We start from the raw sequence: 57,671 nt of genomic DNA, 5'->3' as shown, positions 1-57,671 counted from the left end.
TGGGGCAATTCCGGCTTGAGTTATATATTGCCTGCTGGCGTCAATATCGTTGTTGACCCAAGCATTACCGTAACTGCTGACATAAGCCTCTTGTGCTGAGGCAAATAGCGAGGCACACAGCAGTATCGGTGTCATTATTGTATTCTTCATCTTAAGTTCCTTGAATGGGGCGCGTTGCCCCATGTTGATTAGAAAGAAGTGTTAATGCCTAAACTGATACTGCGGCCGTAACGGCTCAAGTGGCTCACTTGCTCTTGGGTTTTAATGTATGACCATTGACGCTCATTGGTGAGGTTGGTCACGTTTAGGTCAATCCGTGTCTTTGCCGTAAGATTATAGCTGGCACTGAAATCAAACTGACCATAATCCGCTGCCCATTCTGGGCCGCCCCACGCATCTGGATACTTCAGGTAATCATCTCGCCAGTTGTAAGCGATACGCGCTTGGTAGTCATCCTTTTCATAATAGATAACCGCATTGTAAGAATGCTCAGACATTCCAGCGAATGGTAGCTCGTCTTTTTCGGGGTCGTCGTATTTACTATCCGTAAATGTATAGTTGATTTGCATACCTAGGCCATCAAATGGTGCTGGTAGCAATTCCTCAAACGACTGTTGATAAGCAATTTCGAAACCTTTGATCTCAGCTCCCGCTTCTGAACGAGGAGATACTTGAGTAAATTCCGGACCGTCAACTTCAACGCCGTCTTTTATGAATTTACCCACTTTTATCGTACCGACACGCCCCTGAGCGATAACCGATTTAATGTCTTTGTAATAGGTTGCAAAGGTGAGTGCACCATAATCAGAGAAGTACCACTCTAGTCCCAAATCAAGTTGGTCTGCTCTAAGTGGCTTGATCCCAGGGTTGGCAAGATTAAGCTCAAACTTACTGAAATTAATTGAGCTATATGGGGTTAGAAAATCGATGCTAGGTCTGGTGATAACTTTAGCCGCGCTGGTTCTAAATAACAGTGAGTCTGTTATTTCTAACTTAAAGTTCATGCTAGGTAGTACATCAGTGTAGTCATCTTCTACGTAAGAATCGGAGTAATAATCGGCAATATCCCCTTCTATGCGATAGATAATGTCGCCATCTTCGTCTTCTTCTACGTTGTATACCAGACTTGGGTAATCAAAAACGTAGCCATCAGAGGTGATCTCGGTTTTGATTGCTCTTACGCCTAGGTTTAAGTTGTAAGGCATTTCCGACAGCTCGCCGACTAGATTGGTCTCTAAATAAAGTGCAAACGTTGACTCAGAAAGTTCGTAGGAATCTTTAGGACTCTTGGAAGCTCTAATTTTTTCATCTGCGGCTTGGGCATTAATGGATTGATAAAAAGCATAGAGTTTGTCGTAGTCGAAGCTGGCCCACGGTGCAGGGTGCATGCCCGGCTCACCATCTAGGAAGTTATCAAAGTTGGCGGGTACAAGTACATCTGCGGGTAGTCTAAATAAATTAAGGCCACCGAGCTTTTCTACGCTTGAGTTATCAAAGCTGTCGTAATCTGAGTTTTTAAAATAAGCCCCACCATTGCTGAACATCGATGGGTTATTTGATTTGCTCACGTCTCTGGCTTTAGTTTGCTTACCGTAATGAAAGCCAAACTTGATGTCTTTGACAAATTCCCATTCCGGAATAAATGTCCCTTCGAGCCTTAACTCTTCAACATCACTGATCACTTCCGTGCCATAGTTGTAGCTGTAGTGAGCACCAAAGGGTTGATCGGCATTAAGTGCTGGTGACATGGTCACATCTGGCAGGAGATTGTCGCCTGTTTGATCTATGGTGATAGTATCAACAAAGCCTCGCGCCACGATGTAGCGGTTGTCGCCATCATTGATCCGCTCAGCACGGGACTTAGACACGTCAAATTCAAGCGTTAGATCGCTGGTAGCATACCACTTGAAGTTAAGACCGGCCTGCCAAGTGTCGGTATTGCGAGGCTCAGAGACGTTTAGTAGCTCAGCCATCGCACCATCGACTAACTCAATGTAGTTGACGTTGCCATCTTCATTGAATTTTAACTCACCTACTGCTGGGATCCCCGGCGTCCAAGGTTCATCATAAGTGACGAAAGAGATTTGATATTTTTCACCGTCGGTTTTGTAGCTTGAGTATAAGCTATCAAAGGTGACATCAATATCATTCGTTGGACGCCATTGTAAGGCGAGGCTTGCACCAATGCGTTCACGTTCGTCTTGCCAGTTCGAGTAGCGTACATATCCTGGGATCATTGAGGGGTGTACTTTCTCGCCCTCATCTAGCTCACCATTTCGGTTACTATCAACCGGGACTCGCACGTCGGTATTTTCTTCAGGATCGTAAAACCCTTGTCCCTCGTAGGAGTCTTCGCGTTGTGTTCGCTCGGAATAAACGGCGGTGAATAGCGCGCCAAAGGTATTGTCAAAAAAGGTGTCACTAATTAGAAAGGAGGCTTGAGGGTTGGTATCGCCGGTACGTTCTTCGTAAATGGCTTTGGCACTTCCGGCGAGGGTAAAGCCATCCATATCTAACGGTCGGCGGGTTTTTATATTGATGACTGAACCAATCCCCCCCTCTTGCGTTTGTGCTTGCGGTGACTTGTACACTTCTAATGCTTGAACCATCTCAGGCGCAATTAAATCGAAGTTAAAGTCACGGCTAGTGTGTTCAGATGCCATTCTACGACCATTGATGGTGGTAACGTTAAAGTCCCCGCCAAGACCCCGCACCGTGACGTTTTGTCCTTCACCGGCGTTACGGGTAATGGCGATACCCGTCATTCGTTGTAGCGCTTCAGCAAGGTTTTGATCTGGGAACTTACCAATGTCTTCGGCAACGATGGCATCCATTACGCCGACGGCGTTTTTCTTGAGAAAGAGTGACTCTTTGATACTCGAACGTACGCCACGTACTTCAATTTTCTCGACTTGTTGCTTGGCTTTATCTTGCTCGTCGGATCCGCTGTTCTGTTCTGTTTCCTGTGCGTGCGCGTATTGGGACAGGGCACAGCTCACGGCCAATCCCACAGCACACAGTTTTAGAGTGTGTTTCATCTTGTTGTCCTGTTGAGTGTTGTTATTATTGCGCCCGCTATACGAGCGCTTATTCAGGCATTGTTAGTACTTGCTATAGATAGCGTATTTAACCTCTGGTTAGTTATGTGACAATGCCTAGTGGTGCTGCAGTGCGCCATGTGCCCCTGGTGAAATCCGGGAAGTCCTTGCTATTACTTCTGTCTGCAACTGAGTCCATTGAAAGAGGGAAGACCGCTGACCAAGCAGCTGCGTCGTAAACATCCTGATCTAGCGGCTCGCCATTACGAAGGCAGTAAATAATGCGCCAGAACATTAAGAAATCCATGCCACCATGGCCGCCGTTGCGCTCTGCTTCAGCCCCCATTTTTTGCCAAAGTGGATGGTCATATTTACCGTACCAATCATTCATGTCGTAATCCCACTCGTGAAAGCTCTTACTCCCGCCGTTTTCAAGCGCGATGCGGTTGGGGAATCCTGCAAATACGCCGTTAGTACCTTGAATTAAATTATGGCGGGAGTAAGGGCGTGGGGTAGTGGTATCGTGCTGTACCATAATCGAACGACCTTTGATGGTTTTAATGATGCTGGTGTTCATATCTCCAGCAATATAGTTCAGTTGGTTTCGTTCATGATTTGCTGGAAATTCACGTTTGGCATAGGCTGCACGACCAAGTGCTGGTGAGCTCATGGACGAGATATAGTCGAAGCGATCGCCACGGTTGATATTCATATATTGAGAAACTGGGCCTAAACCATGAGTAGGATAGAGGTTACCGTTGCGTTTGGTATGCCAATGTGTGCGCCATGAGCCAGTTTTATGCTCAATTTCTTTCATTTGCCAACGAAGTTCATGGATATAAGCTGCTTCACCGTGCAGTAACTCACCGAATAGCCCTTGGCGAACCATGTTTAATACCATCAGCTCGTCGCGGCCATAGCAAACGTTTTCCAACATCATGCAGTTCTTTTGCGTGCGCTCTGCGGTATTTACCAATTGCCACGCTTCTTCTATGGTCACTGCAGCTGGCACTTCAACCAAAGCGTGTTTGCCACTTTCCATTGTGTCTACCGCCATAGGCGTATGCCATTTCCAAGGCGTAGAGATGATCACAATATCAATGTCATCGCGCGCCAACATGCGGCGATAGTCCATATCGCTCTTGCCGTAAGTCGCTGGCTTGGGTAAGCCCTTGTCGACAACAATTTTAACGGCTCTATCGACGACTTCTTGGTGCGTATCGCAGATGGCCTTGATCTCGACACCGTCAAGATGGCAAAAATGTTTTACCGCGCCAACACCACGTTGACCCACACCAATAAAGCCCACTCGCACGACATCCAGTTTCGGTACGACTAAACCTTGAACTGAATTTCCTTGTGGCTTTGGTGTAAGCGGCGTCTTATTATTGTTACTTGCGCAGCCAACCACTGCGCTTGTTGCTGCAATAGCAGCCATTGATTGAAGAAATCGCCGGCGGTTTAGATCACCCATAATAACCTCTTAGTTGTTCACTCTTGTTGTTAAAACGAAATGTTATTTTTTGGTTATTATTACGGCAGTTTCATTTTGAACGCAAGAGAAATATCTTTCATATTCTTTCGTTTGTATTTCAATTCGTTTGCGATTTAACTTTAAATCATTATAAAACATATGGTTGTAATTGTTTTTGTTTAAAGTTAAAAAAATAAATTGAAAGCAAATGAAAGCTGTGTAGACTAAATTTAACCAAAACGAAAGGAGGTGTCATGCTGAACACCATCGAAAGACGCCACGAAATCGTTCAACTCGTTGGTCAAACAGAACGAGTAGAAGTATCTGAGCTGGCAGAACAATTTGGTGTATCAACCGTGACGATCAGAAATGATCTCAATGCCTTACATGATAAAGGGTTGTTGGTTCGCTCTCATGGTGGTGCCGTTGCGAGTTCTAAGTTAACCAAAGAGCTCACCATAACGGAAAAGCACGATCATCATCACCAAGTGAAAGTCGAGCTTGCAAAGTTGGTGGCGGGCCTTATAGGCAATAATGAGTCTATTATTTTGGACTCAGGAACCACCACAGAAGAGGTTGCGAAGCAGCTTACTGAACATCAACAGCTAGTGGTGATGACCAATGGTCTTAACGTGGCACAAGCGCTCGTTGCAGCCGATGGCGTTGAAGTGTTGATGACTGGAGGCTCACTGCGTAAAAAGTCGCTGTCGTTTTATGGCAGCCACGCAGAAGATCAGCTAAAGCAATATCACTTTGACCGCTTGGTGCTTGGTGTCGACGGGTTTTCTGTTGATGTTGGTGTAACAACACACTTTGAACCAGAAGCCGCGCTTAACCGCGAGATGTGTAAAGCTGCAAAGCAAGTCATAGTGGTGACGGACTCCAGCAAGTTCGATCGTAAAGGTGTACACCGTATTATCGCCTGCGAAGAAATTGACGTTTTGGTAACGGACAGTGGTATTCCAGCTGATATTCATCAGCAATTGGTTGCCGCCGGAATTGAGGTACATTTAATAACGTCTTAAGAGGTGATCATATGCGGCGTTTTCAAGCCCTAATCGAAGCCAATAAATCAGGGAAAAACTCAGGTATTTATGCCATTTGCTCAGCTCACCCTTGGGTGCTAGAAGCGTCGATAAGATATGCCAAGCAGGAAAATACGCTGCTATTAATTGAGGCCACGGCCAATCAGGTTAACCAATTTGGTGGTTACACCGGGATGCGTCCTGCGGACTTTATTGTCAAAGTTGAAGAGATGGCCGACGAGCTTGGTTTTGATAAGCAGTTACTGATTTTTGGCGGTGATCACTTGGGACCTGTCTGTTGGACGAGTGAAAATAGCCAAGCCGCAATGGCCAAAGCGTGTGACTTAGTCGCTGAATACGTGAAGGCTGGTTTTAAGAAGATCCACTTAGATGCCAGCATGCCCTGTGCTGACGATCCTGACGCGTTAAGCGATGATATTGTAGCTAATCGCGCTGCCTTATTGTGTCAAACAGCGGAAGCAGCCGCGATTGCGACGTTTGGTCGTAGTGATATTGTTTATGTGATTGGTACTGAAGTTCCCCCTCCAGGTGGCGCTGATGAACAGATTGACAGTCTACAACCGACCAGCCAAGTTGCTGCACAAGAAACCCTAGCTTGCCATCGTGAACTTTTTGCAAATAAGGGATTAGTGGATGCTTGGCAACGCGTGGTTGCAATGGTGGTGCAGCCGGGGGTTGAGTTTGATAACACCCAAGTTTTTGACTACAAACCGAATGAAGCGAGTGCATTAAAAGACTTTATTCGTACCGTTGACCGAATCGCTTTCGAAGCACATTCGACAGATTATCAAACTGCAGGCGCTTATCAGTCGTTGGTTGCTGACCACTTTGCCATTTTGAAAGTCGGGCCTGAATTGACCTTTGCGCTGCGCGAAGGATTATTCGCGCTTCACCATATTGAAAAGCAATTACTACCCTATGTTCATAGTCAGTTTATTGAGGTGGTGGATGAGGTCATGCTGGCAGAGCCAACAAGTTGGCAGCGTTTTTATCACGGCGAGTCACAGCAACTCCGGTTCTTGCGCCAATTTAGCTTTAGCGACCGTATTCGCTATTACTGGCATCAAGATGCGGTGCAAAAGGCGTTAGCAACTATGCTCGAAAACCTAGCACAGCAGACTTTATCATTGCCGCTTATCAGCCAATATTTTCCAGAGCTATATCAACAAGTACGCCGTGGTGAAATAGAAAGGGACGCCAAAGCGTTGGTGATTGCCAAAATTCAACGCGTTGTGGCTCGCTATTCAAATGCGTGTTTTGCCATGGAGAAAGCGTCATGAACACTTTGCTAGGACACGAAATTGCGCAATTAAAAACACGAAATGCCTATTGGACAGCAAAAGAGATCACCCAGCAGCCACAGATGTGGCAAGAAACCGCTCAATTAGTCGCGAGCATAAAGCCTAGGCTTTTGGTGGAGTTAGCTCCTTTTCTAGATGACCCAGATACTCAGGTTATTTTGACGGGGGCGGGTACATCCGCTTATATCGGTGACGCTATCGCCACTCATCTTAATGCACACATGCGCCAAAGTGTGCGGGCTGTGAGCACAACTGACTTAGTTGCTGCACCAAGGCAATACCTAGCGACGGATAAACCGTGTTTATTGGTATCTTTTGCTCGCTCTGGTAATAGTCCTGAAAGTGTGGCGGCCGTAGAGTTGGTAACACAGTTGGTTAGCAACAGTCAGCACCTTTTTATCACCTGCAACCGTGATGGAAAATTGCACCAAGCAGCGCAGCAGGCAAGCAATGCAACAAGTATATTGCTACCGGAGCCTACGCTTGACCAAAGTTTTGCAATGACGAGTAGCTATTCGTCAATGATGGTTGCAGCGCTACAATTTTTTGCGGCGGATGACGGCTCCGTGGATAAGTTGATCAATGCAGCACAAAGCATGTTAGCTGCGACAGAGCAGCAAAATATCCGTGCATTTGCACAACAACCATTTGAGCGTTTGGTATATCTAGGCTCAGGATGCTTACTGGGATTTGCAAAGGAAGCTGCGCTAAAAATGCTTGAGTTATCGGCAGGCCAAGTAATGAGCGTGAGCGAGTCACCGCTTGGGTTCCGTCATGGTCCAAAATCACTTATCAATAGCAAAACTGTCGTGGTATGTTTTATCTCAAGTGATGGTTATACCAGCTTGTACGATCAGGATTTAGTTGCTGAGTTGCAGCGTGACGGTACAGCCATGACGGTGCATTCACTTTGTCCTAAAGTGCCACCACTAGAAGATGTGTGGCAAGGGTTACTGTATATGTTGTTTGCACAGCAGTTAAGTTTCTATAAAGCGCTGAATCTCGGTATTTCACCGGACAACCCTTGCCCGTCGGGGGAAGTGAATAGAGTTGTGCAGGGCGTAGTCATTCATCCGTTTGGGAGTGAAGTATGATTTATGGAGTGGATGTTGGCGGGAGCAAAATTGAAATTGCGGTGTTCGATGAAAAACTGCAACGTATAGAGTCTTGGCGTGTGGCGACACCAAAGCACAGTTATGAGGCGTTTTTGGCGCAAATCGTCACTTTGGTGCAGCAAGCCGATGACAAATATGGTTGTAAAGGACAGGTTGGTATTGGTATGCCGGGGATAGTAAATGCGCAGCAGCGCGTGCTATCAGCAAATGTCCCTTGCGCCAATGGCAAAGAAGTTAAAGCTGATCTTGTTGCACAACTTGAACGGCCCATTGCGGTGGAAAATGACTGCCGTTGCTTTGCGTTATCAGAGGCCAGTCTTGGAGCCGGTAAGCAATATCAAAAGGTCTTTGGGGCAATTATAGGCACCGGTGCTGGAGGCGGATTTTGTATTGATGGCGCGTTGTATAAAAGTGCCCAAGGGATCGCCGGAGAATATGGCCACCATCCGCTTTCTGCAGTGTTACAGCAAAAATATCACCTGCCTATTTTAGCGTGTGGCTGTGGACTGCAAGGATGTTTAGAGCGCTATGTCGCAGGGCCAGGGCTTGCCGGTTTGTATCAACATTTCACTACGCGAACACTTACCTCAGAACAAGTTATCACAGCGATGCGGGCTGGAGAAAGTGAAGCACGCCATGCTTTTAATTGTTATATGGATCTGTTGGGCTCGGCGTTTGCAAATTTAATCAAAGCGTATGACCCAGAAGTTATCGTGCTTGGCGGTGGTATGTCGCTTATCGATGAGCTTGTAGAAGCGCTCCCAAAAGCCATTGAACCTCACGTATTTTCCGCAGTGTCAGTGCCAGATATTGTTAGAGCCAAGCATGGTGATGCAAGTGGTGCATTGGGTGCGGCATTACTTGGGAGCAAAGTACATGCTTGAGCAGCTTCGTTATATTCAGCCCCGTCGTATCTATACCCCTACCAGTGTCCTTGAAGCGCACGTAGCGGTAATAAAGGGTGAGCGTTTTCACGCGATTATTCCAGCGACGGAAGCGCCTGATAATACCGAGTCTTATCCCAAACTCGACATGTGGCCTGGGTTAATTGATTTGCATATTCATGGCCGCGAGGGCTGTGATGTTATTGATGGCAAACTCTCCAGTATAAAAACCATTAGCACCTCGTTGCTCAAACATGGCGTCACTGGCTTTTTGGCTACCACGGTGACGACTACATGGCCACAAACTATTGCCGCGATGAAAGTTATTGGAGCTGCCTATCAGCAAAAGATGCCGGGTGCTCAGGTGCTGGGCGGATACAGTGAGGGTTTGTTTTTTAGTGAAAAACACAAAGGTGCCCATAACGAAGCTTTCTTTAAGCCGTTAGACGAAGCCTTAATTGATGAAATGATTAGCGCGGCTGATGGTGCGCTTAAAGCGGTGGCACTCGCGCCCGAAAAGGCTAATGGCGTTAAGATGACACAGTACCTAAGTAAACATGGGGTGCGGGTGATGTTAGGTCATTGTGATGCGGATTTTGCGCAAACCAATGCCGCTCTAGCACATGGTGCCTGCGGCGGGGTCCACGTGTTTAACGGCATGCGCGGCATTCATCACCGTGAGCCGGGCTGTGCTGGTGCGTTGTTACTTGATAGCCAAGCCTTGGTGGAAGTGATTGCCGATGGTATTCATTTACACCCTGCGATTTTACAGTTGATCTACCGCCTCAAAGGTCAGCATAAGGTGGCCTTGATCAGTGATTGTATTAATGCTGGTGGCCTTAAAGATGGTGAATATCAATTGGGTGAAATGCCAGTTGTGGTTAAGGATGGCGTGGCGAAAACTCACAGCGGCAGTTTGGCCGGCAGTACACTAACACTTGAAAAAGCAGTGAAGAATTTAGCAGAATTAGCCAATATTCCACTTCTAGAAGCCATCAATATGGCAAGCTTAGTACCCGCAACTTATTTAAATATGGACAATGAACTTGGTAGCATTGAAGTGGGTAAAATAGCGCACTTTTCTTTGCTAGATGATGCCTTCCAAGTCCAGCATGCCAACTTGTTTGGAAAGCAGATATTTTAAACAAAAACCCAAGCTCACCGCCCTGAAATTGACAAAATACAACGGAATTTTCTTAAATACAGCGGCCTAGCAGTAAGCGATACGGTAAAAATGGGTCACAAAGTTTCGCATTAGAAACTTTTTCGCGAATTGATTGCATTTTAGACGACTTCAAGGATGATGTTCGCTACAAGAGGTGATATACTCCCGCCGAATAATTTTTCTACTTTAAATAGAGTAAAACAATGGCAGATTTATCGAAATACAGAAACATTGGTATTTTCGCGCACGTTGATGCGGGTAAAACTACCACCACTGAGCGTATTCTAAAGCTTACTGGTAAAATCCACAAAACTGGTGAAGTACACGACGGTGAGTCTACTACTGACTTCATGGAGCAGGAAGCTGAGCGTGGTATTACAATCCAATCAGCGGCGGTAACTTGTGAGTGGAAAGGCCACCGTTTAAACGTTATCGATACTCCTGGACACGTTGACTTCACAGTAGAAGTATACCGTTCACTTAAAGTACTTGACGGTGGTATCGGTGTATTCTGTGGTTCTGGTGGTGTTGAGCCACAATCAGAAACTAACTGGCGTTATGCGAACGAATCAGAAGTTGCACGTGTAATCTTCGTAAACAAACTAGACCGTATGGGTGCAGACTTCTACCGCGTAGTTGGTCAGGTTGAGAAAGTACTTGGTGCTAACCCACTAGTGATGACGCTTCCAATCGGTATCGAAGACCAGTTCTGTGGTGTTGTAGACGTACTTGAGAAGAAAGCATACGTTTGGGATGACACAGGTCTTCCTGAAAACTACGAAATTACTGACGTTCCAGCTGACATGGTAGACAAAGTTGAAGAATACCATGAGATGCTAGTTGAGTCTGCTGTTGAGCAAGACGACGACCTAATGGAAGCCTACATGGAAGGTGAAGTTCCTTCACTAGAGCAAATCAAAGCGTGTATCCGTAAAGGTACTCGTGATCTTGCGTTCTTCCCAACTTTCTGTGGTTCAGCGTTCAAAAACAAAGGTATGCAACTTGTACTAGACGCTGTTGTAGATTACCTACCAGCTCCTACAGAAGTTGATCCTCAGCCACTAACAGATCCTGAAACAGGTGAGCCTACTGGTGAAGTAGCAACTGTTGACGCTGATGCACCACTTAAAGCGCTTGCGTTCAAAATCATGGACGACCGTTTCGGTGCACTTACGTTCATCCGTATCTACGCAGGTCGCATGAAGAAAGGTGACACTATCCTTAACTCTGCAACTGGTAAAACAGAGCGTATCGGCCGTATGGTTGAGATGCAAGCGGACGAGCGTACTGAACTTACTGAAGCACAAGCGGGTGACATCATCGCTGTTGTTGGTATGAAGAACGTTCAAACAGGTCACACGCTATGTGATCCTAAGCACGAGTGTACACTTGAAGCGATGATCTTCCCTGATCCAGTAATCTCAATCGCTGTTGCACCTAAAGATAAAGGTGGTAACGAGAAGATGGGTATCGCGATCGGTAAGATGGTTGCAGAAGATCCTTCATTCCAAGTTGAGACTGATGAAGATTCAGGTGAAACTATCCTTAAAGGTATGGGTGAGCTTCACCTAGACATTAAGGTAGACATCCTTAAGCGTACATACGGTGTAGACCTAATCGTTGGTCAGCCTCAGGTTGCTTACCGTGAAACTATCACTAAAGAAGTTGAAGATAGCTACACGCACAAGAAACAGTCTGGTGGTTCTGGTCAGTTCGGTAAGATTGACTACCGTATCAAGCCTGGCGAAGTTGGTTCTGGCTTTACGTTCAAGTCTTCAGTTGTTGGTGGTAACGTTCCTAAGGAATTCTGGCCAGCAGTTGAGAAAGGCTTCAAGTCAATGATGGACGAAGGTGTACTAGCGGGCTTCCCAGTACTAGACGTTGAAGTTGAGCTATTCGACGGTGGTTTCCACGCAGTTGACTCATCAGCAATCGCGTTCGAAATCGCTGCTAAAGGCGCATTCCGTCAGTCTATCCCTAAAGCGGGTGCACAACTTCTTGAGCCAATCATGAAAGTTGACGTGTTCACGCCAGAAGACAACGTAGGTGACGTAATCGGTGACCTTAACCGTCGTCGCGGTATGATCAAAGACCAAGAAGCTGGCGCAATGGGCGTTCGTATCAAGGGTGAAGTACCACTATCTGAAATGTTCGGATACATTGGTCACCTACGTACTATCACGTCTGGTCGTGGTCAGTTCTCAATGGAATTCTCACACTATGCACCATGTCCAGCAAACGTTGCTGACGCGGTAATCGCAGCTGAGAAAGAGAAAAAAGCAGCTAAGTAATTAATTACTTATTTTGCATGAGAAGGTCGCCTTTGGCGGCCTTTTTTATTTTTAAATTCAATTGTTTACAGGTTTAATGCCCTGTCTAAAAGTCGTCACGATTATTTCATGTTTTATTAATTTTAAAGTTCTTGCTTTAGGAACATTGGCACTTTATCATTAGCTTTTCTTCAATAAATTGGGTCACGTTATTGCGTCGTGGGCTCAAATTTGATTGTGGTTGGGTAAATAAAGGAGATACTCAATGAGAACTTTAGAGCTGGAAATAAACTGGCTTTTCTATGTACTGGCACTGTCCCTTATCTGGCTGGGTAATGCGCTGTTTTCTATCTTAGATATTCCCTCATCATTATTGCAAATAGTTACACTTACCTTACTATTTTTTACCCTATCATTATTGGTACTGTCATTAACCGGAAAGCGTTTTCTTCATATAGATAAAGCGGGAGTTAGCTATAACTTTTTTGGTAAAACCCATTATATCCATACGGAACATATTCAGGCGATTAGGTTACGCTCTTTGGGCATTGTAAGTCTTCCTGAGGTATATCTCGATGATGGTCGTATTATTCGCTTCTTTAGCTGGAAAATGAATCGCGATGAGCTTTTAAAAGCAGAAAGTTTGGTCGGATAAGGTGTAAAGGAAGTGCAGGTGAGGGTTTCACCTGCTCAAAACTAATCGCTCTTACTTCTCATTCAGCCAAATTGCGGCTTGTTTTGCAAAGTAAGTCAAAATGCCATCCGCACCAGCACGCTTAAATGCTAGTAGAGACTCCAGTACAACAGGCTTCTCAGCCAACCAGCCGTTATCAATCGCAGCCTTATGCATGGCGTATTCACCGCTGACTTGGTAAGCAAATGTTGGTACTCCAAACTCATCTTTAACGCGTCTGACAACATCAAGGTATGGCATACCTGGTTTTACCATCACCATATCAGCACCTTCTTGTAAGTCCAAAGCCACTTCACGTAATGCTTCGTCAGAATTAGCAGGATCCATTTGATAGGTTTTCTTGTCTGCACCTTTTAGGTTGCCTGCAGAGCCAATCGCGTCGCGGAAAGGGCCATAATAACTCGATGCATACTTGGCAGAGTACGCCATTATACGAGTATGGATAAAACCGCACTCTTCAAGTGCTTCACGAACAGCGCCAATTCGGCCATCCATCATATCAGAAGGGGCGACGATATCGGCACCTGCCTCTGCATGCGAAAGCGCTTGTTTGACTAATACTTCCACGGTTTCTTCGTTCATGACATAACCATCTTCATCTAAGATACCGTCTTGACCGTGGACTGTGAATGGGTCTAATGCAACATCGGTGATCACACCAAGCTCAGGACATGCTGCTTTAATAGCACGTACCGCTCTTTGTGCAATCCCTTCAGGGTTGTATGCTTCCTCAGCTAGTAACGATTTTTGTTCCGCCGGAGTTACTGGGAATAAGGCGATGGCAGGAACCCCTAGCTCTACTAGTTGCTTGGCTTCCTCAACTAATAGATCAATAGATAAACGCTCAATACCTGGCATTGATGGGATAGCTTCACGCTTAGATTCACCATCCAATACAAATACTGGATAGATTAAGTCATTAACCGTTAGCGTGCTTTCGCTCATTAGACGTCTTGAAAAGTCATCGCGACGCATTCTGCGCATGCGAGTTAGGGGGAAAAGATCGAGTCCTGATTGAGCCACGTTAGTTCTCCTGATTGGGTTTGAAAGTAACAACACGATTACGACCTTGCTGTTTTGCTTGATACAAGGCTTTGTCCGCATTGTCAGTGTAAAGCTGTGGGTTATGTGGATCGCTAACCACTGCACTATAAACGCCTGCACTGGTGGTCAACTTAAGCGTATCTTCACCAAATTTGATATTGAGATCTGCTGTAGCTACTCTCAGGCGTTCAGCCACTCCGACAGCACCTTCTTCCGGGGTGTTTGGTAGTAGCAAAATAAACTCTTCACCACCATAGCGGAACACTTCATCATGTGGTCGCCGCAAGTGTGATTTTATTAAGTTGGCAAATTCGCAAATTGCTTGATCACCAGCCAAGTGACCATATTTGTCGTTAATTTTTTTGAAGTGATCGATATCAAAAATAACAAGGCTCAATACTGTCTGCTCTCGTCTTGAACGACGTACTTCCATCTGTAAACGCTTGTCGAAATAGCGCCGGTTCTTCACTTTTGTGAGTGGATCTTCCATGTTCATGCGCTCGAGCTCTCGGTTTTTATCCTCAAGTTCCCTTAATGTGACTTGAAGCTCAAAAGTGCGTTCCTCAATGTTGGACTCTAAGTCGTACTGGGCCTGTTCTTGTAGTTTAAGCTTTTCTTTTAATAGGGCATCTTCAGCTTGAGTATGAGCTAGCCGTTGCTGTTGCTTGGCCAGCTTTTCATCTCTTTGAAATATATATAGACGTATGAGCAGGTAACTCAGCAACGTGGCTTCAACGACAAAAATACCAAAGTAGCCCAAATGGTTCAAAAAGCTGCCGGACTGAACCCCCAGCTCAACCGTAAACGGGTAGCTAATTACGATAAAGTGGCAGAGTGCGATTGCAATTAAGATATTTCGACTCTTGTGGTTAACACGAGCGAGCGTATAGATAATCAATACAGAGACAATAAAGCTGATGCTAAGCGCTAGCAGGAGAGACTGAGAAACAGGTAAAAAAGCAATGAGCAGAAACAAGCACATTGTCGCTAGAATGGCCTTTCTTTTCGTCAGCTTTGGGTGCGCAAGCAGTGACTTTCCAGAGCAATAACTCAAAGCGGGCAACAGCAGTGCGCTGAGCAATAACATCATCATGCCTTGACCATACTGTTGAAACCACTGCCATGAAGAGTAAAAATAGCGATAACCAAAGCCATAGATATGTGCATTGAAAAGCCATACTGTAGCGATAAACAAAGTGGCACATAAAAAGTAACCTTTTTTTGTAACACAATAGAGCGTGGCATTGGTTAGGGCGAGTGCTAGTACAAAGCCTGCTAAAATTCCAAAAATAAGATTAAATTTACTCTTAAATTGGAGGTATTCATTCGGCTCCCAAATTGCAAGAGGAGCCGTGATAACCCCCTCATCACTGATCTGTAAGTATAAATGGCTTTGCGTTTGTGGCTGCAGCTCAAGCGGAACAACTAGAGATTCATACTTTAGTGGTCGCTTAATCAGTGGCAAGGCATCGCCCATATCTAAGCTGAATATTGGATGGTTCGGCCTGACATGATAGGCAGTTACCGCATCGATGAGATTATTGTTTATACTTACCAATACTGGTGTGAGCGAGTTATTAGTATTGTGCAGCGCTATTTTTAGCCATAAGTACTTTGCTACAGGTCGAAGGCCTGTGGGGATTTGGGTGCTGCTATGCCATTCGACAGGAGCCGCAAGCAGTTCGTTTAACGATGCATATTTACTCAGTGTGTAACTTAGCTTTACTTGGTGTTCTACCTTGAATGACTCTGAAATAGTGACGGCAGAAAATACAGCAGAGCTGTATATCAATATAAGTAAAGACAACACAATGCGCATTACTGGCTTTACCTCACAAACAGCTGTTTAAAATTAGCCGAAGTCGTGCTCATCACTTCCGTGACAGGACATTGTTTTAGGTGTGCAATTTGCTCAGCCACATAAGATAAATACATAGGTTCATTGCGGCGAGACTTGGGCTTTGGGCTAATTGTTCTAGGTAGTAGGTAGGGCGCATCAGTTTCCAACAGCAAACGGTCTAGGGGGATGTATTGGATTAGATCTTGTAGTGCTTGGCCTCTACGTTCATCGCAAACCCAGCCTGTGATGCCTATCATTAACCCATAGTCCAAGTAATGTCGTAGTGCGTTATGGTCACCAGTAAAACAGTGTAGTACTCCATGAACGTTAACTTCTTGCAGTAACGAAAATAGCGCATCGTGCGCGTCTCTTTCATGCAGATACACAGGATAATCAATAGCTTCTGCTAACTGCAGTTGCGTTAAGCACACGCTTTGTTGTATCGGCCTTGGTGAAAAGTCGCGATTAAAGTCCAAGCCACATTCACCAACAGCAATAGCCCTGTTGCTACTTTTTAAAAGAGTGAGGAGATCATCGTAGAGCGTGTCAGGTGCATCTTTTGCGTCGTGAGGGTGGACACCTGCTGTACAATAAAGCTGGTATTGCTCAGCGAGTAAAATACTTTGTTCGCTGCTTGTTAAATCGCAGCCAATGGCGAGCATAGATTCTATGCCAGCGTTTTTGGCTCTAGCAATTACCTCGGCCAAATCGGATGAAAATTGCGAGCTGGTGAGGTTTACACCAGCATCGAACATCGTGTTCATCAGTTAACTCGTTTAACTCGCGTTGTACGGTTTGAGCCCGCTTTCTTCATTAAAAAAGAGCCAAAAGACGCGCGTTCAATAATTAATGTGTCTCCTTCATTGGCGAAAAAAGTTTCTGAAGAAACTTGCCTCCATACTTGACCATTGTCCAAGGTGAATACCATTTTATCGCGGCCTTGAGTGGTTGTTTTTACGAGTTTAGCTGTAATTTCTTCGATTTCTTCGCTTGCCGCTTTAACTTTATGCTCTAAACCAAAGCCATCTTCTTTTAATTCTGCTTTTTTTTCATTGCGCGCTGTGTTTATTTTATCTTTGTTTACGGGCACTTTGCTTGAATGTGTTTCCGTGATTGGTTTATTAGCAATCACATTGTCGTAGCACATAAGCCGCTTAAAATCATTTTCAATCAGCGTACAGGCTTGTAATGCTTGCGTATTTATCTGCTCTGCGGCGCATAAAGAAGAAAATCCTAGTGCGAACAGTATCATGGTTTTTTTCATTATTCTGACTCCTGTTGTTGTGGTTTAGCGCTATAAAATTTGGCTAGAATGAGTCCTAGTTCAAACAAGAGTAGCATAGGGAGCGCCAATAGAGTTTGAGATAGAACATCTGGTGGTGTTAAAAACATCGCGATAACAAAAGCGCCAACAACGACATAAGGGCGTTTTTCTTTTAAGCTCGCGGGGGTTGTCATGCCACTCCAGCATATAAGCATAATGGCAACGGGAATTTCAAAGGCGATGCCAAAAGCAAAAAATAGTTTCAGGATAAAGCCAAGATAGCTGCTGATATCTGGCGATAGCGTCATCATTTCGGGCCCCACACTGGTAAAAAATCCCAAAATGATCGGCATTACAACAAAATAGCAAAATGCTATGCCGCCATAAAATAACAATACACTTGAGAGTAATATGGGGATAAGCATACGTTTTTCGTGTTTATATAAACCGGGTGCGATAAAGCCCCACACCTGATGCAAAATAAAAGGCACAGAGGCAAATAGTGACACAAAAAGCGTTAATTTAAAGGGAGCAAAAAACGGCGCTGTAACATCTGTAGCGATCATGGTTGTGTTGCTAGGCAAGCTATTTACAAGCGGTGCTGCAACGAAGGCATAGATATCATTGGCGAAGTACACCAAAGCAACAAAGATAACGAAAACGCTCAATAACGCTCTCATTAAGCGGTTTCTTAACTCAACAAGGTGAGCTATAAATCCACTTTGGGCTGATTCTGTCATGTAACTTGACTCGTACGAATATAATTCCAGTTAGATATAACAAAAAGGAGCTGTTTGGGCGTCTAAATTACCCAAAACTAGCCTTTGACTGAACTATCTAACTGCTAGATTGATTAGTCTTTGTTTTTATTATTTTCGGTTGATTTATAAGAATGTCTGACTGATTCAGCCGCATCTTGTAACTCTTGAACGGATTGCTTGAGTTCGGGGGCCAAATCTTGCATTCCCTGTTGTTCCGCTTTTTTCAAATTATTATGTAGCTCGTGAACACGTAATTCTTCACTCACTTCAGCCTTGACTGAATTGGCGACAGATTTTACCGTTTTTATCCATCTTGCTACGGTGCGGATTGCAACGGGAAGACGTTCAGGGCCAAGTACAATTAGGCCAACGATAAGAACGACCACTAACTCCCACATACCCATGCTGAATTACACCTTATCTTTTTCTTTCTCTGATACCGGTTGTGCTTGCTCAGTTGTTGTATTTTTTAACTTTTCAGGCTCAGCGTCGGTCGCAGTTTGCTCATCCGATACCGCCTTTTTAAAGCCTTTAACTGCACCACCCAAATCACTACCAATACCGCGTAGTTTTTTAGTTCCAAATAACAAAACAATGATGGCTAAAATAATAAGTAATTGCCAAATACTGATCCCACCGAATCCCATAATAACTCCATTGATACTTACTGCTTATGAATAATGATTATACGCCTAGCGAGCAAAAAATCACCCTGTTTTACGCCATGCGCCAATAAATACTAGCATGGCAATAATCGCAAGTAGGCTACTTGCGACAGGCTTGTCAAAAATAAAGCTCAATCCCGATATAATTGCAAAACTGCTCGCTGCTAAGCCCAATAATAGAGGCTTAGTCGCAGTATCTGCTTTTTGTGTGACAGTTGGAGGAGGGCGGCGCTTGAGATTTTGGTAAATCAAATCTGGCAGTTCAGGCATTTTTTCAGCCCAGAATGGTAAATTCGCATATAGCTTTTTCGCCACCGCGAGAGGGCCAACTTGTTCTTGCACCCAATGCTCTAAAAAAGGTTTGGCCGTTTTCCACAGGTCTAACTGCGGATAAAGTTGGCGCCCTAGGCCTTCTACATACAGCAGGGTTTTTTGCAATAATACTAGCTGTGGTTGCACTTCCATGTTGAACCGTCTTGCCGTATTAAACAAATTTACTAGCACATGACCAAAAGAGATTTCTGCAAGCGGTTTGTTAAAAATGGGTTCGCATACAGTGCGAATGGCAAACTCAAACTCTTCTACGCAGGTATCTGCAGGAACCCAACCAGAATCCACATGAAGTTGCGCTACTTGGCGGTAATCACGATTAAAAAAGGCGATAAAGTTTTCGGCCAAATAGCGTTTATCTTCACGGTTCAAGGTGCCGACTATGCCGCAATCTATACCAATATACTTAGGATTATGAGGATTTTCACGAGAGACAAAAATATTGCCAGGATGCATATCTGCGTGGAAAAAACTGTCACGGAATACCTGTGTGAAAAAGACTTCCACGCCGCGCTCGGCCAGCAATTTCATATTGGTGCCTTGTGCTAACAAGGCTTCGGTGTCTGAAACCGGAATACCGTAGATGCGTTCCATCACCAGCACGTTTTTACGTGAATAATCACTATATACCTCAGGGATATACAGTGAATCTGAGTCTTCAAAGTTGCGTCTGAGTTGAATTGCGTTCGCGCCTTCTCGCATCAAGTCTAGCTCGTCGAGTAAGGTTTTTTTGTATTCCCTAACAACTTCCACTGGGCGCAGGCGTTTTCCTTCGCTGAGTAAGTTGACAACGATTTTAGCGAAACGCTCCATTAAAGAGAGGTCTGCATGGATTTGTTTCTCGATATCGGGACGAATAACTTTGATCACGACATCTTTTAACTCATCTTTGTGTTGTAGCTTGGCTGCATGTACTTGCGCTATCGAGGCTGAAGCCAGTGGTTTTGATTCAAATTCAGCAAAGTATTCATGAATATTGTCGATTTCTAGCGCTTGCTCAATGAGCTTTTGTGCCATCGCGGGGTCAAATGGTTGAACTTGATCCTGCAAAAATGCAAGTTCTTCAGCAATATCTGGTGGTAGTAAATCTCGACGGGTCGAAAGCATCTGGCCGAACTTGATCCACACCGGCCCCAAAGTTTGTAGTGCCAGACGTAGGCGTGTGCCTACTGGTTTGTCTTTATGTTTGTTGCGCAGCCAAAACAAACTCGCTCGAGCGAGTTTACCGTACCAAGGCTGCTTATGCGCAGGGACGATTTCGTCTAAACCATAGGTTAAAAATGTTTTGGTGATCTGATGCAAGCGAAGTAAAGACAACCTAATTTCCTTTGTTCTGCTGAAGTAATGCGCTGAGGCGTTGATTTAAGCTTTCGACTTGATTGTTTAATGTTCTCACTTGCTGCTTAAACTGTTGAAACTCGAGCGGGTGAGGCGCAACCTTCAACTCATCTTGAAATAACCCAGTTAGGGTTGCCTTGGCTACCTGTCCATCTTGCTTTGCGCGATGCGCCAACTTATGAAAAGCATCTACGGCAACTTGTGCGGGCCCATCACCGACATATTTGGCGAGGTGTTCCGCCCAATCAATATCAAGTGTTGCTAATGCATTACTGTATAGTTGTGCGAGCGCCAAATCCCCTTCAAGATCGAGCTTATCTTGACGGATAAGCGCAGTGAGTTGGCTTGGATCTTTGAGCTCAAGCAAGGTTGGTAAATCGGCACTAATTGAACAATCGGCTTCGCCATCAAAAGGACATAAAACGTGAATGTTAATGCCTGTGTAAGTCACAGCTAAACAAGTATTTTGATCTCGAATATCAACACTGAGCACTTTGTGTTGGCCTTTACTTAGCACATGCTTTAGCTCAGGCGAGAGTTTAAGGCCTTTGTTTAAAGCCGTCTCAAGTACGGCGCCAAGTAATGAAGCTAACACAGCAACTCCTAGAATTTAAAGCCGCGATGAAGGGCGACGATGCCTCCGGTCATATTTTGGTAGTCAGTTTGTTCAAAACCGGCTTCATCCATCATGGATTTTAGCGTTTCTTGATCTGGGTGCATGCGAATAGATTCTGCAAGGTAGCGATAAGACTCACTGTCATTTGCAACTAATTTGCCCATTGCAGGTAATAGTGTAAATGAATACATATCATACAGCTTTGCCAGCGCCTCGTTATCGGTCTTTGAAAATTCAAGTACCAGTAAGCGTCCACCTGGCTTTAGTACTCTGTACATTGAGCGCAATGCTTTATCTTTATCAGTTACGTTACGTAAACCAAAGGCAATAGTGATGACATCAAAAGTATTATCGTCAAATGGCAGCATTTCTGCGTTCATTTGAACGTATTCAATATTGCCAACAAGTCCCGAATCGCGTAATTTTTCGCGGCCTACTTTAAGCATTGAGTCGTTAATATCACCTAAAACAACTTGTCCTTTATCACCAACTAATTCGCTAAATCTTGCGGTTAAATCACCCGTACCGCCAGCAAGATCAAGTACTTTGTGACCAGCGCGTACACCTGAGCAGGCAATAGTTTGACGCTTCCACAAACGATGGATACCAAATGACATCAGATCATTCATGATGTCGTATTTTGCAGCTACAGAATGAAATACGTCTGCAACCATAGAGGCTTTTTTGTCGGTCTCGACTGTTTTGTATCCAAAGTGGGTAGTATTGTCTTGTGACTCTTTCATGTGGGTTCCATCATTACTCTGCAACTATGGTTGCTAGTGTACTTGATTGGTAGCCGTAGGTGCAATTTCTTATCCGTGTTGTATTGTTGAAAATGCAAACAAAAGAGGATATTGCGGATCAGTGACTAATATAACAGTGTTGGCCGAGAGAATGTGCTTTCTGTGCAGCGTAACCTGCGCGTTTTGCCAACATATTAAAGTCTTGCTCTGGTGCAAGTTGGGCTATCCCAAGGGCCAGAGACACATTAGGTAATGGAATTTTCCCTTTCGCGCTGACAAACTTTAATCGCTCAACACCTTTACGCACTTTTTCCGCGATAACACTCGCGGTATCTAAATCTACATCGGCAAGGATAACCGTGAATTCTTTTTTTCCTGTGCGACCAGGTAAGCCGCTTTCAACGACATAACGTTTGATATTATTGGCGATACGATTAAGCACAACTTCACCCACAACATCACCAAACCGCGTTGAAAACTCGTCAAGGTTATCAACTTGTATAGAAAGCGCACAGACGGATTTTTGCTGCGATTGCCATAGGGACACTTTTTGATGAAGATAGTGACGCTTATAAAGACCCGTTTGTGGGTCTAATAAGTGTTGTTTACGCAAGTCGAGTAGTAACTTTTGATTACGTTCATAATCTAAACGTGATTTTATTAACGCTTGTTTAAATTGTTTGTGCTGTTTTAGCAATAGCTCAGTTTGTTTGGTGAGTGTTGATAGTGCGCGCTTACTCTTTTGAATGTTGTGTTCATCTAAATTATGCACACATTGACTGACTTGTTGGGCAAAGCGAATAACCTGCTTTTGTGAGGTTTCTGCATTTTCGTGTAATTCAGTCACCAAAGAATCAACGCCTTCAAGTAGTTCTGATTGTGTTCTTTGTCCTTGATCTAGAAACTGATAGTAGAGTTGCTCAATGAATACACAGTCTATTTTTGTGTGCGCTTTGATGGCTTTGTTGATGGCACTGTCGAGATCTTTGTTCGTGGCGCTAATATGGGTATAAGCAACCTGATAATTTAAAGGCGTAGGCGGCAAATGATGTTGCTCTAAAAACAGGCACACCTGTGTCATTTTTTCTTGGGCAACAGCCATGGAATCATGGAACATCATTTCATTTACCACAACAATTAATTATCAAACGTTAATGAACTACCACCAGCTCCTTCGGTGTAACTCTTGTCCTAATTGCACTAGACCTACATTAATCTGTATCGTCCGAATTTAAAAGTAAAAAATTTGTCTTTGAAATAGAAAATTTACATTTTTTTGTTGAATTGCTGATTTTCTCATCAATTTTTACTAGGTTGAGTAAATTGTATTCGATCTGAGATATTCGTGATTCTGTCGAATTAAGTTGCATCTGTTACGGGACTCTCCTACTTTGACTAGCAGAAAGTTCATTTCACCATAACAAAGCTCAGAGCGATGGATAATCATTATTTTTTGGCTATTTTACCGCGAACTGAGTAACAACAAAGTATTGAGGAAGTCAGCGTGTTATCACCAAAATTTAAGCTGTGGACTAAACGTTCAAGCGTCGCCGTTTATTTAACTGTCGCTTTGTCTGGTTGTGCTATTACCGGAACTGACAATAACGCTGAGTTTACTCAAATAGCTGGCAGCGTTATGAAATTTAGAAGTGATAACAATGCCTATAATCGCAGTGATACAAAAGCAGAGTTTCTGCTACCAAACCTCAGTGCAGAAAAGTTGGCGACCACAAATCAGCAGCGTCTACAGTTTTTGGCTCAGCTCGATAATATCGACACTTCAGCGCTAAGTGAGGAAAACCAAATCAATCTCACGATATTGCGTGCACAAGTGCAGAATAACGTCGATGAATATCGGTTTCATAGCCATTATATGCCGCTCACCTCGGAGTACGGTTTTCATTCCGGTCTGTCTTTTATGATCTCGAGTCATGACTTTAAGAAGCGTGCAGGTTACGAGCTATATTTGGCACGTTTGCAGCAGGTTCCACGCTATTTTGAGCAAAATATCGACTGGATGAAAGAAGGTATAGCGGTTGGCCTGACTCAGCCGAAAGCGGTGCTTGAAGGTTATGAAAGTTCTATCGAAGCTTATATCGTTGATGATGTGACAAAATCCGAGTTTTATGGCCCGTTTACACAAAACCAAGCGGGTTTACCTGATGCCGAATTTAAAGCACTGCAACAGCGTGCCAAAAAGATTATTAAAGGCGATGTGATCGCAGCGTATGAAGATTACCTTAATTTCTTTGTCAATGAGTATCGTCCTGCGGCTAGGACCGAAATTGGAATTTCTTCGACACCAAATGGTGAGGCGTTTTATGCGAATCGAGCGAAATACTATACCACCACGAATATGACGCCTAAAGAGATCCACGAACTTGGTCTCAAAGAGGTGGCTCGGATCCGTGCGGAGATGGAAAAAATTATTAAAAAAGTAGGCTTTAAGGGATCTTTTGCTGACTTTGTGCAGTTCTTAAGAACCGATCCACAGTTTTATGCTAAAACCCCCGAAGCGTTACTTAAAGAAGCCGCATATATAGCAAAGAAGATGGATGCTCAGCTACCTAAGCTATTCCATACATTACCAAGAAAGCCATACGGTGTCGCCCCAGTACCTGCGAGCATTGCGCCTAAATATACGACTGGGCGTTATTCGGGGGCACGCAGTGATACTGATGCAGGCTACTATTGGGTAAATACCTACGCACTGGATAAGCGCCCGTTATACGTATTAGAAGCATTGACTCTACATGAGGCCGTGCCTGGTCACCATTTGCAGATCTCCTTGAATGCTGAGCTTGATTACCTACCAGAATATCGTCGTAACGAATATATTTCAGCTTTTGGTGAAGGGTGGGGCTTATACTCTGAGTTTTTGGGTATTGAAGCGGGGTTTTATCAAGACCCTTACAGTGACTTTGGTCGTCTAACCTACGAGATGTGGCGAGCGGCTCGTTTGGTTGTAGACACCGGCATGCATATGTTTGGTTGGAGCCGCGAACGAGCGATGAACTTTATGAAAGACAACACTGCCTTGTCCTTACATAATGTTAAAACGGAGACTGATCGTTATATCTCGTGGCCAGCTCAAGCACTGTCATACAAAATTGGTGAACTAACCATTAAGCGGCTACGTCGCAAAGCGGAAAAAACACTGGGTGATCAATTTGATATCCGTGAATTTCACCACCAAATCTTACGTCATGGCTCTGTGCCATTATTTGTGCTTGAAGAGCAAATCGACAAATATATTGAAACCACGATGAATCAAGCGCGTAAGTAATCGAGATTATCCCTCTAATAAAAAAGCCCAAAGTAGTAACCTTGGGCTTTTTTATTTTGTGATTCTAAACTTGTTTAGTTTACAAAACTAATTATTAGCTGGTACACATCATCGGTCGTTCGGCATTTATTGGCATTAATGATGAGATGTTCACCTAAGTGTAGTGCTCGCTGTTGTACCGCTAAGCGCGCGTCTTCATCTTCAATCGCATCAATGTCTGCAACATGTGCGAGACCAATGGTGCGGCGGATCAATTCACACCCACAATAACCAACCGCGTCTTGCAGTACCTTGGTGAGGAAGTATTCCGCATAGCCATCTGCTTGCAATGAGAGATCGCGTGTTTGTGTTTTCGCCAGTTCAAGCCAAGTGGCATAGAAGTTAGATAGGGTGGTGGCGATATTATCGAGTAAATACACCTGCATATTTCGACGTTTTGGCAGAGCGTTAATACGAGCATGTTGGGCACAGTAGTTAAGCAGTAAATTGCCGATAAATGAGCCTAAATCAAAGCCAATGGGGCCAAAAAAGCCAAACTCTGGATCGATTAGCTTAGTGTGCTCTGCGTCGACGAAAATACTGCCTGTATGGACATCACCGTGAAGTAAAGTTTCTGGTGCATTGAGAAATTGGGCTTTGAGTTTTGCCACTTCAACTAATAACGTCTTATTTTTTCTCAGTATTTCCACAGACGATTGCAACGCTTCTGGAAAGTTGTTTCTTTCAGCATCGCGGTATGGGTCGTCAAAGAATAAATCTTCTGTGATTGCGCATAGCTCAGGATTAGTAAACTCGGTGACTAGGGCTTTCTTTTCACTCGGTGTTAAATAAAAGCTTGAGTGGTAAAAGCTGGTTTTTGCTAGATAATTTGCGACGTCTTTGCTGAGCCTTGTAAAGGTGTTCGCTTGGTTTAATTCACCGCGTAAAATGCGTAGATGACCAAGATCTTCCAGCACAGTTAGTGCTAACTCCGTATTATGGTGCAACACTTTTGCTGTGGTATCTGGGCAGATCTCACCATGGCGCTGTAATACACTGGCTTCAATTCTGGCTCTGTCTAACGTCAGTGGCCAGCTCTCACCCACACATCGAGCGTAAGGCAAAGCTTGCTTGACGATGATACTATTTTCTTGCGTATCTTGTACGCGGAAAACCAAATTCAGATTGCCATCACCAAATTCATAACAAGATAAGGTTGCATCTTTATCAAAGAAGCTTCCTAAATTAGTAATGTAATCAATAACTTTTTCTGCATCAAATTCAATGTAGCTCGACATGTTTCTGCACCTTGTGGATATTTGCTGTTAGCATTCTATATTTTTAAATGTTTAGATGTCTATACTTCTTTATATCTTGATGTAAAATATCATTAGTACACTTTGAAAGAGCGGGATGTCATGAAAACCTTAATTGCACGTAGTCTTAAATTTGAATCGGGCGTGGTACAGGTATTGGATCAATACTTACTGCCACATCAACAGGTGTGGCATGAATGCCGCGACGTTGCGACGATGAGCGAGCTCATTCTGACACTTAAGGTTCGCGGCGCTCCGCTTATCGGTTTAGCGGCAAGTTTGTTAATTGGTTATCTCGTCGAACAAGGAGAAGATAAAGACGCAATTGCCCGTTCGATAGATGAACTTGAGGCCACGCGCCCTACTGCGGTGAATTTAATGCACTGCATGGCGAAATTGCGTGAAGCGTTGCAAGCGATTGATTGGCAACAACAAGTGATCACAACCGCTGAACAGTTATTTGAAGAAGACACTGCGTTATGCGACCGTATGGCAAACATTGGTGCGGAGCTTGTGAATGCGGGAGACAATATTCTTACTCACTGTAATACTGGCGCGCTGGCAACGGCCGGTGTAGGCACCGCTCTTGGCGTAATCCATCATGCTGCAAAACAACATGGTGACATTCATGTTTGGGTTGATGAGACTAGGCCACTGTTACAAGGTGGTCGGCTTACTGCGTTCGAGCTAGATGCATGGCAAATCCCATACACGCTAATTTGTGACAATATGGCTGCGAGTTTAATGGCGGCGGGTAAAGTCGATAAAGTCTTTGTGGGGGCAGATAGGATTGCGGCAAACGGTGATTTTGCGAATAAAGTCGGCACTTATAATCTCGCGGTGTTAGCCCATTTCCATAATATTCCTTTTTATGTGGTTGCCCCGATCACAACATTAGATCGCAGTTGTCCAAATGGCGCAGCCATTCCAATCGAACAACGCGCCAAAAGCGAAGTAACAGGTGTCAGTGGTAGTTTTGGTGATTGCCAATGGGCACCCAACAATGCTGAGGTATACAACCCAGCATTCGATGTTACACCAGCGAGTTTGATCACCGGATGGGTGCTGGATACGGGGTTGTTTACGGGTGATGAGGTTGCCCTAGGTGTATTTTCACAAAGTTAAACATTTGTAATTACTTTAACTACTCGTAAATCCAAAATCTTGTTAAAATGTCCCCATTTTGTGCTTCGATATAAATGGAGAAAGTAAAACAGGATGAAGAAGTTTATTGCTTTGATGTTGTTGCCCTTAGCTGCTAAGGCATTCGCTAAACAGGAAATACCACTAGAGTCGTTTAGTAAAGGTAGTGAGTTTTCCGATGTAAAGATATCACCTAACGGAGAATATCTTAGCTTTATCACAAAAAGGGAAGGTAAAAACACATTAGGTTTTTTACAACTTGATAAATTCAAACTCATTCACGCCGTGCGATTCAATGACAATGCTCAAATTGGCCGCTATGAATGGGTGAATGATGACCGTGTAGTATTAGAAAAGGAATATATTAGAGGCTGGAAAGATCACCCTGAGTTTCATGGTGAGTTATTCGGCGTAAATGTAGATGGAAGCCGTGGTAAGTATTTGGTGGGTTACCAAGGTGAGGGACAAACGGGGTCTCGTTTGCGCAAAGCTACCCCGCTGTATGGTACATCTTATATTCTTGATCCTTTGGTCAATGACGAAAACAAGATGTTGATTGTGACCTATCCTTGGACTGGCTCGAAAGAGCCTACTACACGAGTTTACGAGGTTAACGTTCATACTGGTGTCAGGCGCAAAGTGACAAATTCTCCAAAAAAAATGGGGCGCTTTTTGACCGATCACCAAGGAGAGGTTCGCGCCGTTGTGTCTGAGGATGATGATGGCAATTCATTAGTGTTCATCCGTGAAGAAGCAGGCTCAAAATGGGCTGAGCTCACATTAGAAAACAACTTAGATGATTTCTGGATGCATGGATTCGATAAATCTGGAACGTCAGTTTATCTTTCAGCATCTACGTCTGGTGAGCCCATGGCCTTCTATAAACTAGGCTTAGAAAGCAAAAAACTTACTCATGTTTTTCAAGATAAAGTGGTTGATCCAACAAAAGTATGGATAGATCCGATTGATAAATCCCCTTTCGCTATTGAACTAGACCCCGGATATCCTACCTATGCATTTATTGATGAAAGTGCTGATTGGAGTCAACGCTTAAAGTCTCTGATAGCTTCGATCCCTGGAAATCAAATACGTATTGTAAGTAGCACGAGAGATGGTGGACAAGTGGTTGTATTCGCAAGCAGCGATACCAATCCTGGGGATTATTACCTTTATGATAGTAAAGCTAACAAGATGAAATATCTGGCGTCTGCAAGAGGCTGGATTAAACCAAATCAAATGTCTACAGTCGAGCCTGTTAAATTCACAAGCCGTGATGGACTTACTATTCATGGATATCTCACAACACCAATAAACGCAGAAAAGAAAAACCTTCCTCTGATTGTTATGCCTCATGGTGGACCTCATGGGCCAAGAGATTATTGGCAGTTTGACCCTGAGGTACAAATGCTAGCGAGCAGAGGAATGGCTGTATTACAAGTTAACTTTCGAGGTTCTGGTGGTTATGGAGATGCATTTGAAGTGCTTGGCTACCAAAAGTGGGGCAAGGAAATTCAATATGACATCATTGATGGAACCCGTGACTTAATCTCCAAGGGTATCGTCGATAAAAAGCGGATTTGTATTATGGGGGCAAGTTTTGGCGGTTATTCTGCATTGCAAAGCGCAATATTAGAACCCGACTTATTCCAATGCGCAGTCGGTGTTGTTGGTGTATACGATTTACCACTGATGTTTGAAGAAGGTGATGTTGCTCAGCGTAGCTCAGGGGTCGCATATTTAGAACGTGTACTTGGTACCGATGAGAAACAGTTAAAGGCATTTTCTCCAAGCTATAATGTCGATAAGCTTAAGGTTCCTGTCCTTATCGTACATGGTGGTGAGGACCAAAGAGCGCCAATTGAACAAGCGGAATCTTTAATTGATGCACTGAAAAAGGCTGATAAGTCTTATCAGTATTACTTACTTGAAGATGAAGGGCATGGTTTCTATAAACCGGAACATCGTCTGAAATACTTTAAGAAAGTGCTCGCATTCCTAGAAAAACCTCTGCAGTTATAGTTTTTATGGAAGTGAAGGAAGAGCTACTTAGAACTTTGTAATTTAAAGCTATATTAGCTACAGTTTTGTTTCTGAACATCGCAGCATGCTGTTGATTACTCTGTAGTATTTAAGTATGTAACGCCTCTATGGTACTGACTTGGTGCTGATCACGTTGAATTTGCGTGCTAATAGCCTGCTATTGGCACGCAAATGCGTTTTGCTTACCGCTTTTTTCGTGAAGTAGTCACAAAATCTTCATTTTATTTTTGGAGACAAGCTGTTCTACTATGGGGATTTTGAAGTAAGGAAAGTCACTAATGAAGGGATGGTTCATTATTGGTGTGGTTGTACTGGCCTTATGCAGTTGCCACTCTATTCACCCGCAAAAAACCTACATCCATATAGTTGCAAGTTGTCCCCCTCAGGTGTTTGAACAATTGTTTATCGATACGACAGGTAGCTTAGTTATATCGCCCTCTGAGGCTGAAATTCCAATCGGCATGCACACAAATACTTTGCTTTTTTCACCACTGACAATGTCGTGGGATGTGGTGGATAAGCTTTTGGTTGAGTTGGACGACGCTGGATTTAAGTTTCAAGCAGATTTTTTCGGTAAATATAATCACGCTTATCGTGATAACCATATCGGTGTTTATTTTGTTGAAGGTTGCGAGCCTAACATGAGTAAGCAAGCACTCACAGCGCTTCGTTAGCACTGTGAGTATTTAGACTTGTATTAATCAAGTAATGGAAACTGCTTTGCAATTTCAGAGTCCGTGCTTTTTGCAACCCAACCCTCTTGATTATTGAATAGGCGAATGGCGGTAAATTCTGGATCGCTACCCATATCGAACCAATGAGGCGTATTTTCTGGCACTGAGATTAGGTCACCTTGCTGACATAAAACTTGGTAAACCTTATCGTTTAAGTGTAAGCAGAATAGCCCTTGTCCTTTAACAAAAAAACGCACTTCATCTTCGCTATGAGTATGTTCAAAAAGAAATTTTTGTCGCAACTCCGAGGCACTAGGGTTGCCCTTTGCGAGTGAAATCACGTCGACAGTTTGATAACCGCCTTGCGCTTTTAATCTTTCAATATCGCGCTGGTAGGCACTAATAATGTCGTCTTGTGACATTTCAGCTGTGATATCGGTGTTAGCCTGCCATTGTTCAAAGCGTACGCCTTGCTCTGCGAGCAAAGATGCGATGATGTTTGCGTCTTGCTCTTGTTGTAAAGCTTGGCTTGGATTCTGTACCTGGTAGATAGTCAGTTGACTCATGAAAATGCCCCTTCATCAAAATGGTCAAAGCTTGATATAACTGGATGTTCAGGTGATGTTGTTTGTGCATCTCTAAACAGTTGTAATGTGTGCATACCAGCGGCCTTTGCTGCGTCTAGCTCGGCTACGATATCGCTTAAAAAGAGGATTTGCTCTGCTTCATACGGTAAGGCTGCAATAATGTTCTGATACGCCGAGACTTCCTGCTTAGCACCCACTTTAGTATCAAAGTAGTCACTAAATAGCGGGCGAATGTCACCATAGTCTGAGTGCGCAAAAAGTAGCTGCTGCGCTTTCACTGAACCCGAGGAATACACGTAGAGATTGCGACCATTCGCTTTTTGTTGTGTTAAAAACTGGTAGGCATCTTCGTACAAATGTCCGGTAAAATCGCCGTTTGTATAGCCAAACTGCCAAACGAGACCCTGTAGCTGTTTTAATGGCGTGATTTTTTTATCTGCGGCGATCCACTCAAGTAGTGCGGCAATCACGGTATCAATATCAGCGTTGGCATTATCCAATTCTGCTCTGACGGCACTAATTTGCTCGGCAACGGCGGTGTCATGCTGATGGTCGCGAATAAATTGCGGTAAATGCGCAGCGGCATACGGGAATAGTATCTCTTTAACAAATGAGATACGGGTAATTGTCCCTTCAATATCTGTTAAAATGGCTTTGATCATTGGCGCCCCTCCAATTTAATGCGTTCTAATTCGCAGGCAAATAAAAACTCTAAGCCCTCAATATGACGACGAGTTTCTTGTACTGTACGGCCCACTGCGTATAACCCGTGACCTCGGATCAATACACCGTGTATAACCGGTGTAGTTTGATGAGATTGCGCCACGCGCTGTGCTAGTCGCTCTATATCCTGATCGTTATCGAAAATAGCAATGGATAAGGTTTCTTCATGCGATTGAATGCCAGACAGTGACTTTTGCATTTCATAACCACTGATCTGAAATTGCTCGCCTTGAATAAATCGCGATAACACAGTCGCAGCAACGGAATGCGTGTGTAATATACACTGTGCACTCGCGCATAATTCATATAATTTTAGGTGCAATGCGGTTTCAGCTGAAGGCTTGCCATTACCTGCAATGATGGTGCCTGTGGTGTCTAATTCCAGAAATTGTTCTGGTGTTAATTTACCTTTATCAAAGCCGCTGGCCGTGACAACAAAGCCAGAGTCTGTTTTGATAGAGAAATTACCACCAGTCGCGGGAACCCAGCCTTGCTGAGCAACCCAAGCTCCTGCGTCGATAAGCGCGAGTTTTGCGGCTTGTGTGTGCATAGTTAACACCTATAAATTAAATGCGTTTGGACGGCTATACATCTATTTTGAGCAATGATAGCATCCACTCACGATTAGCACCATAAGAAAGAGAGTGTTGCAGTGAAAAGTAAGTTACCTCAGGTTGGAATTAGTATATTTAGCCAAATGACGGCATTAGCGAACGAGCATGGTGCGATCAACTTATCGCAAGGCTTTCCGGAGTTTGATGCGCATGATTACCTAAAATCGCAACTGAGCCACTATGTTGGCGAAGGTCAAAACCAGTATTCGCCTTCTGCCGGCGTACCGAGCTTGCAAGCACAAGTTGCGGCATTAATTGAACGTCGCTATCAGGTGAGGGTTTCAGGACAAGAACAGATCACGGTGACCTCGGGTGCAACGGAAGCACTCTTCGTGGCAATTCAGGCAATAGTATCTGAAGGGGACGAAGTTATTGTATTCGATCCGGCTTACGACTCTTATGAGCCTGCAATTGAACTTGCTGGCGGGAAAGCCGTGCATATTGCATTGACTGCGCCGCACTACCAAATTGATTGGCAACAAGTCGCAGCGAGTATCAACCCAAATACCCGTGCTATTATCATCAATACACCGCATAACCCGTCGGCTAAAACGCTGAAGCCGTCAGATTTAGAGCAACTAAAACAGCTGCTAAATCAGCATGATCTGTTATTGATCAGTGATGAAGTATACGAGCATATTACCTTTGATGGTTTGCCCCATCTGAGCGCATTAACTGATCCTGCATTGTTTGAGCGTGCGTTTGTGATCTCTAGCTTTGGTAAAACCTTTCATAGTACAGGCTGGAAAATGGGTTACTGTGTGGCGCCAAAGCAAATGACTGTTGAATTTAGAAAAATCCATCAGTATGTAACGTTCTCAAGTTTCACTCCGGCACAACTTGCATTGGCTGATATGCTTGCTGAACACCCTGAGCACGTTGATGAGCTGAGTGGATTTTATCAACAAAAACGCGATGTTCTGATTAAGGCGTTAGCGTCAAGCCGATTTACGCTATTACCAAGTGAAGGGACTTATTTTTTGCTTTTGGATTACAGTAAAATTTCTGATCTTGATGATGTTGCCTTTTGTCGCTATCTGGTGGAAGAGGTTGGGGTTGCGGCAGTGCCACTCAGCGTTTTTTACCAACAAGCACCTGAAGACAAGGTCATACGATTGTGCTTTGCTAAGGAAAACCAGACATTAGAAGAGGCTGCAAAACGCTTATGTCAACTTTAACCGTTACCCTTGTTCAAACAGATATCCAGTGGCTTTCACCTGAGGCCAACTTTACCCATATTGAACGTTTGTTAGAAAATGTCGAGCCAAGCGATTTAATTTTGCTACCAGAAACATTTGCTACCGGCTTCGCCGTAAAAGAGCCGGATGTTGAGCGCTATGCTGATGCAGCCATCGAGTTTTTACAGCAATGTGTTCAGCGCTTTGGAGCTGTTGTAGCAGGCAGCGTACTGGTTCCGCAAGGAGATAAAAAGGCCAACCGTATGGTGTGGTGCCAGCCGGATGGAAAGATACTTCATTATGACAAAAGACACTTATTCTGTTTGGGTAATGAGGGGGATTTTGTGGTTGCTGGTGAGCACCGTGAAGTGTTCGAATTAAAAGGCATTAAATTCTTACCGCAGATCTGCTATGACTTACGTTTTCCAGTATTTCAGCGTAATCAGAACGATTATGAGGTTATGATTAATATTGCAAACTGGCCAGCGGCACGCCGAAATCATTGGGATACTCTACTGGCTGCTCGTGCAATCGAGAATCAGTGCTTTGTGCTTGCGGTAAATCGCGTAGGTGAAGATGGGTATGGCACTGCGCATAATGGCGGTACTAAAGCGATTGACTTCAATGGTAAGAGTCTTGTTTCGGCAGCAGATGACCAAGCAGAAGTTATTACCGTAAAGTTAGAGCTGAGCGACTTGCAGCAATATAAAGCTAAATTTCCAGCCCATCTCGATGCGGATAAATTTACGCTGGCATAATACACATTGGTACATGCATAACATGCCCAACTAAAAAGCTTAGTTGGGCATGCTCTAACTCGAAACTCAACAGGCCCTAAGATGCATTATATTGATGCACAAGCAATTCACCTTCTCTGCCAGTGGCGCTATAATCATTCTTTGATAAACGGAAATAGCTCAACTGGGTGCGCATTTCATGGGCTTGCTCAGCCATTTGCCTCGCCGCTGCCATCGTTTCTTCGGTAATTGCAGAGTTTTCTTGAATAAGATCCGTTAGCCTTTGCACCACCAAATCCACTTCTTTAATGGCTTGTTGCTGCATTGAAGTCGACTCATTGATTTTAATGATGTTGTTATTTACATCACTCACGGCACCAACGATTTGTTGCAGCTTTTCACCGGAACTATTGGCAAGTTCAGTCCCTTGCTCTACCTTTTGATTACTGTTTGAGATAATTTCTTTGATTTGCTTTGCAGAAGCGGCGCTACGCCCTGCCAGCTCTCGTACTTCGTTTGCAACGACAGCAAAGCCACGGCCATTTTCCCCTGCTCGTGCCGCTTCAACGGCAGCATTTAGTGCCAGCAGGTTGGTTTGAAACGCAAGTCCATCAATCACCGATACAATCTCATTAATGTCTTTACTGGCTTTGTTCACTTCAATTATTGCAGCTACGGTTTGGGCAGATAAACTGCCTCCTTCTTTGGCTATGTTTTCTGCGTTTGTTGCTAGTCCTACGGCATCACCAGATTGGTTTGAAACTTTAGTGAGTTCATCTAACATATTGCCGGTGCTGGCACTGGCTTCTTCTAAGTTTGCTGCTTGCTCTTCTGTGCGTTGGCTGATTTCGGTGTTACTCGCCGCTATTTCACCGGCACTTTGAGCAACATAATTTGCTGCGGCTTGGATCCCTTCGATTACACTGGTGAGTTTTTTAATTGTGGTATTGGTGTCATTCTGAAGAGACTTAAACACGCCAAAATATTCACCCTTTACTTGATTACTTAAGTCACCTTGAGCAACGTTAGCCAATACACTGCTGACTTCGGAGATAGCCCCAGAGACCTGTAAAGTCGAGTCATTTACATTCTCTTTAAGTTGTTGCAGTTGACCTTGTAGTGGCAACTCTATTTTTTGACTAAAGTCTCCTTCGGACATTGCGCCCATTACGCTGCCGAGTTCTTCAATGACTTGATTGAGGTTCTCGACCGAACGGTTAATATCACCTTTGAGATTATCGAGCTGGCCAGACATCGCAGATTGAATGGTGCGGTCAAATCGACCATGGCTAATAGCCATCATCACCGTAGAGATTTCCGAGATAGCAACATCAACGGCGGTCACAGAAGCATTGATATTATCTTTAAGTTGCGCGAGCTGACCCGTTGCTGCTACGTCCACTTGTTGTTTAAAGTCGCCGTTGCTGACGCCAGCCATCACAGTGCCGATTTCTTTCATTACTCTGTCTAGGTTTGCCATGCTGGAGTTGATATCTTGTTTTAAGGTATCTAATTGGCCTGCGAGAGGGGCCTCGAGTTGCGCAGAAAAGTCGCCTTGGCGTAGTGCAGACATAATCGTGCTGATACCGTCAATCGCACTGCTAAGGCTGCGTACGGAATTATTTACCGAATCTTTGAGCTGCGCTAGTTTTCCTTTAGCGGGTACGGTTACTTGCTCCTTAAAGTTACCCTGTTCAATATTAGTCATGACATGAACAATACCGTTCATAGTCGAATTAATCGATGCCAAAGAATCGTTAATATTATTTTTGAGCTTGTCTAAATCGCCAGACATGGGAGCATTAAGTTTGGTATCGAAGCGACCATTTGCCATATCGATGGAAATTTCATTCAGTTCAGAAATAGCTCGGCTTAACGTATTGGCACAGTGGTTAGTGGCTTCTTTTAGGGTTTCTAGCTCGCCCCGACACGGTACTTTTATGCGGTCGTCAAACTTGCCCGAGGCCATTTGATTCATGACGCGATTAGCCTCAGTGATAGAAAGCTGTAAGGCATCCAGTAGTGAATTAAATGCCTGTGCACTGTTGCCTATTTCATCGTGGCTACGAATGGGCGCTCGCAATGAAAAGTTGCCTTCCTGCTCAACTGATTTCATGGTTTCTACCAACTCGTGAACAGGTTTGGTAAGCGTTTTTGAGAACCAGTAGGCGACTATCAGTACTAACACTATAGTGACCGCTAAAATAATCATCAGGTATTGAGAGAGCGAGGTGATAGAAGCAAATGCTTCCGCTTCGTCAATTTCGGCAAGCAGTGCCCAACGGGTATTAAAGACTTCGACCGGTGTATAGGCAGACAACACGGCTTCGCCGTTGTAGTCTTCAATAACCTGTTGTCCAGATTGATTATTTAATGCTTGAGAGACTGCAAGCGTGGCTACCTTGCCGCGTTCAGGGTATCGAAATGAATTCACCACGGAATGATGTTGTGGATCTAAGAATGAGTCTGAACGCATCAGACCCTCAGGGCCGACTAGGTAGGTTTCACCACTTTCTCCTAAGCCTTCTCGCTCGGTCATAATGGCATTGATGGCATCAATAGATAGCTGTGCAGCTACAATTGCAATGGTTTGGCCATTCACCACGATAGGTTTGGCAATAAAACTAGCGGGGGCATTATAGGAGGGGAGGTATTGTTTGTAGTCTGCGAAAGCGCTGATTGTTGGATCCGCTGAGTCCTTCAGTTCTCGATAAAGAGAAGCTAGATTACTATTGGCATAAGGACCCGATTCTAGTGACGTAGCAAAATCAACCTCTTTAAATACAGAATAGACAATATTTCCATTACTTGGGTCAATGATAAAGATATCGTAAAACTCATAAATGTCGGCGATATTAAGCATATATGGATGGTAACTGCGGTGAGCAAGGTCATAACTATCTAAGTGACCGGTTTCAATAAATTTGTACTTTTCACCAACTGGGTAGGGGTTGCTTGCTAAGTAACGTGCTTGCAGCGCAAGCCCAGACTCTGAAATGTTACCAATGAGCCTTGCTGTGCTCGTATCTTCGGGGTTTTCTTGATTGAATTTAGGTACGAACACTTCATCATAAAATCGAGATAATTTGGCATAGTTAATATCGGCCTGAGCGCTAGGAAAGCTGGTAATAAACTCTTGTGCAATCACAGGAAGCAATGGGTTTGCTGTAAAGGCATCGAGTTTATCCTCAACGGTCTTAAAGTAGCGATTAACCGCGCTTTTTTTGATCTCACTAACGGCACCAAGTTGTGAATATACTTGCGCTGTCATGGCATTCGATGCGGTATTAAGTGCGATGGAAATAATTACTATCAACGGCACGAGCGCGACGATTAGAAATGCAAAAATCAGCTTTTTAGTTAAATTAAGAGAGTTAAAAAATTGCGAAAACCCAGACATAACCTAATTCCCTGTTGCTATGGAAGTACCTATAACAGCATAGAACAGTATTGATTAAGATCTAGACAAAAAATAAAAAACCCGGCTATCTAGATAGCCGGGCTTGTAAACTTAACGTTTCACTCTTCAATCGTGCTACGTATTAGTGTTTCCAATGATAGGTATGGGCCTTTTCTTCCATATACTCAGCAGTTGCTGGATGCATTTGGGTTTGCGCGCCATTTTCGAAGAAGAAAGGCTGACGTTTATTGTCATAGTTGCCGATTTCATTCATGGTTGCCGCATCGTAGACACGGCCATTGATCACGGTGTAGGCAACTTTCTCTGAATCACGGATGTTAGACAGCACATCACCATCTATGATGGCAAGATCGGCAAGTTTTCCTTGTTCAATCGTACCAAGGTCACGGTCCATACCTAGATATCTTGCACCGTCGATTGTACCGCTGCGAAGCGCCTGCCAAGGTGTAAACCCGCCTTGTGCCATAGACCATAATTCCCAATGTGCAGCTAGACCTTCACGCTGGCCGTGAGCACCAATGTGTACAGTCACACCCTTATCGCGAAGCTGTTTTGCGGTTTTGGCGACATTGATATGGTTATAGTGACGTTCAGGTGCTTTGCTTGGACGAATTGATCTTGGCTTTACCACATACTCAGGAACGAAGCTCATTAAGCGCTCGTTTTCCCACACATTAGTGTGTTGATACCAGTATTCTTCGCCAGAGATACCGCCATAGGCGACAACAAAAGTTGGCGTAAAACCAACGTTTGTTTGTCCCCACATTTGTTCGATATCAGAGTAAATATTCGGGATCGGCAGGGCATGTTCAACACCGGTATGACCATCGACTATCATGTTCATGTTGTGTTGGAATTTTGAACCACCTTCAGGCACAACCATGATTTCCATGTTCTTCGCCGCTTCCAATACTTGCTGACGTGTCTCACGGCGAGGGTGGTTGTAACTCTTCACTGAAATAGCGCCAGCGTCTTTTAGGCGTTTAACGTGGAACTCTGCGTCTTCAAGGTTACTGATTGGTGTTTTATAACCCGGCGCGTGGCCAGCATATAAAATACGTCCAACAGAATAGGTGCGTGGCGCGACCGTTAAACCCGTTCTTTGTAGTTCTGCCATAGAAAATACCTCGGCAGAGTTATTTGATGGATCATGGATAGTCGTCACACCAAAGCTAAGATTAGAATACTGATTCCAGTTTTGCTGTGGCTGTAGGTTATAGCTACCGTAACTACCATGCGCGTGGGCATCGATAAGGCCTGGGATCACGGTTTTACCGCTAATATCCATTACTTTAGCTGTGCTAGGAACGTTTAGTTCACCTTGCTTACCGACTGCAACGATGCGATTCTCTTTGATGAGGATCACACCATTGTCGATGATTTCTTGTTCGTTCTCAGCGTTGCGCATGGTTACTACTTTACCGCCAACTAGCGCAATCATACCTTCAGGCTTATCTGCTTTTTGCTCAAAACTCAAGTCGATGCCTTCAGCGGTTAGCTCATCGGTGTTGTCAGATGCACCATCGACGAAAGCGAAAGTGTCAGTCAGTTTGCGCTGATAAAGTGTGGGACCAAATGCCCAAGTTAGCGCGCTGCTGTCTGCTTTCCAATTTAGGAAATCACCAGAGTACTTTGACACTTGCTTAACTGGGAAAGCTTTCTCACCCTTGTTAATGGATAAGGTTTTACCTGTACTGGTAAAAGGTGCAACAAATGTATTGAAATGCTCGATAAATGCAACGTATTGGCCATTTGGAGAGACTTTAAAGTCAAAGACATAATCACCTTTGAAGTGGCTACGTTCTTCTTGACCATTGAGGTTAACACTTTTTAGTTCGCGATGTGTTTCATCACTCATGGTGGAGAAGTAAATGCGCTCAGAGTCTGCTCCAAAGTGCGGATTGTCACCGCTTTTAATAATGCGTTTTGCTTCACCGCCGTTAGCATTAACTAGATAAATACCAGGGTGCATTGACCAGTCACCGCTTAGCAAGTAGCCGCCGGTTACCTTTTTAAATAGCACGTTTTTGCCATTTGGTGAAAAGCTCGGTGAGATATAGTGACCAGGTTCTTGGGTGATCACTTTACCTTTACCACCGTTTGCAGATACAACACGTATTGCGCCTAAGTCTTTATCATTCCAAGTTGTGTAAACAATAGACTTGCCATCGCGAGAATAGCTTGGGTAGAACTCAAAGTGGTCAGTTTGCTTAGTGAGGCGTTTTACTTTGCCTGACGCAATGTCTTTTACGTAAAGGTAGCCAAGCGCTTGGAATAGTGCAGTTTCACCATCAGGAGAAATTTGAGACCAGCGTGCAAGTTTGACTTTAAAGGTGTCAGGCGCGACATCTACCGCAAAGCGTAGTGCCGGTGTGATTTGTTTTTCAGCGACAACGCGAGTAGGGATGACGTTGACCTCGTGCGATGCAATATTGACGCGGTTGAATACCCCTTTCGCCCAAAAAACGAGGGATTTACCATCCGGCGTGTAAGCAAAAGAAGGTGTGTTGCCATGTGCGCCATTGGCTTCTTGTAAATCGCGATCAAGGCCGGCATAAACACGAGTTTCGACGCCTGAGTGTAGATCTTTAATATATAAGGAACCGACCATTTCGTTGCCGTTATCTTCGCGTTTAACAAACGCAATAGATTTGCCATCAGGACTGACGGTTGGACGAATAGCACCGCCAGCACCACGGATCACGGTCTCTTCTTCACCGGTTGCTAAGTCCCAACTACGAATTTCGAAAACAGCATCGAGCGAGTTTTTGTTATATTCCCAGCGCACGCCAGAGGTCGCATCAACTGAGTAATAGATTTTCTTGCCATCGTGAGAAAAAGCGGGTTCTGCAACGTTCTTTTGCGATTTTGCACCATGTAGACGCTCACGGACCAACACGCCTTTACCACCGCTGATGTGATACATACGAATAGAGCCACCTGGGATGGTACGCCCCGTTACTTGACCTTGCTTAACTGCAATGTATTGACCATCAGGCGACCATGCGGGGTTGTGAACAATATTATTCACTTCTTTTGACACCTGACGCAGGTTTTGGCCATCTACGTCCATCACCCACAGGTTATCGCCACCTGCGCGATCGGAGATAAATGCGATGTGTTTACCATCAGGCGAAAACTTAGGTTGAATGTTCCAGCCCATGTCGGATGTTAAGGCTGTTGCTTTACCACCGCCAATTGGCATGATGTAAAGGTCGCCAAGCATATCAAAGACGATGCTTTTACCATCAGGGCTAACATCTAAGTTACTCCATGTGGTTTCGTTGGTATCGATGGTGATGGTTTGCTTTTCACCTGGTGGGTTGAGCACATCCCAGCCTTTGGTTGACTTCTCTTCTGTTTGCGTGGCTGTAACGGCATCATCAGCGCTAGCTGGCTGAGCCAAACCAATCACAGCAGCACCAATAGCAATGGCTAATGGTGATTTAAAAAATGACATAGATGTTCCCTTAATTTTATAGTTATTGCCCAAGGCGAGCGGTTTGCCTCGGTTAAATTAGCGTTAATGTAAATGCTCACTAAGCATGAACAAGTTTTATTATGATGTCGAACAACATGCGTTTAATGACGCTTAACCCATTGCCTCTTTACGAACGAAGTGGAGATATGCCGCGAGACTTTCTTGCCATAGCGTCATGGCTTCTGTGAGTTCATCATGGCAGGATTTACCATCCAATAAGCGGCGCTCTGCTTTTTTCAAGTTTGAGCCATAGCGATTAAATCCGAGTTGTAAGGCGGTGCTGGCTTGACGATGAAGCTGTCTGATACATTGATCTTCATCTTGCTCTAATAGCTGCTGAATATGGATGAGTTTATTACGAGCCGACAACACAAACTCGTTGTAAATCGAAGAGACTTCATCTTCACTAAATCCAGATTTTAGGGCGTTTACCGCCGTTTCATCGTATAGGATATCGGGCAATTCTACGCTGACATTGGCTTTTTTGGGAGACTGAGACTCGCTAAGCGCTTGGCGTAATTTTTCTTGCTTTATCGGTTTGCCAACAATATCGCGAATGCCGAGTGCCAAGTATTCTTTTACCTCATCTGGACTGAGGCTGGCAGTAAAGGCTAGGAAAGGGGTTCGTTTGTTTTTATGTTCACAATTTTGTAGCTGCTTTAATACTTCTTGCCCGGAAAGATCGGGTAAGTTCATGTCTAACAACACCACATCGAAATGGTGCTGTATTAGCATCTCGATGGCGCTTTTACCATTGGTTGCCAATTTAACCTTATGCTCATCTTCTGCCATAAACTCAATAGCGATTTTTTGGTTGAGATCTAGATCTTCTACCAACAGTACTTTCAGACCAGTGATACAGTTATCGTGCTGCGGGCGCTGCTCCACTAAGCTCAGTTCACCAATGTTTAGCAGTAAATCAAAACTGAATGTACTGCCTTTGTTAAGCTCACTTTGAATATCTAGCTGTGAATTCAGACGGTTGAGTAGGCGACTGGTAATGGCAAGCCCCAAGCCTGTGCCACCCTTAACTTTACCTGCACTACTTTGTACGTATGGCTCAGTCAGTTTATTAATATCTTCACTATCAATACCTGGCCCTGAGTCCGTGATACTAAAGCGCACTTTATGCTCAATTTGTTGGTCTTTTAAAATCTCAACTTTGAGTTTTACTTCCCCTTTATCAGTGAACTTAATGGCATTACCAACGAGGTTGATAAGAATTTGTCTCAGCTTTTGTTGGTCAAAGTAATAGCACACCTGATCGGGCAGCTCGTACACCAGTTCAAAGTGCAGTTTCTTTTGCTCTGCGAGCGGACTTAACAATAAGCAAAGGTTTTGTAGCCAACTTCTAAGCTCAACGTCCTCTTCGTACAAGGCTTCATCACTTTGCTCCAAACTGGCGTAGTCTAGTACTTTATCAATCAGTAAGTTTAGCGATTCAGCAGAGTTTACGATGGCCTCACAGTAGGCCTTGTTGCGACTATCTCTGGTGCGTCCTAGTACGAGTTGGGCGCTGCCTAAGATGCCGTTAAGCGGAGTCCGTATCTCATGACTGATCGTTGATAAAAACATACCGCGCAGCTCAAGGTCTTGTTGTGCCTTTAATGCAAGTTTATTAAGGTTTTGTTCTCTTTGCTCGTTACATAACAGCGCCATACCTGTTGCATAAAAAATAGGTGCAAGAACGCCATTGAAGAAAATAGTGATGGTAAACCAGTTCTCTTTGAAAAGCGTGAAATGCGTTACTTCTCCCATTAAGAGGGTTCTGCCGGTAAATATCACCAATATAATAAGTAAAATGGTGATATAGACTATGCTGCCGTTAGGGTATTTATTTCGTGCAAAGCGGCTAAAGAAATAGAGCAGGAGTGTCGCTTCAGCTAAGTGTTGTAAGTCCGAGATAAGGATCCTATCTCTCAAGTTTGGAGAGAAAATACTGCTGTACATCAACAAAATGAAGAGCCCAGCAGTAACGCTGAGAAACACTTTAAAGGATGGGCCTTTAACCCCTAAAAATTGCCTTATCGCCATGCAGTGGATAATGGAAGCCGCAAACAGCAAGGTATTAGCAATGGGTATAGTTTCCCAGTTGTCAAAATAGCCGTGTAATGCAAAGGAAGAAATCGCACAGAGCAAAACCAGAGGGTAAAAAATATAGAGCAGCGTTCCGGGTGTGCTTTTATTTGCTCGCCACGTTAAAAAGGTAAGGAGCGCCATCATTGCTGTCATGACGAGACTAGTTAGGTAGAGGGTTTTTGGGTCGAGCATGTACCTAAGGCTGCTTTCAGTTGCGAAAAAACTTAGCATAGAGGTATTCGCCAAGGCAGTAAAGCCTGTATGAAGCTGAAGCCCCGATATCGCGATGTCAGCGCTGTCTTTCACCCGCCAACTTGCGTCAGCAGGTTAAAGACAGATGAAGCTTAGCGGATCTCGTCAGGAATATTCTGCTGAGCCCACGAAAGGAGTTCGATACGATTACGACATTTGGTTTTACGAAATGCACTGTACAAATGCGTTTTCACCGTATGTGGACTGATATTTAGCTCTTCAGCGATCTCTTTGTTTTTCGCACCCTTACTCATTAGCGCGATAATTGCTTTTTCTCGCTTAGTGAGCTTAACAGGTTCGATATCACCTTCGGTTAGTTTATGTAATGCATCTTTATTAAATTGCAGCATGCGATTTAACACATTACACATCACGTCACGGCGATACCACAGTTGATCTTCAAGCAACAAACGGATCCCTTTCATTAGCACGTCGGCATTATCTGTCGTGTAGAAGACACCACGAATCCCGCTTAGCAGCGCACGATTGGCCAGCTCTGGGTTTTCATCTAAGTTGAATAGTACGATATCGCATTTGACTTTGAGGTTGACTAGTTGTTCTTTTAATTTACCCCAAGAATCGTTCACTGCGGTTTCGATGAAAAGTAATCGAGTGCCTTCAGGCACATCTGAGATATCAGTTCCAGTCGTAACATCCAACCCTTGGGTTTTTAACAAAGGTTGTAACACATTGATACCAATGGTGTTAACCGGTTCTTTATCTAATAACAAAAAAGCACTACTGCTCATTTTAGGACACACTCTAATTTTTCCGATTTCTCAATGCTAACATGGGATTCAGACCTTTTGTATTAGAATTTTTAGTACAAGATAGAGAAATCCGCTATATAACAAAGTGAAATAATAAATCGAAATTATGTACAGAATATGTATTGAAATGTAATTTGTTGAAATAAGTAAGCTTTTAGCATTTTCTGTTAATAACTTACTTATTTACATTGCTTAACAGAGAATAATCTAAACTGGTACTTTTTTCGTATTTTGATAAGGCGGCCAGCCCATTTCTTTTCCAGCTAATACATGTAGATGAAGGTGATATACGGTTTGACCACCGTGATCATTACAGTTCATCACTACACGATAACCATCTTCTGCAAAGCCGTGCTCTTTCGCTAATTTGGCTGCAACAACATACAAATGACCAACAAGATGAGCATTTTCTTCCGTCACGTCGTTGATGGTCGCAATTGCTGTTTTAGGAATAACTAAGACGTGAAATGGCGCTTGTGGATTAATGTCTCTAAACGCGAGTGCTTGTTCATCTTCGTAAACGATGTCTGCTGGGATCTCTCGATTAATAATTTTGGTAAAAATAGTTTCTGAACTCATGGTCCTTCCTTATCTGCATATTGAATTGCTCTAGCATAGCTAACTCTCAAGGAGACTCAATAGATTTGATGCGTTATCCCGCTGCGCATCAATTAAAAGGGTAGAGATATAAGCAGGTATGCAGTAATCTCATCAAGGTATAATGATTTGGTACTCACGAAGGAGTGAATAGATGCGCTTAAAATATACGCTTGCGACCGCTGTTTTACTGTTGTCACCGCTTTCACAGGCTGCGTTGCTAAGTTTTCCTGAAGAAATTATTCCCTTGCAAGTTGATGATAAAACCATTGAACACTCATTCTTCTCCAAAGTGCGAGAGCTAGACTTAGCAAAAGGTGAGTATGCGGTCAAAATGCGTTACACCGACTTGTATGAAGTGGGCTATGACGACCACGAAACCATAGAGTCGAAGCCATTTTGGGCAAAAGTAAGTATCGATCAAGACGGCGAGTATCAGGTTGAATTTAACCGACCTGACAATGTGGTTGCGGCAAAGGCATTTGCAGATCAGCCGTTGATTATGTTGCAAGCACCCAATGAATCGTTAGCGACAACATTGGTGGTGACGCAAGAAAGACCTAAATTAACGGCGACGATGGTAAGTGAGCCTTCAACATCCACTGCTCCTCGTTATTCAACGCCAAGCACTGCCACACGAGCAATTACGCCAGCGGCGCCTAAATCAGCACATCCAGATGTGGTTGGCATGTTGGACTATTGGTGGCAACAGGCAACCCCAGAACAAAAACGGTTGTTTTTGGAAAAAATAAAGGGCAATTAAGCCCTTTATCTGAATAAGTCTTAATTTTATCTATTAGTCTTTATTAACGAGATTCAATCAAATAGGGCCGTTGTGTATGAGTCAGAAACGAACCCGCAGGTGACCTATAACAAGCTAGAAAACTTTGCTCAAAGGGCTAACAACACCGTTTGCGCCTTGCTGTAAAACATGAGTATATATTTGCGTTGTCTTCACATCGGAATGACCAAGTTGAGCTTGCACGGTTCTAATATCTGCACCACTTTGTAGTAAATGAGTAGCAAATGAATGTCTAAAAGTGTGGGGCGTTATAGGTTTTGTTATTTGTGCTTTTTTGGCTGCCTCTTTAACCGCTTTACGTACTCCTGTTTAATTATTTGCTTATACAGAAAAGATAATGCATTTAACGCTGGCGCTTGTTTTTTAGGCGACACATTACGTTGAAGTACAAGGTAGTTGAGATATTCGACAACCTCGTTATCGCCCATTGAAGCTGGGTTACGCTTATCATGAAAATGAATTTGGGAAGAAATCCACTTAAGATATGTATCAACGGTTCTGAGCGAATATTGCTTAGTCAGCATAAACTCTGCAATGTGGTTTAGAAATGATGAACGAGTTCTCATTGAGCTAGTCCCAATTTAGCTGTATTTATATACAGTGTTATTGTGTTTCTTCTATCGTCAAGAAAACGACTCACTGGGTCGTTTTTATCCTTTTTAAAGTTTCTATAATGATTAAAAATATATCTGTAGCAACAAGTTAGTTATTCTGATAAAGCTGGTACAATGAGAATAATGACCCATTGGGTCGATACTAAAATGTTATGTTGCTAGGGAAAATTATGAGTATCAGTGACAAGTGGGAGCTAATATCAGCAGAGTTACTCGCAGCATATAAATTGCTTCCGACTGAAATCAAAGAATCTGACTTTGGCTACTGTGAAGAAGACTTTCTTGAGTACTTATCTGTGAATGAACTTCGTCTAGCTATGGAAGAATTGGATGGTGTTATAGAGGGCAATGAAAGCCCAGGTCATTTATTTTGGGAGCATTTAATAAAAGCTGCCACTCTAATGAGTCGTCCTGAGCATGCTAAAAAATACGAGCAATATAAAGTCGCAACATAACAAGGTAAATCAAAAAGTGCGGACAAAAAACAGTTGGCTTTGTTCGTGCCTCACAAATTTTAGCCAACTATTTTTAGCCGTTAATTTGCGGCGTTATGTACTCAGGAGGCATCGTGATTAGTACATTATTACTTTTAGCTGGCGTTCAGTTTGGTGTCACTAAAGCATGCAATGACCCTGACATTGAGTTTCTAGATGAACCCATTAGTATCGCCACATCAATTGAAGGTAAGTTCAGTATTTTTGAACCCAGTACAATACGGTTTAATTCTTCGTTGCCTTCTGCCTGTGCCTTAACAAATACAGAAGGTACCGTAGAATTCGATGTAACAAATGAAGGTAAAGTAATAAACCTTAAAATATTGAGCCTCAATCCAATTAGAATACACTCACGTGCAATATTGAGAGGGCTTAGAAAGGCAAAAGCCTTACCCAAAGCATTTGGTACTGTCGGTAATAAAGTACACGTTAAATACATACAGTTTAAAAAGAGAACATAACAAATTAATTAAACAATGGACGCAAAACAGCAGGCTTGCGCTCATTCTTCGCTAATTTCAGCCTGCTATTTTACGCCTTTTATTAAGGCGTTATGTTTTCTTAATCAAGGAGTTCACAATATGTCAATGATAGCGTCATTAAAAAGCGTGAGTGAAGAACGGCTAAATGAGATATTGGCAGAGCCGTCTAAGCTAGTATCGTATTTATATGAAGACGACAGTGGCAAAGCGTGTGACGTCGATAAAGCGTGGCATGCAATTCATTTCTTACTAAATAAAAGTGTTTGGGAAGCTACTTCTCTGGGCGGTTCTGTATTTTTAGGGGGAATACCTATTTCTGATGAAGATGTTGGTTATGGCCCAGCTAGATATTTCTCGACTGAACAAACTAAAGAAATTTCGTCCGAATTATCGAAAATATCTGAAAATCAATTGTTAGAGAATTTTCTTAATCTGGTTGATGAATCTGAAATTTACCCAAGCTTTGAAGACATAGAGGAAGATAGAAAGTATATCACCCAGAACTTTATTCATTTAAAAGAGTTTTTAGCTGAGCTTGCAAAAGCTGATAGTTGTCTAATTAGCTATATGTGCTAATTAGACAACAAGTGCCTAAACCAAAGGACGCAAAACAGCAGGCTTGTGCTCCTTTGTCGCCAATTTTAGCCTGCTATTTTGTGCCGTTCACGGCAAGCGTTATATGAATAAGGTGAAGCGTTGTGCATCTTTCTGATTATGTTGCCTTAGTTGCAATCTACTTACTTTACAAGGCATTGAATGAATGCCTAAAAGGTAAACAGCCTTCAGCTCCAGCAGCTGTTGGTCGAGGTTTAGGTATTTTAGCTTTTGGGCAGTTTGTCACTTTAGGTCTTATGAATTACTTAGTAAGCCGTTTGGGTACTGAGACTTTTCAGCAATCTAGTGCGGAATATGTCGCAATGCTATACGTACCAATTGGCATTATTTATACTCTTCTCGCGGGCTATATCGCAGCTAGAACCTATGAGGACACCAAGAGTATGAATGTCAAAATGGTTGCTGGTATCGGTCTGTTACCGCAAGTTCTATTTACTGTGTTTAATTTTAATGAGGGCGTATCCTCTTATTTAGCTCTTGTATTGCTCATTCCTTGTGTATTCATAGGGGGGCATTTGAATAAATATTCATATAACAAAACCTTAAAGGCGGATTCGTAACAGTTGGCTCGGCTCCGCTTCACATTTTAGCCAACAATTACTCACCGTTTAAGGTGGCGTTATGTGCCTTGGAGGGAATCATGCATATTGCCATTAGTTTTAAAACATCTATGTTTGATGTCTCAAAGGAAAATAAGAATCCTGTTAACCCAATTTATGGCGAATCACTCTTAAAATGGTTAAAACAAGAATTGGATTCCGAGTTTGAATTTACAGAGCCTGATGCAGAGGATTGGGGCTGGTATAGCTACATTACATGGAATAACCGTCAATATATGCTTGGCGCATCCACTTACTTCGAAGAGGGTGATGATCCCAAATCAGAATTAGAATGGGTGTTCCAAATAGATAAACCTCGTTCCCTTAAAGAAAAACTCCTTGGTAGAGAAAAGATATCAACCGCTGACGACTGTGTGTTATTTTTTAAATCAAAGTTTGAGGCACAACCAGAGATGAACTCTGTAGTCTTTGAGTAATAGGCATATAACAAATTAATTAAACAATGGACGTAAAATAGCAGACTTGCGCTCATTCTTCGCTTAGTTTAGCCTGCTATTTTTTGACGTTTATTTGCGGCGTTATACCCCTAAAGGAGTTTAGATGTTACGCACCATATTAATTTCTCTAATTGTTATTTTATCGGGATGTGCAAGTACACAAAATGAAAAATTAACTTCTAAAAGAATTGGTGTGTTAACACCTGAGTCACACAATAATCAATTCTGCTACCTCTACAAAGGCGTGACAGTTTTCAATAATGAGTCAGCACGTGAGGAACTTAGCCCTAACTTTTCTAACAGTTTTAACGCATCTGTGGGTAAGGGCATCACAAAGTCGGGGAATATACCAGTATCCCTAGGCAAATTACCTGCCCATAAGATCTCAAGTTATTTTGAACGTAAAGAATGGGATCATTCAATTACTCTTACTAAGGATGGTCGCAAGTATATTGAGAGCTTGCTTGAATCAAATCAAGTTGATTATATTCTCTTACCTTGGTTATATGATTTAGAACGTTGTATGGTAAGCGTTGAAGTTGGTTACTCTGATTTAGAATATGCACTTGACTCTAACGTTCAACTTCATCTTCTCAATGCTCAAACTTTACAGCATATACAGTCTAGACAAGTAAGCTCTGTAAATTCAATGAGACCAATCTACTTACCAAAAGATAAGGCTGCTCCCACTATTACTGACAAGGCTAGACTATCTGAGAAGCTCTATGTTGAGCTTGAAGATGATGTTTTTAGGCTTCTAGATGGTGATTGCTGCTATTCAAAAAGAAATGATTTACCGTAACGGGGTATAACAAATTAATTAAACAGTGGACGCAAAACAGCAGGCTTGCGCTCAATCTTCGCTTAGTTTAGCCTGCTATTTTTCGCCGTTTATTTGCGGCGTTAGGTTTACTATGCGCCACATTCTAAAATTAGCGATAATTACACTTCTTTTGGTAGGTTGCTCGTCACTAGGCGGTTTTGTTGAATCGAGTGCTCCGGACGAAAATTTTATTGATATAACAGGTGGTATCGACAGAAGCTTTTCATACAAATTTAAGGTGGAATATCGAACAACCACTGAGCTAAATCAGTGTACAACGTACCATCTGGCATTAGGAAAACGTATTGCTCAGCAGTTCGAATTTGACTACTACCCTGACATAAAAGGATCTGCATATTCGGTTAGATTGCCTTTACAAGAATTAGAACCGAACACACCTTGTAATTGGAAACCAGTAATGGCTTTTTTGTGTGTAAATTCAGCTGGCAAAGAACCAACATCTTGTACAAGTATCTTTTCATTTAGAGGGGGGCAAGATATAGGCCCCGTTACAAGAATAGAATGCACCAATAGTAACTTTTGCTCAGACAGTGAAAGTAATATTGGTAGTGGCGCTATAAATGAGTTTAACAGGGTATATCAAGTTGATATTGTTGCTAGATAAACCTAACAAATTAAATCATCGGAAAATCGCTCGCTGCGCTCGCATTTTCCACTGTTTAAAGCGTTATATGGCTAAGGAAAGTATGCGTAAATTTTTAGTTTTGATGGTATTTTTAGCTTCTAGCTTAGTTTATGCCGACTCTGACCCTTGCGAGTTAAATCAGTACCCTGTCAAATGGAAATCCGATTTAAGCCATCCCGTATCTTATGAGCTACCTGCAATTTTCTATAAAACTAACAACTCAAAAGTTATTGTCTCTGTTTCAAAAGCGATAAATTTTGCTGAAGGTAATATGGAAACTCATAAACCTTATTTGAAAAGCGCCAAAGAATACATAATTAATAGCTTGTCTGAATTACCGAAAAACAAACTTGTGGATCATTCAAACCTTTGGATCACGACAAAAAGATTGCAAGGGCAAGAGTTAAATAAAGCAATTCATGTTATGGCGGGTTACCACGGGTTATTCGAAGGCTTATTGTTAAACAATGAAGCATCGGTAAGTATTAATGAAAAACTAATTGCCTCATCTAATACTGTGTATATGATTGGTAAAGGCCTTGCCCCTGTTCATGGTTTGGGTTATGTTCACAAGCTTATTGTTTCCAACTCTAATGACATAATATTTTCTAAATGTTGGCTAGATAGCAAATAGCCATATAACAGACGCATTAATGAATGGACGTCTAAAGCTTGGCTGCGCTCATTCTTCGCTAATTTTAGCCAAGCTTAATCCGCCCATTATACGGGGGTTGTAACCCCGAAGACGTTAGAGTGTTCTATGACTACTTGTAAAAAGTGTAAAAGCAAAATTTTACCTAAAATGGTGAGTGCTGGTAAATCAACAGCCTATTTTTGCCCATTCTGCGGCGCTTCTCAAAGTAAGTTTGGTTTTAAAGAATTCTATATTCTATTCAATGCACTCTTATTACTGTGGTTTACTGCTTTCTTCAATCATCATATAAGTGCTGGAAATGTTACATGGTCACCCATGATGCAAAAATTAGCATTTTTGGTGCTTGGTTCTATTGTAAGCTTGATTTTCACTTTTTATAAAGTTTCAAAAAAACAAAAGGGTCACTGGAAACTTTATAATTCCTTGTCCTTTGTCGTTATGGTTTTGTCTATTGCTCTTTCAGCATCTCAGGTATGGGGGTTATAACACATATGAACGTTATCTGGTCAAGAAGGAATCAATGACACCCACCATTAGAAGGAATCAATGACACCCACCATTATTTGTATCTATGCTGAAGGAATCAATGACACCCACCATTAGAAGGAATCAATGACACCCACCATTATTTGTATCTATGCTGGCAAGTAAGATTTAAAAGTACGGAAATACTTAAAGAACAGGGAACAAAAACGTTCCTAGATAAGTTGATTTTTAGCACTCAAGCGTATCTCTACACTAAAGCTGGGTTATCGCGCACAACAACGCGCTGCAAATACAACAGTAAGAAATTCTAGCGTTGAGAATTTGAGTTTTGCTAAGCCAACAAGCGCTCGCAGTTTGTTAGGTTTGTCCGTCGTCGTTTTTGCAGTGTTTCGCAGTAAGCGGTTATTGTTCGTTCTCGACCAACGGCACCGTGAAATACCCGAGAAAACTGCGTAGTGAGTTTTATCCAGTTTTCAGGCTCTATATTGAGTCGAGTAAGAATCGGTTGTGCTTCATTGATATACCCGCGTTTATCGACTCGAATATATTGGCCCGTGAGCTCAACTAATTCAATATAGGATTTGAGCTCAAAAGGCAGGCCTTTTGGCATATGTTTTCGTGGGCTGCCAGCGAAGCGTAATAGACTTTTTGGTTGTTTACCTAATTTCGCATGGTCGATTCGTTTTTTGATGCTGGTGTAGTCTGAGGTTTCAGGCGTTGCGGCGATGCTGGCTCTAATTGGGTTTAGGTCTACGTAAGCGAGACAAGCAGCCAGTGCAGCCTCATCCAGTAATGCTTGGGACTTAAATCGTCCTTCCCAAAACCGACCTGTACAATTATCTTCTTTATTTGCTCGGCGGGCGATGTCTTCATTAAGCACTCGCATAAACCAGCTAATATCTGCGAGTCTTTCTCTGTACTTATCAACCAGCTCATCGAGTATCAATTGCTCCGACTCACTCAGTGGCTCATCTTCAATAAACTTTTGGCTTATCCAATTGCCTTTAAACAACTTGTGCCATCGTATCACAGTCGCTTTATCCGACAGACGCTTAGACTTTTTATCATCAATATATAAAACAATGTGAGTATGATTACTCATCACGGCATAAGCACAGACATCAATACAAAACACATCCCCCAACATCAGGAGCTTTTCTTCAACCCAATTCCGGCGGTGTTCGTATGATTTGCCAGTAAATTTATCTTCACCGCATAGAAAGGCACGTCTTACGCAACGGGAGATGCAGTGATAGTATTTGGTGTCGGTTAAACTGATTTGCTTTTTACGGGCAGTAGCCATAGCTTGGTTTCCTCAATCCTTTGAGTGCAGAATTATAGCTTAGGCGGTATCTTAGGAAGGTGCAAAATAGTGGTGGGTGTCAGCGATTTATGTTTCTCAGCGATTTATGTTTTACTTCTCCAATATAACGTCCACGGGGAGTTGCTGATGGGCAAAGGGCCTGATTTACATGCCAATCTTCGCTGTTCTTATGCTGATAAGTGACTTTACCACGCACCCGCCCGAGCCAGAACCAGCCTTTTTTATCGACCTGTCGAAACCAGGTATTTCGATAGCCAGCATCTGTCACGATGAGTGGAATACATTTATCAGGCAGGATGCTGGCAAGTTCATCCAGGAACAGCTGATGGGACTTAGGTGAGTTGTATTGAGCAAATGTGAAGGTGCGCTCATACACTATCATTGAGCGTCCCTGAATGCTGACGGAAGCACGTAAAGTCATCAACCGCAGTTGCTCGCGCACATCGGCCCAGTCGACCAGCAAGATAGGCATAGGATTAGCGCCACACGTCAGGCGAGCATGAAAGCGGTAAATAGCAAGTCGGTCGTTATGCATGGCAGTGTTGCCAAGCAGTCGGTCCATACGTTTAATGTTGTGTTTTGCAGCGACAGGGCCCTTCATATTCCGACCCAGCTCTGTAAGTGAGAGTTGATTGCTATCGAGCAAAGTCTCAGTTGCTAGCATTAATGAATCAAGGCGCCGCGCATGAATTTGGGGGAAGTTTTTTCTGAGCATATCGTGTAGGATAGTGATATCACGCATGGTGTTGTTATCTATTTGGTTTTTGGCGAAATAAATTAGAAAAAACGATGCCGTGCGTGTCCATCACATTGACTTTAAATATGATTATCTGGGGATTCCTCAGACAACAGCGTTAGCAACACTTGGGTTATGAAGACTTTTTTAATTGTAATATTTTTTCTAACTTCTTTTGACAGCTTGGCTAATAGTAGCTTTGACTTATCTGGTTCTTGGGAGGGGTTTTATTCTGGTTCCCATATTCATCAGGGTAAAATGACAATTGAGGTAGCCTCAAAATCTTGCTCAGTTACAATGCAGCGACTTGATAAGTCTGAAGTGCTTCAATTTCCTTGTGAAAAAATAACCCACACTAAAGGGGTTTATCATTTTACTGCTAAACAAAAGTTTACTTCTGGCGCTGGGTATATTGAATGGGTATTTTCTTTTGCACTTGGCATAGGACATGATGACCCAAAAGTGACAAGGAAGCTTATCGGAACTTGGTTACAGGGGATGAAAGAAAAAGAGGCGGGTAATTTAATTGGGTTAAATTCCGGTTCAATGAAGTTAAAAGAATTAAAAAATAATAAATTTTAGTAGCAGTAAATATGCTGCTAACAAGGCCGTTAAACTAAGGGTACAAAACCGCAGGCTGTGCTCCTTCGTCGCAAGTTTTAGCCTGCTATTTTGTGACGTTTACGGCAAGCATTAGGTGAACATGAGATATCAATGAAAACGATTACGTTAATAATTATTATGCTGTTGTCCCCAACTTTGAAAGCTAAGGAAGTTAACTTGACTGAGTTAGAAAATGTTTCACAGAACCTGCAGTTCTTAATTGCACCTACCAATGTAGATGAATATGGAAAGCTAGAAAAGTTATGTAAATGCACCGCAAAAATAGCTCAAGAGAAATGGATGCCTGCGAAGTATTCAGAATTTAGTAATGCACTAAGTGGATACGCCAAACTAGTAAATTCAGCAATGGAAAACATGGAAGAAATGCTAAAAAATGGCCCCCCTAGGTCTTCAGAAACAGTTATATCTGGCATGCGAGGCCTGGTTGAAATCATTGAGTCTTGTGAAGAGAAGTATGGAATTAGAGTTGAATTCTAATCAATACTAATAAGGTCATCTAACAAACACTTTAATAAAGGACGCAAAATAGCAGGTTTGCGCTCATTCTTTGCTAACCTTTCTACGTCGCTTATTTAGGCGTCAGCTTTACGGAAATTTTGGAAATAAAAATGAAATTAAAGGCTTTTATATTACTTATCTCTGTTTTGTTAAGCGGATGTAGTACTACATCATTAAAAAAACCGATTTCTAGCAAAAAAATAGGTATCCACATTAAATACAACGCTCCCTATACTCTATGTCAAGAGTATTACGGTGCGACAGTTTTTAACAATGAAAGTAGTCGTTATACTATTGATTCTAACTTAGAGAGCATAACTATCAATGCTATAAGTCAAGCAATTACCGAATCTGACAATACTCCAATAATAATTCCTGTTGAAAAGGCTGTTTCACACTCAGAACTAATGACTTTTAATTCCTGGAGTGGTGAACCAACTCTAAATGTTTTTGGTGCAAGCTACCTTGAGAAGTTAGGTGAAACCTATGGAGTTGAGTATATTTTTGTTCGCTTTATAAATGAACCAATAGAGTGTGATATCAGGTTATCTAATCAGTATTCCGATTATGGTCAAGTTAACCTATATAGTTTGTCTTCATTCAATCTGTTTGATATTAAAAATGCCAAATACCTAGGTATGGCGGGCCCTAAATTTGGTGAAAGTTATTCTTTAAAAATGCCTGAAGATATAAATAATCTTAGCAAAGATGAATTACTTAAAGCCGTTAAAGTTCATTACAACAAGACTTTAGACTATAATTTCAGGTTGCTTTCTAAATCTAAAAACAAAGTATCAAGTAATAATTAAAGCTAACAATGCACTCAAAAAGGACAAAATAAATAAGCTCATCGCTTCGCTCGATCTTAGCTTATTTAATTTTTCCTGTTAGCTAAGCGTTAGCCCATAGAAATTTTTATCCGAAAGTCATCTAATACAGCCGACGACCTAAAACTTTTTTGTCCAAAAATGAGCTAGAGCGAACGTCTGCTGTTCGCTCATAACTTCAGGGTAGGTGAAATATTAACCTAATCATCAAGGCTGTAGAGTCAGATATGAGGCCACTACACTTTAACAATTGAGTTTATATTTTGACTGGGCCTACTTTTCGAAAGCACGCTTCATAAAGTTAGGTGTTGCTAATGCACCTTTATGAATACCTGTGTTGTAGTACTCAGTATCAAATGTTGCGTTATCAACGTCTTGTTCGCGGAATCCGGCAAACTTTTGATCTTTACGCGCCATTGTTGCTGACCACAGGCCGCTTGGGTAGATTGGTTGTGGGAAAGGCAGGGTTTGCAGATCAACAAAGCCCACTTCCAACATTGCATCGCGCATTTCTAGTAGCAACGGCATGTGCATCAGAGGTGATTCACTTTGCTGGATCATGATACCACCAGTGCGAAGCGCTGCTAAGCAGCTCTTGTAGAATGCGTGGTTGAATAAACCTTCACCAGGGCCAACAGGATCGGTGCCATCAACGATGATAACGTCGATAGACTCTGCTTCGGCTTCACGCATATATTTGATGCCATCATCAAACATCACAGTTGCGCGAGGATCGTTATTAGACTCACAAAGCTCAGGGAAGTATTTCAAAGACATTTGCGTCACAACTTCGTCGATATCAATCTGAGTTACTTTTTCAACGCCAGGGTGCTTTAATACTTCACGCAATGTGCCACAGTCGCCGCCGCCAATGATCACAACATTTTTAGGTGCAGGGTGCGAGAATAGCGCCGGGTGACTCATCATTTCGTGATAGAAAAAGTTTTCACGCGTGCTCACCATAGTGCAACCGTCAATGATCATCAGGTTACCAAAATCCGTCGTTTCAAACATTTCTACTTTTTGAAATGGTGATTGGATTTCGTCTAATTTTTTGTTGACTCTAAGTGAAAAAGCGCTGCCATCGCGGTCGCTAATTTCTGTAAACCAACGGTTTGCTTCTAAGTTTGCCATGATTGTGTTCACACTTGATAAAAATTAAGGCAATTTTGCCAGTGCTTGCGCCTTTGCTCAATCAATTTTAGTCAACATTTTGTACTTTGCCTCATATTAGTCCTAATCAAGCATGGGCTATTTTTCAGGTTTGTAAGCTAATGAAAACGCAACTTTAGGTCGCATTGACTAGCCTCGCGTATTAGAATGAAGCTTTATAAAGAATTAATTGAGAGCAGCAATGACTTGGGGTCTGCAAACAGCACGTTCTATCTATAACGTTACTCACTGGAGTGACGGCTATTTTGATATCAATGAACAGGGCCAGTTAGTGGCGTTTCCTGATGGTGATCGCACTAAGCCACCAATTCTTCTTCCAGAGTTAACTGAGCAATTTAAAGCGCAGGGGCTAACTTTGCCGGTTTTGGTGCGTTTTACCGACATTTTAAAACATCGTGTCGATACCTTGACTCAAGCCTTTACTGCTGCACGAACTCAACGTGATTACCAAGGCCAGTACACTTGTGTTTACCCAATAAAAGTGAATCAGCAGCGCTCGGTTGTCAGTAAGTTATTGGCTCATCCAAGCGGTCTTGTTGGCCTTGAAGCCGGTTCTAAGCCTGAGTTGATGGCAATTTTGGGTGTGGCACACCAACCTATTACCATTGTCTGTAACGGCTACAAAGACAGTGAGTTCTTGCGCTTAGCTTGTATTGGTCAAGCGATGGGTCATCAAGTAAACATAGTCGTTGAAAAGCTCTCTGAACTAGATACCTTATTACAAGAAATCGACGATTTAGGCATTGAACCGTCGATTGGTATTCGTATTCGTCTTAATTCAGTTGGTAAGGGCAAGTGGCAAAATACTGGTGGTGAAAAAGGCAAGTTTGGTCTTACTGCTAGCCAAGTGCTGCAAGCGGTTGAGCTACTTAAGTCGCATAATCGTTTGCACTTAATGCAGTTGGTACACTTCCATATCGGCTCGCAAGTTGCCAATATTCGTGATATTCAACGTGCGCTTAAAGAGTGTGCGCGCCACTATGCTGAGCTATACCAACTAGGTGTTCCGCTGCGTATCGTTGATGTTGGCGGTGGCCTAGGAGTGGATTATGAAGGCTCAGGTTCTCGTAGTTCATGCTCTATGAATTATACGGTGGCGGAATACGCGAAAAATGTGGTGCATGCTTTTCATGATATTGCGGAGCTCAATAGCATTCCGCATCCGGATATTATTACTGAATCTGGCCGAGCATTAACTGCCCATCACGCGATGCTTATCACGGATGTAATTGACGTAGAAAAAGCGCCAAATCAAGTTGAACCGGTGCAGCCACAAGATACCAGCCCATTGGTGTTGCAAGAGTTATGGCATTCGTTGTCACAACTGACCCCTCGCATGGCCTTAGAAAC

The 57,671-nt window shown here is 43.1% G+C and carries 52 protein-coding genes and 2 pseudogenes (2 of these 54 cut by a window edge); 27 read left to right on the top strand and 27 right to left on the bottom strand.

What is annotated here, in order from left to right; translation table 11 throughout:
* The 3 genes from EXT48_RS17175 to EXT48_RS17165 form a co-directional block, all read right to left on the bottom strand.
* Positions 1-150, bottom strand: the beginning of a protein-coding gene (locus EXT48_RS17175; RefSeq protein ID WP_130165137.1) for a DUF3472 domain-containing protein. Its footprint begins 1,140 nt before the window's first position; the window shows 150 of its 1,290 coding nt (coding positions 1-150); it begins with the start codon at positions 148-150; the stop codon falls past the left edge of the window.
* 38 nt (positions 151-188) lie between these two features.
* Positions 189-3,038 carry a TonB-dependent receptor gene (locus tag EXT48_RS17170; RefSeq protein WP_130127153.1) on the bottom strand — a complete coding sequence of 950 codons (2,850 nt, stop codon included), beginning with the start codon at positions 3,036-3,038 and terminating at the stop codon, positions 189-191.
* Positions 3,039-3,141: 103 nt separating this feature from the next.
* Entirely contained in the window at positions 3,142-4,512 is a 1,371-nt protein-coding gene (locus EXT48_RS17165) for a Gfo/Idh/MocA family oxidoreductase (protein WP_045964720.1), read from the bottom strand.
* Between the two features lie 254 nt (positions 4,513-4,766).
* Here EXT48_RS17165 and agaR point away from each other — a divergent pair, with 254 nt between their 5' ends.
* From agaR to EXT48_RS17130, 7 genes are all read left to right on the top strand, one after another.
* Positions 4,767-5,537: a transcriptional repressor AgaR gene (gene agaR, locus EXT48_RS17160; RefSeq protein ID WP_130165136.1), complete on the top strand. Its 771-nt coding sequence runs from the start codon at positions 4,767-4,769 to the stop codon at positions 5,535-5,537.
* Positions 5,538-5,548: 11 nt separating this feature from the next.
* Positions 5,549-6,838, top strand: a complete 1,290-nt coding sequence (locus tag EXT48_RS17155) for a D-tagatose-bisphosphate aldolase, class II, non-catalytic subunit (RefSeq protein ID WP_130165135.1) — start codon at positions 5,549-5,551, stop codon at positions 6,836-6,838.
* Positions 6,835-7,953, top strand: a complete 1,119-nt coding sequence (locus EXT48_RS17150) for an SIS domain-containing protein (protein ID WP_045987836.1) — start codon at positions 6,835-6,837, stop codon at positions 7,951-7,953. Before EXT48_RS17155 ends, EXT48_RS17150 begins: the two co-directional genes overlap by 4 nt.
* Positions 7,950-8,858 (top strand): ROK family protein, encoded by a 909-nt coding sequence (locus EXT48_RS17145; protein ID WP_039493393.1) that lies wholly within the window; start codon positions 7,950-7,952, stop codon positions 8,856-8,858. Before EXT48_RS17150 ends, EXT48_RS17145 begins: the two co-directional genes overlap by 4 nt.
* Positions 8,851-10,002 (top strand): N-acetylglucosamine-6-phosphate deacetylase, encoded by a 1,152-nt coding sequence (gene nagA, locus EXT48_RS17140; RefSeq protein WP_119232126.1) that lies wholly within the window; start codon positions 8,851-8,853, stop codon positions 10,000-10,002. The genes EXT48_RS17145 and nagA overlap by 8 nt, the downstream gene beginning before the upstream one ends.
* Positions 10,003-10,226: 224 nt before the next feature.
* The gene (gene fusA / locus EXT48_RS17135) at positions 10,227-12,314 is read left to right on the top strand and encodes an elongation factor G (protein WP_130165134.1); all 2,088 of its coding nucleotides are present in this window, start codon (positions 10,227-10,229) and stop codon (positions 12,312-12,314) included.
* 244 nt (positions 12,315-12,558) lie between these two features.
* On the top strand, positions 12,559-12,948 hold the full coding sequence (locus tag EXT48_RS17130; protein WP_130165133.1) for a hypothetical protein: 390 nt from the start codon (positions 12,559-12,561) through the stop codon (positions 12,946-12,948).
* Between the two features lie 51 nt (positions 12,949-12,999).
* Here EXT48_RS17130 and hemB read toward each other — a convergent pair whose 3' ends face one another.
* The 11 genes from hemB to EXT48_RS17075 form a co-directional block, all read right to left on the bottom strand.
* Entirely contained in the window at positions 13,000-14,010 is a 1,011-nt protein-coding gene (gene hemB, locus EXT48_RS17125; RefSeq protein ID WP_026001016.1) for a porphobilinogen synthase, read from the bottom strand.
* Position 14,011: 1 nt separating this feature from the next.
* Positions 14,012-15,850, bottom strand: coding sequence for a diguanylate cyclase (locus EXT48_RS17120; RefSeq protein WP_130165132.1), 1,839 nt, complete (start codon positions 15,848-15,850; stop codon positions 14,012-14,014).
* 8 nt (positions 15,851-15,858) lie between these two features.
* Complete coding sequence (locus EXT48_RS17115) at positions 15,859-16,635, bottom strand: TatD family hydrolase (protein ID WP_130165131.1); 777 nt, start codon at positions 16,633-16,635, stop codon at positions 15,859-15,861.
* Positions 16,635-17,135, bottom strand: a complete 501-nt coding sequence (locus EXT48_RS17110; protein ID WP_130165130.1) for a hypothetical protein — start codon at positions 17,133-17,135, stop codon at positions 16,635-16,637. The genes EXT48_RS17115 and EXT48_RS17110 overlap by 1 nt, the downstream gene beginning before the upstream one ends.
* Positions 17,135-17,875 carry a twin-arginine translocase subunit TatC gene (gene tatC / locus EXT48_RS17105; protein WP_130165129.1) on the bottom strand — a complete coding sequence of 247 codons (741 nt, stop codon included), beginning with the start codon at positions 17,873-17,875 and terminating at the stop codon, positions 17,135-17,137. Before tatC ends, EXT48_RS17110 begins: the two co-directional genes overlap by 1 nt.
* Before the next feature lie 113 nt (positions 17,876-17,988).
* On the bottom strand, positions 17,989-18,300 hold the full coding sequence (gene tatB / locus EXT48_RS17100) for a Sec-independent protein translocase protein TatB (RefSeq protein ID WP_010376473.1): 312 nt from the start codon (positions 18,298-18,300) through the stop codon (positions 17,989-17,991).
* Positions 18,301-18,306: 6 nt separating this feature from the next.
* Positions 18,307-18,543 (bottom strand): Sec-independent protein translocase subunit TatA, encoded by a 237-nt coding sequence (gene tatA / locus EXT48_RS17095; protein WP_017218334.1) that lies wholly within the window; start codon positions 18,541-18,543, stop codon positions 18,307-18,309.
* Positions 18,544-18,603: 60 nt separating this feature from the next.
* On the bottom strand, positions 18,604-20,208 hold the full coding sequence (gene ubiB / locus EXT48_RS17090; protein ID WP_130165128.1) for a ubiquinone biosynthesis regulatory protein kinase UbiB: 1,605 nt from the start codon (positions 20,206-20,208) through the stop codon (positions 18,604-18,606).
* A gap of 1 nt (position 20,209) precedes the next feature.
* A complete protein-coding gene (locus tag EXT48_RS17085; protein ID WP_017218336.1) occupies positions 20,210-20,824 on the bottom strand; it encodes an SCP2 domain-containing protein in 615 nt (204 codons plus the stop codon).
* Between the two features lie 8 nt (positions 20,825-20,832).
* Complete coding sequence (gene ubiE, locus EXT48_RS17080; RefSeq protein WP_010376465.1) at positions 20,833-21,588, bottom strand: bifunctional demethylmenaquinone methyltransferase/2-methoxy-6-polyprenyl-1,4-benzoquinol methylase UbiE; 756 nt, start codon at positions 21,586-21,588, stop codon at positions 20,833-20,835.
* Between the two features lie 118 nt (positions 21,589-21,706).
* Positions 21,707-22,708, bottom strand: a complete 1,002-nt coding sequence (locus tag EXT48_RS17075; RefSeq protein WP_130165127.1) for a GGDEF domain-containing protein — start codon at positions 22,706-22,708, stop codon at positions 21,707-21,709.
* A gap of 384 nt (positions 22,709-23,092) precedes the next feature.
* Between EXT48_RS17075 and EXT48_RS17070 the strand changes: the two genes are divergently transcribed.
* Positions 23,093-24,874: a DUF885 family protein gene (locus EXT48_RS17070; RefSeq protein WP_130165126.1), complete on the top strand. Its 1,782-nt coding sequence runs from the start codon at positions 23,093-23,095 to the stop codon at positions 24,872-24,874.
* 74 nt (positions 24,875-24,948) lie between these two features.
* Here the strand turns inward: EXT48_RS17070 and mtnK are convergent, their stop codons facing one another.
* Entirely contained in the window at positions 24,949-26,151 is a 1,203-nt protein-coding gene (gene mtnK / locus EXT48_RS17065; RefSeq protein WP_130165125.1) for an S-methyl-5-thioribose kinase, read from the bottom strand.
* A 120-nt stretch (positions 26,152-26,271) separates the two neighbouring features.
* Here mtnK and mtnA point away from each other — a divergent pair, with 120 nt between their 5' ends.
* The 3 genes from mtnA (at position 26,272) to EXT48_RS17050 (ending at position 30,026) form a co-directional block, all read left to right on the top strand.
* Positions 26,272-27,294, top strand: a complete 1,023-nt coding sequence (gene mtnA / locus EXT48_RS17060; RefSeq protein WP_039493412.1) for an S-methyl-5-thioribose-1-phosphate isomerase — start codon at positions 26,272-26,274, stop codon at positions 27,292-27,294.
* 93 nt (positions 27,295-27,387) lie between these two features.
* Positions 27,388-29,331, top strand: coding sequence for a S9 family peptidase (locus EXT48_RS17055; RefSeq protein WP_130165124.1), 1,944 nt, complete (start codon positions 27,388-27,390; stop codon positions 29,329-29,331).
* A 299-nt stretch (positions 29,332-29,630) separates the two neighbouring features.
* Positions 29,631-30,026, top strand: a complete 396-nt coding sequence (locus EXT48_RS17050) for a hypothetical protein (RefSeq protein WP_130165123.1) — start codon at positions 29,631-29,633, stop codon at positions 30,024-30,026.
* Between the two features lie 23 nt (positions 30,027-30,049).
* On the opposite strand, the gene EXT48_RS17045 is transcribed toward EXT48_RS17050, so the two are convergent.
* The 3 genes from EXT48_RS17045 to EXT48_RS17035 are packed head-to-tail and all read right to left on the bottom strand — an operon-like array spanning position 30,050 to position 31,886.
* Positions 30,050-30,592: an acireductone dioxygenase gene (locus tag EXT48_RS17045; protein ID WP_130165122.1), complete on the bottom strand. Its 543-nt coding sequence runs from the start codon at positions 30,590-30,592 to the stop codon at positions 30,050-30,052.
* Positions 30,589-31,275: an acireductone synthase gene (gene mtnC / locus EXT48_RS17040; RefSeq protein ID WP_130165121.1), complete on the bottom strand. Its 687-nt coding sequence runs from the start codon at positions 31,273-31,275 to the stop codon at positions 30,589-30,591. Before mtnC ends, EXT48_RS17045 begins: the two co-directional genes overlap by 4 nt.
* Positions 31,272-31,886 (bottom strand): methylthioribulose 1-phosphate dehydratase, encoded by a 615-nt coding sequence (locus tag EXT48_RS17035; protein ID WP_130165120.1) that lies wholly within the window; start codon positions 31,884-31,886, stop codon positions 31,272-31,274. The genes mtnC and EXT48_RS17035 overlap by 4 nt, the downstream gene beginning before the upstream one ends.
* 102 nt (positions 31,887-31,988) lie before the next feature.
* Between EXT48_RS17035 and EXT48_RS17030 the strand changes: the two genes are divergently transcribed.
* Together EXT48_RS17030 and EXT48_RS17025 are read left to right on the top strand one after the other, a co-directional pair.
* Positions 31,989-33,128 (top strand): methionine aminotransferase, encoded by a 1,140-nt coding sequence (locus EXT48_RS17030; protein ID WP_130165119.1) that lies wholly within the window; start codon positions 31,989-31,991, stop codon positions 33,126-33,128.
* Positions 33,116-33,886 (top strand): amidohydrolase, encoded by a 771-nt coding sequence (locus EXT48_RS17025; protein ID WP_130165118.1) that lies wholly within the window; start codon positions 33,116-33,118, stop codon positions 33,884-33,886. Before EXT48_RS17030 ends, EXT48_RS17025 begins: the two co-directional genes overlap by 13 nt.
* Before the next feature lie 76 nt (positions 33,887-33,962).
* On the opposite strand, the gene EXT48_RS17020 is transcribed toward EXT48_RS17025, so the two are convergent.
* From EXT48_RS17020 to EXT48_RS17000, 5 genes are all read right to left on the bottom strand, one after another.
* Positions 33,963-37,265: a methyl-accepting chemotaxis protein gene (locus EXT48_RS17020; RefSeq protein ID WP_130165117.1), complete on the bottom strand. Its 3,303-nt coding sequence runs from the start codon at positions 37,263-37,265 to the stop codon at positions 33,963-33,965.
* A gap of 142 nt (positions 37,266-37,407) precedes the next feature.
* Positions 37,408-40,746: an amidohydrolase family protein gene (locus EXT48_RS17015; RefSeq protein ID WP_130165116.1), complete on the bottom strand. Its 3,339-nt coding sequence runs from the start codon at positions 40,744-40,746 to the stop codon at positions 37,408-37,410.
* 132 nt (positions 40,747-40,878) lie between these two features.
* Positions 40,879-43,038: an ATP-binding protein gene (locus EXT48_RS17010; protein ID WP_130165263.1), complete on the bottom strand. Its 2,160-nt coding sequence runs from the start codon at positions 43,036-43,038 to the stop codon at positions 40,879-40,881.
* 152 nt (positions 43,039-43,190) lie between these two features.
* Positions 43,191-43,847: a helix-turn-helix transcriptional regulator gene (locus EXT48_RS17005; protein WP_010376437.1), complete on the bottom strand. Its 657-nt coding sequence runs from the start codon at positions 43,845-43,847 to the stop codon at positions 43,191-43,193.
* Positions 43,848-44,075: 228 nt separating this feature from the next.
* Positions 44,076-44,447, bottom strand: coding sequence for a histidine triad nucleotide-binding protein (locus EXT48_RS17000; protein ID WP_010376435.1), 372 nt, complete (start codon positions 44,445-44,447; stop codon positions 44,076-44,078).
* A gap of 172 nt (positions 44,448-44,619) precedes the next feature.
* Between EXT48_RS17000 and EXT48_RS16995 the strand changes: the two genes are divergently transcribed.
* Positions 44,620-45,228, top strand: coding sequence for a DUF2057 domain-containing protein (locus EXT48_RS16995; RefSeq protein ID WP_130165115.1), 609 nt, complete (start codon positions 44,620-44,622; stop codon positions 45,226-45,228).
* Positions 45,229-45,342: 114 nt separating this feature from the next.
* Here EXT48_RS16995 and EXT48_RS16990 read toward each other — a convergent pair.
* Positions 45,343-45,833 (bottom strand): annotated as a pseudogene (locus EXT48_RS16990) (tyrosine-type recombinase/integrase).
* A 218-nt stretch (positions 45,834-46,051) separates the two neighbouring features.
* Here EXT48_RS16990 and EXT48_RS16985 point away from each other — a divergent pair.
* The 9 genes from EXT48_RS16985 to EXT48_RS16945 all read left to right on the top strand — a co-directional run bounded on the left by EXT48_RS16985 (position 46,052) and on the right by EXT48_RS16945 (position 51,139).
* Positions 46,052-46,336 carry a hypothetical protein gene (locus EXT48_RS16985; RefSeq protein WP_130165114.1) on the top strand — a complete coding sequence of 95 codons (285 nt, stop codon included), beginning with the start codon at positions 46,052-46,054 and terminating at the stop codon, positions 46,334-46,336.
* A gap of 113 nt (positions 46,337-46,449) precedes the next feature.
* Entirely contained in the window at positions 46,450-46,836 is a 387-nt protein-coding gene (locus EXT48_RS16980; protein WP_130165113.1) for an energy transducer TonB, read from the top strand.
* A 120-nt stretch (positions 46,837-46,956) separates the two neighbouring features.
* Positions 46,957-47,433, top strand: a complete 477-nt coding sequence (locus EXT48_RS16975) for a YfbM family protein (RefSeq protein ID WP_130165112.1) — start codon at positions 46,957-46,959, stop codon at positions 47,431-47,433.
* Between the two features lie 122 nt (positions 47,434-47,555).
* Complete coding sequence (locus EXT48_RS16970; protein ID WP_130165111.1) at positions 47,556-48,032, top strand: hypothetical protein; 477 nt, start codon at positions 47,556-47,558, stop codon at positions 48,030-48,032.
* A gap of 80 nt (positions 48,033-48,112) precedes the next feature.
* A complete protein-coding gene (locus EXT48_RS16965) occupies positions 48,113-48,508 on the top strand; it encodes a hypothetical protein (RefSeq protein WP_130165110.1) in 396 nt (131 codons plus the stop codon).
* A gap of 124 nt (positions 48,509-48,632) precedes the next feature.
* The gene (locus EXT48_RS16960; protein ID WP_130165109.1) at positions 48,633-49,331 is read left to right on the top strand and encodes a hypothetical protein; all 699 of its coding nucleotides are present in this window, start codon (positions 48,633-48,635) and stop codon (positions 49,329-49,331) included.
* Between the two features lie 112 nt (positions 49,332-49,443).
* Entirely contained in the window at positions 49,444-49,977 is a 534-nt protein-coding gene (locus tag EXT48_RS16955; RefSeq protein ID WP_130165108.1) for a hypothetical protein, read from the top strand.
* A gap of 82 nt (positions 49,978-50,059) precedes the next feature.
* Positions 50,060-50,632, top strand: a complete 573-nt coding sequence (locus EXT48_RS16950) for a hypothetical protein (protein WP_130165107.1) — start codon at positions 50,060-50,062, stop codon at positions 50,630-50,632.
* A gap of 126 nt (positions 50,633-50,758) precedes the next feature.
* Positions 50,759-51,139 carry a hypothetical protein gene (locus EXT48_RS16945; RefSeq protein WP_130165106.1) on the top strand — a complete coding sequence of 127 codons (381 nt, stop codon included), beginning with the start codon at positions 50,759-50,761 and terminating at the stop codon, positions 51,137-51,139.
* A gap of 331 nt (positions 51,140-51,470) precedes the next feature.
* On the opposite strand, the gene EXT48_RS16940 is transcribed toward EXT48_RS16945, so the two are convergent.
* Both EXT48_RS16940 and EXT48_RS16935 read right to left on the bottom strand, forming a co-directional pair.
* A complete protein-coding gene (locus EXT48_RS16940; protein WP_130165105.1) occupies positions 51,471-52,442 on the bottom strand; it encodes a transposase in 972 nt (323 codons plus the stop codon).
* Between the two features lie 100 nt (positions 52,443-52,542).
* A pseudogene (locus EXT48_RS16935) lies at positions 52,543-53,205 on the bottom strand (IS4 family transposase); the annotation flags it as partial.
* A gap of 129 nt (positions 53,206-53,334) precedes the next feature.
* Between EXT48_RS16935 and EXT48_RS16930 the strand changes: the two are divergent.
* The 3 genes from EXT48_RS16930 to EXT48_RS16920 all read left to right on the top strand — a co-directional run bounded on the left by EXT48_RS16930 (position 53,335) and on the right by EXT48_RS16920 (position 55,130).
* Positions 53,335-53,781 carry a hypothetical protein gene (locus EXT48_RS16930; RefSeq protein WP_130165103.1) on the top strand — a complete coding sequence of 149 codons (447 nt, stop codon included), beginning with the start codon at positions 53,335-53,337 and terminating at the stop codon, positions 53,779-53,781.
* A gap of 132 nt (positions 53,782-53,913) precedes the next feature.
* Positions 53,914-54,300 (top strand): hypothetical protein, encoded by a 387-nt coding sequence (locus EXT48_RS16925; protein ID WP_130165102.1) that lies wholly within the window; start codon positions 53,914-53,916, stop codon positions 54,298-54,300.
* A gap of 131 nt (positions 54,301-54,431) precedes the next feature.
* On the top strand, positions 54,432-55,130 hold the full coding sequence (locus EXT48_RS16920) for a hypothetical protein (protein ID WP_130165101.1): 699 nt from the start codon (positions 54,432-54,434) through the stop codon (positions 55,128-55,130).
* Between the two features lie 291 nt (positions 55,131-55,421).
* Here EXT48_RS16920 and speE read toward each other — a convergent pair whose 3' ends face one another.
* The gene (speE, locus tag EXT48_RS16915; protein WP_010378188.1) at positions 55,422-56,282 is read right to left on the bottom strand and encodes a polyamine aminopropyltransferase; all 861 of its coding nucleotides are present in this window, start codon (positions 56,280-56,282) and stop codon (positions 55,422-55,424) included.
* Positions 56,283-56,502: 220 nt separating this feature from the next.
* On the opposite strand from speE, the gene speA reads away from it, so the two are divergent.
* Positions 56,503-57,671: the 5' portion of a biosynthetic arginine decarboxylase gene (speA, locus tag EXT48_RS16910; RefSeq protein ID WP_130165100.1), read on the top strand. The gene runs 712 nt beyond the window's last position; only the first 1,169 of its 1,881 coding nucleotides appear in the window; its start codon is at positions 56,503-56,505; its stop codon lies beyond the right edge, outside the window.

The sequence above is a fragment of the Pseudoalteromonas sp. CO348 genome (assembly GCF_004208845.1).
Taxonomy (GTDB): Bacteria; Pseudomonadota; Gammaproteobacteria; order Enterobacterales; family Alteromonadaceae; genus Pseudoalteromonas; species Pseudoalteromonas maricaloris.
The sequence above is the reverse complement of the archived record's forward strand: the minus strand, read 5'-3'. Positions and strand labels throughout refer to the sequence as shown.

Coding starts and splice junctions, on each gene's coding strand:
- EXT48_RS17170 (WP_130127153.1), bottom strand. CDS start 3,038: ATGAAACACACTCTAAAACTGTGTGCTGTGGGATTGGCCGTGAGCTGT.
- EXT48_RS17165 (WP_045964720.1), bottom strand. CDS start 4,512: ATGGGTGATCTAAACCGCCGGCGATTTCTTCAATCAATGGCTGCTATT.
- agaR (WP_130165136.1), top strand. CDS start 4,767: ATGCTGAACACCATCGAAAGACGCCACGAAATCGTTCAACTCGTTGGT.
- EXT48_RS17155 (WP_130165135.1), top strand. CDS start 5,549: ATGCGGCGTTTTCAAGCCCTAATCGAAGCCAATAAATCAGGGAAAAAC.
- EXT48_RS17150 (WP_045987836.1), top strand. CDS start 6,835: ATGAACACTTTGCTAGGACACGAAATTGCGCAATTAAAAACACGAAAT.
- EXT48_RS17145 (WP_039493393.1), top strand. CDS start 7,950: ATGATTTATGGAGTGGATGTTGGCGGGAGCAAAATTGAAATTGCGGTG.
- nagA (WP_119232126.1), top strand. CDS start 8,851: ATGCTTGAGCAGCTTCGTTATATTCAGCCCCGTCGTATCTATACCCCT.
- fusA (WP_130165134.1), top strand. CDS start 10,227: ATGGCAGATTTATCGAAATACAGAAACATTGGTATTTTCGCGCACGTT.
- EXT48_RS17130 (WP_130165133.1), top strand. CDS start 12,559: ATGAGAACTTTAGAGCTGGAAATAAACTGGCTTTTCTATGTACTGGCA.
- EXT48_RS17120 (WP_130165132.1), bottom strand. CDS start 15,850: ATGCGCATTGTGTTGTCTTTACTTATATTGATATACAGCTCTGCTGTA.
- EXT48_RS17115 (WP_130165131.1), bottom strand. CDS start 16,635: ATGAACACGATGTTCGATGCTGGTGTAAACCTCACCAGCTCGCAATTT.
- EXT48_RS17110 (WP_130165130.1), bottom strand. CDS start 17,135: ATGAAAAAAACCATGATACTGTTCGCACTAGGATTTTCTTCTTTATGC.
- tatC (WP_130165129.1), bottom strand. CDS start 17,875: ATGACAGAATCAGCCCAAAGTGGATTTATAGCTCACCTTGTTGAGTTA.
- tatB (WP_010376473.1), bottom strand. CDS start 18,300: ATGGGTATGTGGGAGTTAGTGGTCGTTCTTATCGTTGGCCTAATTGTA.
- tatA (WP_017218334.1), bottom strand. CDS start 18,543: ATGGGATTCGGTGGGATCAGTATTTGGCAATTACTTATTATTTTAGCC.
- ubiE (WP_010376465.1), bottom strand. CDS start 21,588: ATGAAAGAGTCACAAGACAATACTACCCACTTTGGATACAAAACAGTC.
- EXT48_RS17075 (WP_130165127.1), bottom strand. CDS start 22,708: ATGATGTTCCATGATTCCATGGCTGTTGCCCAAGAAAAAATGACACAG.
- mtnK (WP_130165125.1), bottom strand. CDS start 26,151: ATGTCGAGCTACATTGAATTTGATGCAGAAAAAGTTATTGATTACATT.
- mtnA (WP_039493412.1), top strand. CDS start 26,272: ATGAAAACCTTAATTGCACGTAGTCTTAAATTTGAATCGGGCGTGGTA.
- EXT48_RS17055 (WP_130165124.1), top strand. CDS start 27,388: ATGAAGAAGTTTATTGCTTTGATGTTGTTGCCCTTAGCTGCTAAGGCA.
- EXT48_RS17050 (WP_130165123.1), top strand. CDS start 29,631: ATGAAGGGATGGTTCATTATTGGTGTGGTTGTACTGGCCTTATGCAGT.
- EXT48_RS17045 (WP_130165122.1), bottom strand. CDS start 30,592: ATGAGTCAACTGACTATCTACCAGGTACAGAATCCAAGCCAAGCTTTA.
- mtnC (WP_130165121.1), bottom strand. CDS start 31,275: ATGATCAAAGCCATTTTAACAGATATTGAAGGGACAATTACCCGTATC.
- EXT48_RS17035 (WP_130165120.1), bottom strand. CDS start 31,886: ATGCACACACAAGCCGCAAAACTCGCGCTTATCGACGCAGGAGCTTGG.
- EXT48_RS17025 (WP_130165118.1), top strand. CDS start 33,116: ATGTCAACTTTAACCGTTACCCTTGTTCAAACAGATATCCAGTGGCTT.
- EXT48_RS17020 (WP_130165117.1), bottom strand. CDS start 37,265: ATGTCTGGGTTTTCGCAATTTTTTAACTCTCTTAATTTAACTAAAAAG.
- EXT48_RS17015 (WP_130165116.1), bottom strand. CDS start 40,746: ATGTCATTTTTTAAATCACCATTAGCCATTGCTATTGGTGCTGCTGTG.
- EXT48_RS17010 (WP_130165263.1), bottom strand. CDS start 43,038: ATGCTCGACCCAAAAACCCTCTACCTAACTAGTCTCGTCATGACAGCA.
- EXT48_RS17005 (WP_010376437.1), bottom strand. CDS start 43,847: ATGAGCAGTAGTGCTTTTTTGTTATTAGATAAAGAACCGGTTAACACC.
- EXT48_RS17000 (WP_010376435.1), bottom strand. CDS start 44,447: ATGAGTTCAGAAACTATTTTTACCAAAATTATTAATCGAGAGATCCCA.
- EXT48_RS16995 (WP_130165115.1), top strand. CDS start 44,620: ATGCGCTTAAAATATACGCTTGCGACCGCTGTTTTACTGTTGTCACCG.
- EXT48_RS16985 (WP_130165114.1), top strand. CDS start 46,052: ATGAGTATCAGTGACAAGTGGGAGCTAATATCAGCAGAGTTACTCGCA.
- EXT48_RS16975 (WP_130165112.1), top strand. CDS start 46,957: ATGTCAATGATAGCGTCATTAAAAAGCGTGAGTGAAGAACGGCTAAAT.
- EXT48_RS16965 (WP_130165110.1), top strand. CDS start 48,113: ATGCATATTGCCATTAGTTTTAAAACATCTATGTTTGATGTCTCAAAG.
- EXT48_RS16960 (WP_130165109.1), top strand. CDS start 48,633: ATGTTACGCACCATATTAATTTCTCTAATTGTTATTTTATCGGGATGT.
- EXT48_RS16955 (WP_130165108.1), top strand. CDS start 49,444: ATGCGCCACATTCTAAAATTAGCGATAATTACACTTCTTTTGGTAGGT.
- EXT48_RS16950 (WP_130165107.1), top strand. CDS start 50,060: ATGCGTAAATTTTTAGTTTTGATGGTATTTTTAGCTTCTAGCTTAGTT.
- EXT48_RS16945 (WP_130165106.1), top strand. CDS start 50,759: ATGACTACTTGTAAAAAGTGTAAAAGCAAAATTTTACCTAAAATGGTG.
- EXT48_RS16940 (WP_130165105.1), bottom strand. CDS start 52,442: ATGGCTACTGCCCGTAAAAAGCAAATCAGTTTAACCGACACCAAATAC.
- EXT48_RS16930 (WP_130165103.1), top strand. CDS start 53,335: ATGAAGACTTTTTTAATTGTAATATTTTTTCTAACTTCTTTTGACAGC.
- EXT48_RS16925 (WP_130165102.1), top strand. CDS start 53,914: ATGAAAACGATTACGTTAATAATTATTATGCTGTTGTCCCCAACTTTG.
- EXT48_RS16920 (WP_130165101.1), top strand. CDS start 54,432: ATGAAATTAAAGGCTTTTATATTACTTATCTCTGTTTTGTTAAGCGGA.
- speE (WP_010378188.1), bottom strand. CDS start 56,282: ATGGCAAACTTAGAAGCAAACCGTTGGTTTACAGAAATTAGCGACCGC.